The sequence below is a fragment of the Mycobacterium sp. ST-F2 genome (assembly GCF_001905655.1).
Lineage (GTDB): Bacteria > Actinomycetota > Actinomycetes > Mycobacteriales > Mycobacteriaceae > Mycobacterium.
Map to the genome: position 1 here is coordinate 1 of NZ_JMHT01000029.1, position 57671 is coordinate 57671.

Consider the following 57671-nt stretch of genomic DNA (forward strand, 5'->3'; position numbering starts at 1 on the left):
ACAGCCCGAACGCCTCGGCGAGTGGCTGGCGCAGCTGATCGACCTGCTGCAACCGGGCCGCGGCCACCCACAATTCGCCGAGCGGCAGCAGTGCGAACAGGTCCAGCGAGTATTCGGCCAGCACTTCCATGGCCGCATACCAATGCTTCTGCAGGGCGCCGGTGTCGCCGCTGCGGCGGGCGATGGCCGTCTGCAGGGCCGTGAACCACAACGCGTCGCGGCGGTGCAAGTCCGCGATCTCCGTCGTGCCCAAGGCCGGCACGGCGGAATCGAGCTGCCCGTCGAGCATCCGGATCCAGCCCAGCAGCAGCCGGTGGCGAAGATCGGAGAAACCCTGGTTGGTGCCGGTGCGGACGGCCCGGCCGATGACGCTGCGCGCGCGGACGGCGTCGCCGCCGTGCAGCGCGACGAGGCCCAGTAGTGCGGCGGGGCTGTCGGGCGCGACCGAGTGCACACCGTTGGTGGACCCGATGGCCTGCGTCAGCCGTGCCATGGCCACCGCGAACGGCTGGTCGAGCGTCAGCAGCATGCCCTCCGCCAAGCCGCGCGCCGCACGCGCGGAAGACGTTGGCGGCAGGGAGTTTTCGGCCTGTAGGCAGGCCCGGGCCATTTCCGCGTCGGCCGTCGCGACACCCACCACGGCGCCGGCGGCAGCCACGAACGGATCGGAATGCGGGCCGAGCCACCGGTACAGATCCGCGGCGTGCGCGGCGGCGCCGTCATGCATGGCGACACTGGCCGCGATGCGCACGGCCTGGGCCCGGACGTCGGCGTCGTCGGCGGTGAGCAGTTCGTCGGCCAGGGTGCCGGCGGTGGTGCAGTCGCCGGTGACGGCCAGAGCGTCGGCGAGGTGGATGTCCGCGGGTGCGGTGCCGGCGCGGGCCGCGGCACGGTACAGGCGGGCGGCCTGGCGGGGCTCGGCGGACGTGGCGCGGTCGATCAGGTCGGCGGCCAACAGGTCGTCGACCGTGCCGTGCTCTGCCAGCTTCAGTGCCAATTCGGTTGACAGCGTGGCTGATTCGATCTGTGAGCGCAGCAGCCGGGATTCGGTCTCGCGGTGCCGCGCGGCGCCGACCAGCCGGGTGAGGCACCGGTGCAGCGTGTCGATGAACCGCGGGTGAAGCGACGCGGACAGCAGACCACTGGCCCGGGCTCGGTCCATCAGCACCGCCGCGGTATCGCCGGGCAGCTGAAGGGCGGCGGCGATGTCGTCGGGCCCCAGTTCGGGGCTGAGCGAACACAACAACAACGTGTCCAGCAGATGCTCGTCCAGCCGGCGCAGCCGTTCGCTCAACGCGACGGTGGCGGCCCGCACCGGGTCGCCACCTGACGCCAGAGCCGACAACGCCGAGTAGACCAGCAGCGGGATGCCACCGGTGGCGACGACGAGTCCGGGCACCTGGCCGCCGGGCACGCCGGCGCGGACCAGCGCCTCGTGGATCTCGTGAGGCGTCATGGGCGCCAACTGGATGGGCGGATGCTGCCGACTCAGGGTCGTGGTGAGGGCGTTGAGCGCGCGCTCATGTGCCAACGGTTCGGCGCTGACCACCACCGTGCGGCTCGGGTCGCCGGCCAGCTCGGTCAGGGCATCCAGTTCTGCGGGCGACAGCAGCTGGGCGTCGTCGATGACGATGGCCGCGTCGGGTGCCTCACCGGACCGGGGAACCCGGGCCAGCATCGTTGTTCCGTTGGCCCGCAACGTCTTCCGCACTGCCTCCAGTGCGGTGGTCTTGCCGCTGCCGATCCCGCCGAGCACCAGTGATGTGCCCGCCGCTGCGGTCATCAGCTGGTCGATGCCGAGGGGACAGAGGTGACCGGCGCCGACGCCGCGGGTGCCGACGCTGCAGGCTCCGACACGGCGGGTGCCGAAGCCGACGCGGCCGATGCCGTCTTGGTGGGCTGCACCGTCGGCGTGCTGGGCTCCTGCGTCGGTTGAGCCGTGGGCGTCTGCGTGCTGGGTTGCGTCGTCGGCGGCTTCGTCGTGGTCGGCGGCGGCTGCGTGGTGGTGGGTGGCTGCGTCGTCGTCGGTGGCTGCGTCGTCGTGGGCGGCTGGGTGGTGGTCGTGGTGGGCGGTGGTGTCGTGGTCGTGGTGGTGGTCGTCGACGGGGTTGTCGTCGTCGTGGTCGTCGTCGTGGTGGTGGTCGAGCTCGTCGTCGAGCTGGTGGTCGACGGGTCGGTGGTGGTCGTGGTGACCGGCGCGTCGGTGGTGGTGACCGGGTTGGTCACCGTCGACGTCTCCACCTGACCGTTCGGATTCGTCTGCGTCACAACGGACTTGGTGGCCTTGTAGGTGCTCGTGGTGATAGAGCCGTCGGGCCCGGTGATGGTGGTGGTGACGTCGACCGTCACCGGACCGGACTGGGTTTCGGTACCGGTGAGCCCGACCGCGGCCCAGCTGCCGCCGGCGACCAGGAACGCCGCCGCGGCCGCGCCGAAGAGCAGCGGTGGGCGCCGGTACCAGGGCAGCGGCGCCACGTCGGGCAGGTTGTCCTCTTCTTCATGCGCGAAGTCCATCGCCGGCCGGGCGGTGGTCTCGCCGAACGGCGCCGCCTCGGCGTAGCCGGTCCCGAAATCTTCTGTCGCGCCGGGCTCCTCGTCGTCCGACCAGGCCAGGGACGGCCCGACGGTGGAGGACGGATTGGCGTCCGCGGGAGGTACCGGAGCGGCCATGGTGGCGGGGCCGCCCGCCCAGGCCGCGGGGCCGGCCGCCCAGCCCATGGTGGGGGCCATGCCCGTCGGTGCGTCGGCGCTCATGGTGCTCGGGTCCACCAAGGGAGCACCGGCGGCCGCGGTGAGCGCCGGTTGCGGCGACGTCACCACCGGAACGCGGAAATGCTCCGAAAGGCGTTGGGTGACAATCGGAATCGACGCACCGCCGCCGACGGTGGCCAGGGAGGTCAGGACGCCGGCCGGAATCTGGTTGCGCTGCAGGGTTTCCTGCACGACGGCGATCAGCCCGGCCAGGGCCGGCTCGAGGAGGTGTTCCAACTCGGGGCGGGTGATGCGCAGGGCCGAGGTGAACCCGGGCAGGTTGGCGCTGATCGACGTCGCCGTCTCCGACGACAGCCGCTCCTTGGCCTGGCGGCACTGATCACGCAGCTGCGACAGCGAGCCGACGGCCGCGGTACCGGCCGGATCTGCGTCGGCCGACTCGGTGATGCCGGCGATGACGTGGTTCAGCAGCGCTTGGTCCACCAGGTCCCCGGAGAACTCCGGGTAGCGCACCGTCTCGCCGATCTGGTTCAGCGTCGCGGCGTCGGCGATGGTGACGCTGGTGCCGCTGCCACCGAAATCGCACAGCGCCACCACGCCGTGGTCCGGCAGTCCGGACCCGGCCTTGAGGCCCGCGAGGGCTGCGGCGGCGTCGGAGACCACGGGTGCGGCGGCCAAGCCCGGCTTGCCGCGCAGCGCCGCGGCGAGTGCGCCGATGGTCGACATGCCCCAGTGCGCGGGTGCGGCGATGACGATCGGGGCGCCGCCACCGGCAGTCCGGGCCATCGAGTCGAGGGCCTCGGCCAGCACGGCTTCCCCGCGATGTGCCGAGCCGTCCGGGGCGATCAGGGGAATGGGGTCGCCGACGCGCTCCACGAACCCCGTCAGCACCAGGCCGCCGGGCTGCGTCGGAATGCCGACTTCGGATGGCCGATCCGGGTACAGGGACAAGATGGCGCGACGGCTCACCGGCGGTCGCCCGGCCGGCACGGCCACCAGGTTGGTCTGGCCGATCGACAAACCGAGGCTCATGAAGTCCACTCCTTTGACGCACTATCGGACTCAGGCCACCCTATGTGCTGGCGGCCTGGGGGTGGGACACAATCCCCTAACGATTGGTGATTCCCTAATGGGAGTGCCCCTAATGGCAGGTGTCGGGTGCTGGGGTCAGCACCGATCTCTGGGAGCTATATCGGCGATAGCATCGAAATAGTTATCAAGGGGCCTACCTGGTGTGAGGCCCACAGAGTCGAATCGACGGAAGGAGCAGGTGCCGTGGCAAATCCACTACTGGATTTCGTCATGTCGGTGGTACGCGATCCCGACGTGGCAGCCCACTACGCCGCCGACCCCGCCGGTGCCATCGCCGCCGCCAATCTCAGTGGCGTCACCACGGCGGACGTTGCGCACCTGATCCCGGTCGTGTCCGAATCGCTGGGGACGGTGTCCTCCGCGGCGGGCGGCGTGCCGGCCGCCGGATTCGATGATCCGGGCGTCAACGTGTGGACCAGCGGCGCCGCCACCGCGGCGTTCGACGCCTTCGATGCCTTCAACACGCATGTGCCGGCTGTCGTGTCGCCGCACGTGATTTCCGATCCTGACCTGGGCGGACTGGACAATGGGCCCGATCTTCCGGTCCACACCGCAGTGCCGGACCTGGCCGTGGCCGACGATCTCGGCCTGCAGGCCGACGTACCGGTCGTCGACGCCGGACAGTTGTCGGACCCGGGTGCGCACGATTGGCACCCCGTCGACACCGCCGACCCGTCGGCCGCTGTCGAACACCACCAGGACTTCGACTTCTTCAGCTGACCATATACACCCGACACACGCCGGTGGCCACCATGGACACCGGCGTTTTTGCGTATCCTGGCCATGTCTTCAGCAAACACCCTAGGCATCCCCTAATCCCCTAATTGGGGGAGCGTTGCTACCCCACTATGTTCCGTTGGGGGTAGGGGTGGTTGCCCCGTTTGCGGGGGTCTTGCCGGCCCCTAACGTTGTTGTCAGTTCGCCGGACGGACGGCGAGAAAACTTCCACAAAGCAACACCAACGAGAGGGACTCCCATGACCAGCTTGATCGAATTCATCATCGACCTGTTCCGCTTCCCCGCTGTCGCGAGCTCGTTCGTCGCGAACCCCGAGCAGACCATGCGCGATGCCGGCCTCGCCGGTGTCTCCTCCGCGCAGCTCGCTTCGGTGGCCGCCAGCGCGGTGCCCGCCGGTGTCGTGCTCGGTGGCGGCGACCCGGTCGTCGGCCTGCAGAACGCGGTGTCGGACTACTACAGCATGTCCTCGCCGTTCTCCCCGCAGACCGCATTCGCTCCGCAGACCGAGTTCGCCAGCCGTAACCAGACCGACTTCGCCAGCCACAACAACGTCCCGATCGCCAGCGGCAACGACATCCCGGTGCTCAGCCCCGAGCAGCACGCCGGCGCCAACGCCCAGCAGGGTGCCTTCAACCTGGGCTTCGGTGACATCACCCTCGGCGGCAACCACGTCCAGCAGGGCGACGGCGGCGTCAACATCGACGGCACCAACAGCGGCGACATCGCCAGCGGCAAGGGTGCGGTCCAGGGCGACGGCAACACCGTCACCAACGGCGACATCCTCACCGGCAGCCACTCCCCGGTGATCGTCGGTACCGGCAACCACCAGGCCGACAACTCGACCACCGCGGGCGGCAACGTCATCGCCGGCAACTCCGGTCCGGTGATCAGCGACGTCAGCACCGGTGGCGGCAACGGCGGCAGCGCCAGCGCCGGCGGCGGCCTGATCGGCGGCGGCCACGCCAACGCGGGTAGCGGTGGCAGCGGCGGCAACATCGTCATCAACGACGGCAACACCACGTCCACGTCCACGCACGTCGGTGGCAGCCAGACCACCGTCGGCCACGACCTGGGCAGCGGCAACAGCAGCGTCATCGACAGCTCGTCGCACTCGTCGGCGGTGAACACCAGCCTGAACAGCGGCAACACCGCGAACACCAGCCTGAACAGCGGGAACACCGCCAACACCAGCATCGGTAGCGGCAACAGCACCCACACCAACATCGGCAGCGGGAACACCACCCACACCGATCTGACCGCGGACAACTCCGTCCACAGCACGGTCGCCGACAACTCGGTGCACGAGGCCAGCATGAACACCTACGCACCGTCGGAGACCCACACCACGACCGATTTCAGCCACACCACCCACGTCGATCCGCACATGCACTGATCGATCGCGACAAACCGTCCGGCGGGGCCACCTACAGGCCCCGCCGGACGTTTGCGCATACCGTTAGTCAGCGAGCATGCAGTCGAGGAGAGTCCAGTGACGCAACCGAACGAGGCGAATCCGCGCCCGGTCGCGGTGATCGTCGAGTTGATCGACCACACCAGCCGGATCGCAAGCCTCAACGACCGCGAGGACCTGGCGCAGCGGTTGCTGGCGGCCAAGACCCGGATCAGTGATCCGCGGATCCGGGTGGTCATCGCCGGACAGCTCAAGCAGGGCAAGAGTCAGTTGCTGAATTCGTTGCTGAACATGCCGGTCGCCCGCGTCGGCGACGACGAGAGCACCGTGCTGACCACCGTCGTCTACTACGGCGACGCCGCGGCCGCCGAGCTCATCCTGGCCCCCTCCGAGAACGACGGGCCGGGCGCCGATCCCACCGTCGTCGCCATCCCGCCCAACCAACTGGCCACCGACCTGCGGCAGGCCCCGCAGGCCCAGGGCCGCCAGGTGCTGCGCGTCGAGGTCGCCGCGCCGAGCCCGATGCTCAAAGGCGGCCTCACCTTCGTCGACACCCCCGGCGTGGGTGGTCTGGGGCAGCCGCACCTGTCGGCCACGCTCGGGTTGCTGCCCGACGCCGACGCCCTCCTGATGGTCAGCGACACCAGCCAGGAGTTCACGGCTCCCGAGCTCACGTTCATCCGTCAGGCCGTCGAAATCTGCCCGGTGGCAACGATCATCGCCACCAAGACCGATCTGTACCCGCACTGGCGCGAGATCGTCGCGGCCAACACCGCGCACCTGCAGCGCGCGCGGCTGAACATCCCCGTCGTCCCTGCTTCCTCGGCTCTGCGCACGCATGCGTTGGCGCTCAATGACAAGGACCTCAACGACGAATCCAACTTCCCGGCGATCATCAAGTTCCTCACCGACAAGGTGCTGAGCCGCGAGAACGACCGGATCAAGGACCAGGTCGTCACCGAAATCCACGCGGCCGCCGAACATCTCAGCCTGACGGTGTCCACCGAACTCGCGGCGATCAACGACCCCGACAAGATCGAGCGCATGAAGGCCGAACTGGAGCGCCAGAAGGAGGACGCCCAGAATGCATTGCAGCAGACTGCATTGTGGCAACAGGTGCTCAATGACGGCATCGCCGATCTGACCGCCGACGTCGACCACGATCTGCGTAACCGGTTCCGCAACATCACCGCGCACACCGAACGCATCATCGACGGTTGCGACCCCACCCAGCACTGGGCCGAGATCGGCGCCGAGCTGGAAAACGTGGTCGCCACGGCCGTCGGCGACAACTTCGTGTGGGCACACCAGCGCGCCGAGGCGCTCGCCGCCGAGGTGGCGCGCACGTTCGTCGAGGCCGGGATCGATCATGTCGAGCTGGCCGAGGTTCGGGCCCGGGACATGGGCGCCGGCCTGGGGGAGTTCAACCCCGTGGCGCGGCTGGAGTCGGAGCCGATCAGGGCCGGGCACAAGGTGATCACGGGTATGCGCGGTTCATACGGGGGCGTGCTGATGTTCGGCATGCTGACCTCGTTCGCCGGGCTGGGCATGTTCAATCCGCTGTCGCTGGGTGCCGGACTCGTGCTGGGCCGCAAGGCCTACAAGGAAGACATGGAGAACCGGATGCTGCGCGTGCGCGGCGAGGCGAAGATGAACGTCCGCCGATTCGTGGACGACGTGTCGTTCGCCGTGGGCAAGGAGTCACGCGACCGGCTGCGAAACATCCAGCGCCACTTGCGTGATCACTACCGCGGCATCGCCAACCAGACCACCCGGTCGCTCAACGAATCGCTGCAGGCGACCCTGGCGGCCGCGCAGATCGAGGCGGGCGAACGGGACAACCGCGTGCGGGAACTGGAGCGGCAGTTGAACATTCTGCGCCAGGTCATCGACAACGCGGTGAAACTGACTCCCGCACTCGCCCAGTGAGCACCAGTGCCCGCGTCCGCGCCATCCTGGGCGGCGTCATCTCGGCCTACCGGTCCGACCCGACGTATCAACACCGGCCGCAGGTCCTGGCCGAACTGGACTGGATCGCCCGCCGGCTCGACCAGCCGATTCGCATCGCCCTGGCCGGCACCCTCAAGGCCGGCAAGTCCACACTGGTGAATGCGCTTGTGGGCGAGGAGATTGCGCCCACCGACGCGACCGAGGCCACCCGCCTGGTGACGTGGTTCCGGCACGGCACGACGCCCCGGGTGACGGCCAACCATCGCGACGGTCGCCGCACCGACGTGCCGATCACCCGCGACGGCGGCCTGACCTTCGATCTGGCGCGGTACTCCGGAGCGCAGGGCGCGGCCAATGTGGGAGACATCGTCGACCTCGACGTGCAGTGGCCCGCAGCGGAATTGGAACAGACGACCATCATCGACACGCCGGGTACCTCGTCGCTGTCGCGTGACGTCTCCGACCGGACGCTGCAACTGCTGGTGCCGCGCGACGGTGTCCCCCGCGTGGACGCCGTCGTCTTCCTGCTGCGGACGCTCAACGCGCCAGACATCGCGCTGCTCAAGCAGATCGGCGAACTCGTCGGCAGCGGCTCGGGCGCTCTCGGTGTCATCGGGGTGGCGTCGCGTGCCGACGAGATCGGGGCCGGACGCATCGACGCGATGATGTCGGCCCGCGAGGTGGCCACCCGGTTCACCACGGAGCTGGACCGGACGGGCGTCTGCCAGGCCGTCGTCCCGGTATCGGGGCTGCTGGCGCTGACCGCACGCACGTTGCAGCAGAGCGAGTTCGCGGCGCTGCAGAAGCTGGCCGCGCTGGACGGAGACGGTGCCACTGCGCTGACCAAGGCCATGCTGTCTGCGGATCGCTTTGCCCGGCATGATGATTCGCTGCCGGTGGACGCCATCACCCGGGCCGCGTTACTGGAGCGGTTCGGCATGTTCGGTATCCGGATCGCCATCGCGGTGCTGCGCGCCGGTGTGACCGATTCCCTGGGGCTGGCCGACGAACTGCTGGAGCGCAGCGGCCTGGTGGCCCTGCGGGACGTCATCGACCAGCAGTTCGCGCAGCGCGCCGACATGCTGAAGGCGCACACCGCCTTGCGCTCGTTGCACCGTTTCGTCGAGGCCAACCCCATCTACGCGACGCCGTTCGTCCTAGCGGACATCGACCCGCTGCTGGCCGACACCCATGCCTTCGAGGAATTGCGTCTCCTCGGTCAATTACGTTCCCGGCCAACCACATTGAATGACGACGAGATGGCGTCCCTGCGCCGCATCATCGGCGGCTCGGGCACCGACGCGGCGAGCCGCCTCGGACTGAGCAACGACGCGCCGTACGATGGCCCGCGCGCGGCCTTCGCGGCGGTGCAACGGTGGCGCCGCCGGGCTGATCACCCGCTCAACGACCCCTTCACCGCGCGCGCCTGCAAGGCCGCCGTGCGCAGCGCCGAGGCTCTCGTCGCCGACTACGCGGCGCAGGGAAGGTGAGATATTCGTGATCGTTGGCCAATTGGTACTCCACGCAGCTACCGTTTGCGGATGGCTCAATCGTTTGACCCCTTCGGACTGGTAGGACGCGCGGTCGACGCTGCCCGTCTCGGCCTGGATGTGTACAGCTGGACCGAGCAGCAGATCGTCGGCGCCCTGCGTAAAGGCCTCAACGAACTGGAACCGGAAGTCATCGACGACGACGTCGTACCGGCGGCGCCGAAAGCCAAACCGGCCGATGCCGACGAATCGCTCAATTCCAAGATGAGCCAGCTGCTGAATCGGGCGCTCGACCAGAACACCGCGGGCAGCCAGACCGAGCTGTACCACCATCTGCTGGACCAGCTGGTGGCCGACGAGGCCCGCATCGTCGGCGCCCTGTCCGACGGCTCCGTCTCGCCCTTGGTCAACGTGTACGACCGGACCCGTAAGCCGGTGCTGGAGAACGCGGCACTGGTGGGCCGGACCGCGAACGTCGCGTTGCCGCAGATGACGCCGCAGTACGTCGGGCATTTGCTGGCGCTGCGCCTCGTGGAGATCGGGCCCGAGGATTCGTCCCTGAAAACCGAGTACGAGGTGTTGATGGCTGAGACCATCGTGCTGGGCGCGATCAAGGCCGCGTCGAAGGGCCCGCTGCCCGCCAAGGTGGAGAAGCTGACCTTGACGTTGTCGCCGCTGGGCCGATCGCTGTGGGCCGCCGCCACCGCGGAGGACGACAAGGACAGGTGGGGCTGATGTCGTTGACCGAGATCCTCACCGACTTCCGTGAGCACTGGATCATCTACTTCTCGATGCCGCTGGTGGCCGCGTTCGTCGGCTGGAGCACCAAGATCGTCGCGATGGAGATGATCTACCGGCCGCTGGAGTTCAAGGGCATCGGACCGATCGGCTGGCAGGGCATCATCCCGCGGCGGGCCGGCAAGGTCGGTTCCACGACTATCGAGCTACTGACCCAGAACCTGCTCAAACCCGAGGAACTCCTCTCGCGCATCGACGCCAAAGAGGCCGTCGAGGTGCTGCGCGAACCGTTGGCCGCGTCGATCAATGACATCGCCCGCGACGTCGCCGAAGAGATCCGTCCGGGTCTGTGGGATTCACTGCCCGAGGCCGGGCGCCAGGCGGTGCTGAACCGCATCCAATCCCAGGCGCCGCGCATCACCGAGAAGATGCTGAACGAGATGCAGTCGGACCTGAGCCGGTTCGTCGACCTGCAGTTCCTCTCGGTCACCACGCTGGTGCGCAACAAGGAGAAGCTCAACAAGCTGATGCGCGGCCTGTCCGACGACGCCATGGCGTTCGTCCGGCGCAGCGGCATCTACTTCGGTTTGATCATCGGTACCGCGCAGATGTTCGTCTGGGCCATCTTCAAACTGCCGTGGATCATGCCGGCGTTCGGTTTCGGTATCGGTCTGATCAGCGACTATATCGCCCTGAACATGCTGTTCCGGCCCATCAAGCCGACGAAGTACCTGGGCTTCATCAAGTTCCAGGGGCTGCTGCACGCCCAGCGCGAGAAGATCACCGCCGACTACGCCCGCATCCTGGCCGAGGACCTGTTCGCGCCCGACATCCTCTTCGACGGCATCCTCAAGGGACCCGGCGCCGACAAGCTGTTCTCCATGGTCGCCCGCGAGGTCGAGCTCGCGATCGACAGCGAGGTCGGCGGCTTCACCGGCACCGTCGTGAAGTTCGCGGTCGGCACGTCGAAGTACAACGCGCTCAAGGACAAGGTCGTCGATCTGGTGGTCGAGCGGCTGCCGTCGACGCTGCTCGACGCGCAGGACTACGCCATGAGCAAGATCGATCTCGAGAACACCATCATCGAGAAGATGAATCAGCTCACCAATGAGGAGTACGAGTCGATTCTGCGGCCGGTGTTCAAGGACGACGAGCCGTTGATGATCGCCATCGGCGCCATCCTCGGTGGCTGTGTCGGTGAGCTCCAGGTACTGATGATCGAGTTCTTCACCCACTAGTGCGGGCGCGGTCCCGACGGGTGGGTGCGCCGGGACTGCGTGATAGATGTCGACGTCTTCGGTGCCGTGGTGCGGCTGGTGGTCGTGCTGTCGCCCGGCGGCGGCGGGGACGTCGTGGTCGTCGTCTCGGAGGGCGGCGGCAGGTCGATGTCGGTGGTCGACGGCGTGACCGACGTATAGCTCGAGGACGTCGAGGTGGTCGTGCTCGCCGTCAGGGTGGACGACGTCACGGGGGCGTCGGTGATGACCGGCACCGGCGGCGGTGTCGGCTGGTTGTAGTGCCGGGTCAGCCACGTCGCCGCGAAATACATCAGGGCGATGGCGACGAGCGCGGCGATGCTGGCGCCCACGACATGGGGTGTGCGCTCGTGCCACGGCCGCTCGGTCATGGCCGGTCAGCGTAGCTGGGGGATGACTTCTTTGCTGAAGAACTCGATGTGGTCGAGATCGGCCATGTCCAGCACCTGCAGGTAGATGCGCTGGACCCCGGCCGCGATGAACGGCGCCAGCTTGTCGACGATCTCCGCCGGCGTGCCGACGGTGGGGGAGTTGCCGCGCATCTCGTCGACCTCGCGGCCGATGGCGGCGGCGCGGCGGGCAATCTCCGCGTCGTCCTTGCCCGCACACAGCACGAAAGCCGCTGAGTACGTGATGCTTTCGAGCGCCCGCCCAGCTGTCGCCACCGCGGCCCGCACCCGGCCGAACTGGGTGGTGAGGGTGTCGATGTCGACGAACGGGATGTTGAACTCCGAGGCGAAACGGGCGGCCAGCGCGGGGGTCCGCTTGGCGCCGCCGCCACCGATGATCACCGGCGGACGGGCCTGCACCGGCTTGGGCAGGGCCGGGGAATTCTTGACGGTGTAGTGCGTGCCGGCGAAGTCGAAATGTTCGCCGACCGGGGTGTCCCAGAAGCCGGTGATGATCTGCAGTTGCTCGTCGAGGCGGTCGAACCGCTCACCCAGCGGCGGGAACGGGATGGCGTAGGCCTCGTGCTCCTCGGCGAACCAGCCGGCGCCGAGGCCCAATTCCACACGGCCGCCGCTCATTTCGTCGACCTGCGCGACGGCGATGGCGAGCGGACCGGGATACCGGAATGTCGCGGAGGTGACCATGGTGCCCAGTCGGATGGTGCTGGTCTCGCGGGCGATGCCGCCGAGCGTCACCCAGGAGTCGGTCGGGCCGGGCAGTCCGTCGCCGGCCATGGCCAGGTAATGGTCGGATCGGAAGAACGCCGAATAGCCGAGTCTTTCTGCGGCCTGCGCGACGGCGAGCTGGTCGGCGTAGGTGGCACCCTGCTGCGGTTCGACGAATACCCGGAAGTCCATGCTCGCCAGCCTAAGGGTTCAGAACGCTTTCACACTCGTGGTCGAGACGAACATCCCGTGGCCCGTGCCGGCGTTGGTGAAGCGGGTGCCCTCGGCGCTGGCGAGGATGGTCCAGCCCACCGCCGAATACGTCTGGTAGTCGATGGTGACGGTCGGGATGGCACCGAGATTGCCGACCACCCAGGACAATTCACCGGCAGCCGTGACCCGGACGCCGTTCGCGGTCTCCCCGTTGACCTTCGGTGCGTTGGTGAAGGCCGACTCGCAGTCGACCTCGGCCGTGCTGAGCTGGCACCGCGTCAGGCCGGACTTGGTCGCGACGAAGACGTACCCATTCTGCGGCGTGAGAACCTGCGCGTCGGGCGGTACGGCGTGGGGTGCGGGGATCGGGCTGACCGGAACCGGTCGGATCGCCTTCTCGCTCGGTGTCGGCGCGCTAGCCGACGATTCGCCGGTGTCCAGCCCCGCCTTCGGGCTTCCGGTGGTGGTGCTGTCGCAGCCGGCGAGCAGCGCGACGGGGGCAGCGATGAGGGCGATAAGCCGATGGTGGTTCATCGGCTTACAGGCTACTGCGGCAGCAGGGGCGGACGGCAGATGTTGTTGATCGGGTCCCACCACGCGCCGTCGCGGCAGTCGAGCGGCGTCGTCGAGACCGGCGGCCGGCAACTGTTGATGTTCGGGTCCCACCAACCGCCAGGACAGTTCTGCACCAACGGCGCCTGGCACCGGTTCTGCACCGGGTCCCACCAGGTGCCGTTGTCGCAGTCTGCGTTGCTGACGGCAGGCGTGATCGCGGCGGTGATGGCCATGGGCGCCAAGGCTGCCGCGGCGATGACGGCGGCACGCTGCAGAGATTTGTGCATGGACCCACCATAACGACGTCGAAAGTGAAGTAGATGGCGAGGATTCGCTGAATCTTGGCGATCTACTTCACATTCGGCGAAGCGAAGCTCAGTTACACGGCAAGTCGCCCGGTGTGTAGTAGGGCACCCCGGCAGGGGTGTAGCACGGCGGGCGGCCCGCGGCAGCCTGGGCGGCCGCGTCGTCCGGTGCGGCGACTGCCGCGGCGACCGCGGCGTCACCAGCGACGTTCGTACAGCCGCCCGCACTGACGTGCCGGCCCCCGACGCTGCCGCACACGTCGGCGTGTGCGGCAGGCGTGACGACGGCCGGCACCGCCGAGGATGCGAGCAGAAACAGCACTGCAGCTGCGGATTTCTTCATGCGAAGATTATTGACGAACTAGTCAGGTCAATGTCAGCTTTCCTTGTAAGTGCCATCGCCGGCGAGGGCGAAGTAGCGGCCGGGCGGCGGCAGGGGATCGCGGCGCAGCGGACCGGCGACCGGGCGGTGCCACGGCGTCATCGGCACGTCGTCGACCACGCGAACGAACACCGGCCGTTCCAGGGCAGGCAGGCTCGCCAGCGCCTCATCGAGGTCGGCGGCGGAGATGTCCTGCCCGTCCACCAAGGACAGCGCCGCGATCGCCACTTCGGCGTCGTCGGAAGCGACGCCGAAGGTGTGCACCAGGTCGACGCTCGGCAGCTTGCCGATGGCCGCGGTGATCGGCAGCGAGGCCACGATGCCGTCGGCGGTGTGGACCTGGGTATCGACGGCGTCGATCAGCCAGTAATCACCGTCGGCGTCCCGGCTGACCAGGCTGCCGCTGGAGAACCATGCGTCGCCGGCCGCGAACACGTTCCGGATGGGCGGCGCGGAGGCGGTCGTCGCTGAACCGATCTTCACCAGCAGCAGCCCGGTCTCGTCGTCGGCGCAGCGGATCGCGTAGCCGTCGTCACCCGAAACAACCTGCTGCGCTTCGGGATCCCAGCGGACCACCGCCACCGTTGCGCTGCCGGGCAGTGGCCGGCCCAGGGACCCGGGCTTGGTCGGGTTGATGTTGGCCAGGATGGCCTCGCCCTCACTGGTGGTCCAGAAGTCCAGGACGCCGGCGGGTGCGAAACGATCCAGAACTCGGCGCCACAGACCGCGCGGCATACCGGAGCCGACGAACAGTCGGACGGAGTGATTGCGTTCGGCGGGCTGCGGCGCGGCATTGACCAGCGGTCGCAGTTGCGCCCACGTGTAGCAGACGATGGTGACGCCATAGCGGCGTACTTCGGTCCAGAACGTCGCCGGGTCCAGATCGGTTGCCATGGCCAGGCGGCTGCCGCCGGCGACCGCACCGCCGATACCGGTGAGCAGGCCGGAGGTGTGGTAGATCGGGTTGATGCAGTAGACCGTGTCGGAGTTGGTCAACTCCGCAGAGGTCGCGGTGCCGTACGCCGACAATCCGAAGCGGCCGTTGGTGACTCGGATGGGTCGGGGGTCGCCGTCGGGGCCGCCGAAGAAGATGAACGCGAGCTCACCGGCGCGGCCCGGGTTGGGGCGGTACCAGTCCGGGATGCGCACGGCATTGGTCTCGCCGATCTCGAGCGCGGTGAGCGTGCGGTCGCGGTGCAGGTAGGGCGTATCGAGCAGGAAGGTGTGCAGCGGGCGCCCGGCGAAGTCGGCCTCGGAATGCTCGGGGTCGGCGATCACCCTGTTCACCTTGCCGAGTTCGACTTCCCGTGCGGTATCGGCATCGGGCCGCAGCATCACGACGACGGCGCCGATGCGGTTCAGTGCGACCACCACCGCCAGCGCAGAGGGTCGGGTGCCCATCATGACGCCGACGTGCTCACCGGCGCGCACGCCCGCTGCGAGCAGGCCGCGAACCACGGCGTCGATGCGGACCTTGTTCTCGCCGTAGGTGTAGCTGCGGTCCTCATACATGAAGCTCACATCGTTGGGAGCATGCTCGGCCTGTTCATCGAACAAGAGCGCCAACGAGATTCGCGAGTTCGCATCGAGGCTACGGATGCGCGCCAACCGTGGCATCTGGCGTGACACCGTGCCGAACACGCCGCGCATGTTGCCCACCGAGCGGGCCACGGAACCGGCAACCGTGCGGCCGACATCGATCAGAGCCTGGACGCCCTCGGCCGGTCCGGCGGGCGCCGTCTCGGGGATGGTGGTCGTCGCGTCGACCTTGGCGACGTGTTCCGGCAACTCGCCGAGGCCCTCTGCGTACCGCATCCAGTCGGCGACCAGCGGCCACGTGTGGTTTGTTGCGGTGCTACCCACCACCAGCCCGAAATGCCCTGCGTGCAAGGTGCTTTCGAAGATTTCGGCGCGCGGGGCGGCGCCGACGATGCCGCGGACCGATGCGGGAGGCGCGATCTCGTCGACCTCTCCGACGAAGGCGAGGATCGGCGAGGTGATGTCGGCGAGCGTCACCGGCCGCCCGGCGATGCTGAAGCCACCCGTCAACATCCTGTTGTGGACCAGGAACTGCTGCAAGAACTCGGCGAGGGCGGGCCCCGGCCACGCCACCCAGCCGTCGTTCATCAAATAACGACGCTGTCCCTCGCGGGGCAACAGCGCGTCGCGGTCGTGCAACGCGGCCAGGAACTGAAGCTGTCCGGTGACCGCCTTCACCGGGTCGAGCATCTGGAAACCCAGCCGGGTCGCCCAGCCCGGCACCGACCGGCCGCGCAGGACGTTCTCCATGACGAACCCGGCACCCGGGATGGCGACGTTCGCCGGCACCCCGAACGGTGCGGTCTTGCTCAGGTCCACCGGGCTGCCGAAGGTCACCACGCTGGCGATGCCTTCGCTGCGCCGGTATGCCGACGTTTGATAGCAGAACATGCCACCCTGCGAATACCCGGCGATGTGCACCTTGGCTCCGGTGGTGGCGACGATCTCGTCGATGGCCGCGTCGATGGCCAGAACGTGATCGGCCAGGGTGCGCTTGAGCCCGCCAGGCTCTTGTTCCGGCGAACCGAAGTCGATGACCCACGGGTCGATGCCGTGCTCTATCAGAGTGCGCACGCCGCTGGCCTGCGGTGACACGTCGAACACGTCGGCGGTGAGCATCAGGGGCGGCACCAGTAGCACCTGGGGCCGGCCCGCCTCTCCCGCGGTGCGGTACCGCCGCAGCTTGTGGATCCGGCCCTGAGCGACGACGTCGAACGGCGCCGGCTCTTCGCCCGTCTCCAACCCGCCGTAGCGGGCCACTTCCAGCCAGTTACGAGTCGTTGCTACAACCCTGTCGAAGATCACGGTCCGCCCTTTCGATCAACACTCGGTGAAGATCATGCCAAGCGGACGCGTTCACCACGGCAGTTTGACCGCCAGTCTGGGTGCCGGAGGGTTGGTCGACCGCAAATGCACGTCGGTCGAGCGGATCGGATCGAGGACCCGGGTCAGGAAAGTGAGCTCGTCGGCGAGGACTTGCGGCTGCCACGGTTCTTCGTAGAAATCGAAATGGTCGATGGGGTACTCACACAGGTGGGCGAGGTATCCCGCCTTCTTCGCGGCTTTTCTGGCCGCATCCGGCGGCGCGATGCGGTCGTTGGTCCCGATCTGCATCAGCAGTGGGCACTCCAGCCGGCTGGCGTGGACGGTAGGCCTGTTGAACCCGACTTCCAGCACCGTCCGGGCCGCGAACTCGTTGCGCCAGGTCGGGCCCGCCAGTGCGAGGTAGGACTCCGCGGCGCCCGGGGTGCTGATCGGCGCGTTGCTTCCCGGCTGCCCGGCCACGGGCAGGTAGTGGGTGCGGCGCCCGAGCCGGGCGCCCGCGGCATCGAGTAGCCCGTGCGCGACGACTTTCGCCAGGTGACCGGCGCTCGTCTCTCGAACTCCCTGCACCAGGGCAGCCAGCCCGTCGGTCGCGGGACACACCGACACCACCGCGGCCACCCGCTGGTCCTCTGCGGCGACGGCGATGACGTGCCCGCCGGAATACGAGGTGCCCCACAGTGCGATGCGATCGCGGTCGACGCCCGGCAGGTTTCTGGCGGCGTCGATGGCGGCGTGATAGTCCTGCCGCTGCTTCTTGACCGAGATGTACTGGCGTGGTTCGCCTTCGGAATCGCCGAAGCCGCGGTAGTCGAACACCACCACATCCATGCCGGCGGCGGCAAACGGCTCCGCGAACGCGAGCAGACCCGAGTCCCGGGTGCCGCCGAAGCCATGTGCCATGACCACGCACGGCCGCCCGGTCTGGCCGGTCAGCGCGTCGGTCTCGGCGGTCAGATGCCAAGCGGCACAACGCTCGCCGTGGCTGAGGAAAAAGAAGTCGGATTTCATGAGCGCTCCTTCGGTCAGACCACGGACAACGGTGCGGCGGCGGGCGTGAACACCAGCGCGGGGTCTTCGATGGGCCCGTTGCGCAGCCGCTCCTGGTCCATTTCGTAGGCGTGCTTGAATGCCCACGGCCCGTAGGTGCCCCCGCGCGGGAACTTCGCAACGGCCCGCTGGACATAGCCGGACGTCATGTCCAGCAAGGGGACTCGCTCCATGGTGCCGTCTTCCAGGACGGGGACCACCGTGGCGTAGCCGTGCTCGTCCACGTAGTCGAGCATGCGGCAGAAGTGCTCGCAGACCAGGTCGACCTTCAACGTCCAGGCGATGTTGGTGTATCCGACCGCGAACGCGAAGTTGGGTACGCCGGACAGCATCATCGCCTTGTAGACGGTGTGGTCGGGCAGGTGCAGGGCGTGCCCGTCGACACTCAACGTCACCTTGCCGAAGGGCACCATGTTCAGCCCCGTCGCCGAGATGATGATGTCGGCAGCCAGTTCCTGCCCGGATTTCAGCAGGATGCCGTTCTTGGTGAACCGCTCGATGTGGTCGGTGACGATCGACGCCTTGCCCGACGACACCATCTTGAACAAGTCGCCGTCGGGCACCATGGCCAGGCGCTGCTGCCACGGGTTGTACTTGGGCGTGAAATGCGTGTCGACATCGAAGTTCTTCGGAAGTTGTCGAGCCACGTTGGCGATCAACAGCTTTCGCATCAGCTTTGGGTAGCGCATACACATCTTGAACAGTCCGCGGTTCAGCGAGATGTTCTTGCGGCGCACCAGCTTGTACGCCCGCTCATGGCCGAGCACCTTGTTGAGCACGTTGGCGATGGGGTCGGACGCCGGTATCGAGAACACGTAGCTCGGGGAGCGCTGCAGCATGGTGACGTGTGCGGCCTTGTCGGCCATGTTCGGAATCAGCGTGACGGCGGTGGCGCCGCTGCCGATGACGACGACGTTCTTGCCGGTGTAATCCAGATCCTTCGGCCAGAGCTGGGGATGGATCACCGGACCCTCGAAGTCCTCCCTGCCGGGGAAGTCGGGGATGTACGGGTTCTCGTAGTCGTAATACCCGGTGCCCATGAACAGGAAGCGCGAGGTGAACGTCTCGGGCTGCCCGTTGTGGGTGGTGTTGACGGTCCAAAGACCTTGGTGCGAATCGTAATTCGCCGAATCGACGTGATAGCCGAAGCGGAGATGCTCGGCCAGGCCATTCTCCTCGACGGTCTGCTGCAGGTAGTCCAGGATGATGTGCCCATCAGCGATCGACTTGCGGTGCGTCCACGGTTTGAAGCCGAAGCCGAACGTCGGCATGTCTGAGTCGGAGCGGATGCCCGGATACTGATGGAGACTCCAGGTGCCGCCGATCGCGTCCCGACCCTCCAGCACCAGGAACGACGTACCTGGGCGAAAGGTCTTCAGGTGATACGCCATCCCGATGCCGGAAATCCCTGCGCCGATGACCAGGACGTCGATGGGAGCGGTGGATGTCATGGGCACTCCTTGGCCGGTGCGGCAGGTGTATTTGACTCTAATTCCGTGGCACGCCGTCCATGCCGGGTTTCGCAGGCGTGGGCACCCCGAACGCGCTGCGATCCTCGACGGTTAGATGGCCTCGGTAGTTCTTGCCGGGCCCGCCCCTGCGCGGTGTGCTTCGGTTGGCTCCGGCACCCCGCAGCCCCCGTACTGCGATCCTCGACGGTTAGGTGACCTAACTGTCCTCTGATGGGGCTCACTCGGCCAGGCCTCACTGGTGGAGTCGCGGAGCCTCGACGGTTAGGTCGACTAATCGCGTTGCGGCGCCGCGCTATTGGCTAGTTGACCTAACCGTCGAGGATTCGTGCGCCGAGCATGCGACGCCAATCCTCCTGCGGCGCCTATGTTTAGGCGCCCTAACCGTCGGCGATGGCGGGTTGTTCGCGGCTCCCGATCTTGTCGGTAGGCATGTCTAAATTCGAACACATGAACTGCTTATCTGCTTAACTGGACTTGAATGTCAGAAATCGCCAAAAGTGTTGCTAGGCAGTAATTTCCGATCTTCTCTCGCTGCCGGGTCAATGTCGTGCACGGGTGAATCGGTGCCGCCGATGAGGTCGTGAAGTGGGTGCGGGTCGGTGTTCACGGCCTGCTGGAGCAGTCGATAGAAGAGCATTCCTCGGGCCTTTGACCTGCGGCGATTGAAGCGGAACGTGAACTCGTCGAGGTAATACGGCAGGTGTTCACGCTCAACGCGGTAGTGGTGGGTGCCGGCATTCCAGCGTTTGAGCAGGGAGGCGATGCGATGAGGTCCCGGCAGGGTGACGTGACCGGGTTCTGGGGCGCTGTAGCCCGAGATGTACTCGTGGCGGTAGCCCTCGTTGGCCAGGACGCGGAACATCCGCGCACCGTCGGTGCGGATCAGCGAGCCGGGTTCGGCAGTGTTGCGAGCGAAGTCGACGAGCTGCTTGGACCCAGGCGCGTCGGCTACTCCTAACCGAACCCGGCCGAGGCGAAGTTTCCGATTCACCTGTGTTCCAAGGTTTTCCACCGCAATCATCACGGGAACCTTCGTCGTGGATGCGCCATCGCGGCCGGTGGCCCGGCCACCGATGAACGATTCATCGACCTCGACCACCCCGGATAGAAGCTCACGATCGGGGCGCACCATCGCGCGCCGCAGTTTGTGCAGCCAGGCCCACGCGGTTTCGTAGGAACCAAGCCCCAGCATGTCGTGCAGGTTCTGCGCCGAGGCCCCGTTTTTCTGTGAGGTGACCAGCCAGATCGCCGCAAACCACGTGGTCAGCGGCGTACGGGTGCGATGAAAGATGGTCCCGGCGGTCACTGAAGTCTTGCGGCCGCAGGCCACGCACTTCCAATGCTGCGTCGAGGTCTGCCACGCCCGGTCACCACCACATACCGGGCAGCGAAAGCCTTCTGGCCAGCGCAGATTCGCCAGATACTCCACGCACGCCGCGTCATCGGGAAACCACGTTCGAAACTCCTGGAACGTGCGCGGATAGTCCACCCCGCCGACTGGTCCACCAACTTCGATACCCACGCTGACCAGCATAGGTCCAATTAAGCAGATAAGCAGTACACATGAGCGAATCCAATAGTGATCCCCACGCCGCGGCCGCGGCGGTCGACGCTATCACCCTGTCGACCCGGGAAGAGAACGCCGCCGGCGCGCGCCGACTGGCCGCGGTCGCGGATCTGTGGGAGCTACGCGCCCCCGACGACGACATCGAAAAACGATATTGGGCGATCGACGGCTATGCCGGGCTGGTCGTCGAGGTCGCCGCCGCTTTGGGGGTGTCCCGCAAGCGGGCGCAGGCGCAAGTGGACCGGGCGGTGATGCTGCGCACCCGGCTGCCAAAGGTGGCGGCGGTGTATGCGAAAGGCCTGATCGATGCGGTGATGGTCGCGATGATCGTCTCCCGCACCGACCTGATCATCGACGACGACATCGCCCAACAAGTCGATGCCGACCTTGCCGCCAAGATCGTGGCCTGGGGCCGGTTGTCGAAACCGAAAATGGAGCAACGCATCGACGCCATCATCGCCGCCTGCGACCAAGCCGGCGTGCACCCGCCGAAACCCCCGTCGCAAGCCCGCTACCTCGACATCCGCGCCTGCGGCCCGGGAAGTGCGAGTGTCTGCGGGACGGTGGATGCGGCGGCCGCCGCGGTGCTCGACGCCGTCCTCGATGACCTGGCCAAAAGCGTGTGCCGCAACGATGGGCGCAGCCATGATCAGCGCCGTGCCGCCGCCATCGATGCCCTGGCCCGCGGTGGTCGGTTGCGGTGCGAGTGTGGACAATCCGACTGCCCCGCCGCCGCGGTCGCGGGGCTGCCGGCGCCGACCGTGGGCACCCGCGCGGTCATCCACGTGATCGCCGGCAGTAAGACCCTCGACGGGCAGGCGCCGGGTTTCCTGCCCGGGTATGGGCAGGTCCCTGCCGAGCAGGTCGCCCACCTCGTCGACGGTGCGGTCATCCGGCAGGTGGACCTGCCGCCGGATGTGGCCGAACCGCGCTACCGGCCCTCGGCCAAACTCGCGGAGTTCGTCCGCTGCCGCGACCTGACCTGTCGCTTCCCGGGCTGTGACCGGCCCGCCGAAGCCTGCGACCTCGACCACACCGTGCCCCACCCCGCCGGCCCGACACACCCATCAAATCTCAAGTGCCTGTGCCGGTTTCACCACCTCCTCAAGACGTTCCACGGCTGGACCGACCACCAATACCCCGACGGGTCGGTCGTGTGGGTCGCGCCGACTGGGCACACGTACATCACCAAACCCGAAGGCGCCCACTGGTACCCGCAACTCGCCCAGCCGACCGGAACACCCGAGATCACCGACGAGCCGGTGCGCACACCCGGACGCGGCTACTGCATGCCCAAACGCAAACAGCCCCGCGCGCAGGAACGCCAACAACTCATCAACGAGGCGCGGATGGCCAACGAAGAACGCATCGCCAGCGAGGAATCGCGACGCCTCGAACGCGAAAAGGTCCGAGCAATAGAAGAAAACTGGGATGAACCCGCACCGTTCTAGGGGCTCATCTGATCGCCGTGGCGGTGCAATCGGCGAAGCGTCTGGCGCTCGATCGCGTGATCTTCGCGAAATTGACTGCCAGACCGTTGATCTCGGTATCGGACCGCTGCGGGAAGGTCGACAGTGGCGTGATGACGAGACCGTCGGTCTCGAGGGATGCGGCGACGTCACGGTCGCGGTGGTCGGCTGGCAGCAGGATGGCGACGTGGAGCCCGGCCTGTACGCCGAGTACTTCGAGATCGGGACAGCGGGCCTCGAGCTCGCTGATCAAAATGTCACGGCGGCAACGGTATTCGCGACCAGCGCGGGCCAGGTGCCGTTGCAATTCCCCAGCAACGATCAATTCGGTGAGCGCGGCGCGGGTGATGGTCGATACCGCGATCCGGTGGTCACGGAGGTAGGTCTGGACCGCGTTGCGCAGCGGTACCGGTGGCACCAACCAGGCCGCGCCCAGGCTCGGAGCCAGGATTTTCGATGCGGTCCCGACGTAGGCGACGTGTTCGCCCGCACCCGGTATCGACCGGATGGCGGGCAATGGCGCGACTCCGTAACGGAATTCGCCGTCGTAGTCGTCTTCGATGACGATCGATCCGGTGCGCTTGGCCCACGCGACCAGCTCGGCACGCCGACGCACCGACAGCCGGTGTCCGAGTGGGTACTGGTGTGCCGGCGTCGTGTAGACGATGCCGGGCTCGTCGCCGAGCCTGTCGACGCAGAGCCCGTCGTGGTCGACCGGGACGTAGATCAGATCCAAGCCGGCGCGGGCGAACTCGTGGGCGGCGGACGGATAGCAGGGTGATTCGAGGTAACAGCGGGTCAAGCCGCTGACGTTGGCCAGTGCCTCGAAGGCAGCCGTCGACCCGGGAACGTCGAACACCGTGTCGGTGTCGACGCCGCGACTCACGCGAAGGTGATGGGACATGGCGGCGGTGAAGGCGTCGTCGGCGCCTTCCCATGGGGACAGTGCCGTGGGTCGGTCCGACGCTGCCTTCCGCCACGCGCGCGTCCATGCCCGCATGTCGATGAGTTCGGTGTCGGGAGATCCTGGGCGAAGGTCGACGCCCGCGCGAGGCGCTCGGGTATCAAGTGTCGGCACCACGCCGACGTCATCGAGGCGCGGAGCTCGGCTGGAGAGTCCGGCTTGTGCGGCCGCGGTGGCGCCGGCGGTGGTCCGGGTTCCGGCGCCCGGCACACCCTCGAGAAATCCGGCAGCCACCAACTCGTCGTACGCGGCGGCGACCATGGTTCGTGAGCACCCGAGCTCGTGGGCAAAAGTCCTGGTCGAGGGCAGCCAGTCTCCGTCACCGACCTGCCCAGCGGCAATCAACGCGACCAGCTGGCTCGCGATCGCCCTGGCGCTGAGATCGGTGGTCTCCAGCGGCAAATGCACCACGCGGGTGTGACGGGCCATCTGTGGAGAATACTGGCCTTGGGAGCAATGCAATTTCTGGCTATTCCGGCAAGTCCGGAATTGTGGTGATCTTGAAGCATGGAAAGGCTCACCCGTAAGTCCGGTCGACAGTCCACCGCCCGCGCCGCCCTCGACGAGTTCCTCGACGGGCAGTGGTGGGGCGTGCTCAACGTCGGCAATGTGGCCCGTCCGGACGGCAGGGTCAGGCCGCTTGCGGTGCCGACGTTGTTCGTCCGTCACGAGGATCGGATCCTCATCCACGGCTCGACGGGTGCGGGTGCGTTGGGGGTCAACGGCAAGGACGCCCAGGTGGCCTTCTGTGTGACAGCCATGGACGCACTTGTGGTGGCGCACAGCACTTTTGACTCTTCGGTGCACTACCGTTCGGCGGTGATCTACGGCGACTTGCGACCGGCCGAACGCGAGGACAGGGAAGCCCTCCTGGAGCGGTTCAGCGAGCTCCTCATCCCCGGTCGCACCGCCGAGGTGCGCGCCATGCTGCCCAAGGAGATCGCGGCGACCAACGTCATCTCCCTACCGATCGTCGAGGGGGACTGGGTGTACAAGGTCAACGGCGGGCCCGTCGCCGAACCGGACGAGGAAACCACCGCCTGGGCGGGCATCGTGCCGTTCTCGGTCACCTACGGTGCACCCCAGCGAGCGGAGTGGTCGACGGCCGAGTTGCCCGACTCGGTGCGGGTGATGGTCGGCATGGGAGGCGCCTGACCAGCGCACATAGATCTGGTTAGACATTTTTGGGGAATCGGGAATAGATCGGGAACTGCCCCCGTTGGACTCACCGACAACAAGTTGAGCGCACCAGGCTCAAGTTCGGCTTGACAGACGGCCCCGTCCGATAGCAAGCTTGAGCGCAGTTCGCTCAGATCACCAACAATGTCTATCAGGAGGCATCACTATGGCTCGTGCGGTCGGTATCGACCTCGGGACCACCAACTCATGCGTCTCGGTTCTCGAAGGTGGCGACCCCGTCGTCGTCGCAAACTCTGAGGGCTCCCGTACCACCCCGTCGGTCGTCGCGTTCGCGCGCAACGGCGAGGTGCTGGTCGGTCAGCCCGCAAAGAACCAGGCAGTGACCAACGTCGACCGGACCGTCCGCTCGGTCAAGCGCCACATCGGCACCGACTGGACCATCGACATCGACGGTAAGCAATACACCTCGCAGGAGATCAGCGCTCGTACGCTGCAGAAGCTCAAGCGCGACGCGGAGGCGTACCTCGGTGAGGACATCACCGATGCCGTCATCACCGTTCCGGCCTACTTCAACGACGCCCAGCGTCAGGCCACCAAGGAAGCCGGCCAGATCGCCGGCCTCAACGTGCTGCGCATCGTCAACGAGCCGACCGCGGCCGCCCTGGCCTACGGCCTGGACAAGGGCGAGAAGGAACAGACCATCCTGGTCTTCGACCTCGGTGGTGGCACCTTCGACGTCTCGCTGCTGGAAATCGGCGAGGGCGTCGTCGAGGTCAAGGCGACTTCCGGTGACAACCACCTCGGTGGTGACGACTGGGACGAGCGCATCGTGCAGTGGCTGGTCGACAAGTTCAAGGGCACCAGCGGCATCGACCTGACCAAGGACAAGATGGCGATGCAGCGTCTGCGTGAGGCTGCGGAGAAGGCCAAGATCGAACTCTCGAGCTCGCAGAGCACCTCGATCAACCTGCCGTACATCACCGTCGACGCCGACAAGAACCCGCTGTTCCTCGACGAGCAGCTGACCCGCTCGGAGTTCCAGCGCATCACGCAGGACCTGCTCGACCGGACCCGTCAGCCGTTCCAGTCCGTGATCAAGGACGCCGGTATCTCGGTCTCCGACATCGACCACGTGGTCCTCGTCGGTGGCTCGACCCGTATGCCTGCCGTCACCGAACTGGTCAAGGAACTGACCGGCGGCAAGGAGCCCAACAAGGGCGTCAACCCGGACGAGGTCGTGGCCGTCGGTGCCGCGCTGCAGGCCGGTGTGCTCAAGGGTGAGGTGAAAGACGTTCTGCTGCTTGACGTCACCCCGCTGTCCCTCGGTATCGAGACCAAGGGTGGCGTGATGACCAAGCTGATCGAGCGCAACACCACCATCCCGACCAAGCGGTCCGAGACCTTCACCACGGCCGACGACAACCAGCCGTCGGTGCAGATTCAGGTCTTCCAGGGTGAGCGTGAGATCGCTGCGCACAACAAGCTGCTCGGCAGCTTCGAGCTGACCGGCATCCCGCCGGCCCCGCGTGGCGTGCCGCAGATCGAGGTCACCTTCGACATCGACGTCAACGGCATCGTGCACGTGACCGCCAAGGACAAGGGCACCGGCAAGGAAAACACGATCAAGATCCAGGAAGGCTCCGGCCTGTCCCAGGAGGAGATCGACCGGATGATCAAGGACGCCGAGGCGCACGCCGAGGAGGACAAGAAGCGTCGCGAAGAGGCTGACGTCCGCAACCAGGCCGAGTCGCTGGTCTACCAGACGGAGAAGTTCGTCAAGGATCAGCGTGAAGCCGAGGGCGGCTCGAAGGTTCCCGAGGACACCCTGACCAAGGTCGACGGTGCCATCGCTGAGGCCAAGACCGCGCTCGCCGGCACCGACATCGCCGCCATCAAGACGGCCATGGAGAAGCTGGGCGTCGAGAGCCAGGCCCTGGGCCAGGCGATCTACGAGGCCACTCAGGCCGAGCAGGCCGCCGGCGCGGGTGCGGGTGCTCCGGGTGGCGCCGCCGCAGACGACAACGTCGTGGACGCCGAGGTTGTCGAGGACGATCAGGAGAACAAGTGACACAGGACGATTCGCACGAGCCGGTGACCATCACCGACAAGCGGCGCATCGATCCGGAAACCGGCGAACCGCGTGAGGGCGCTCCGGCGTCGGCCCCTGAGGGGTCGGCGCCGGAGGCCCCGGCCGCCGGTGACGCCGTGGACGACGCCGCAGAGCTCAAGTCGACGCTGCAGCGGGTCAAGGCTGAGTACGACAACTACCGCAAGCGGGCGATCCGTCAGGAGCAGGCCGCCGCGGAACGGGCCAAAGCCCTTGTCGCCCAGCACCTGTTGCCGGTCCTCGACGATCTCGACCGGGCTCGCGCCCACGGGGATCTCGAATCCGGGCCGCTGAAGTCGGTGGCGGACAAGCTTTCTGCCGCCCTTGGCAACATCGGCCTGAGCGCATTCGGTGCCGAGGGTGACGAGTTCGATCCGTCGATTCACGAGGCCGTTCAGCACGAGGGCGACGGCTCAAATCCGGTGCTCGGCACCGTGATGCGCCAGGGCTACAAACTCGGCGAGCAGGTGCTGCGGCACGCACTGGTCGGGGTTGTCGATGCTGTGCCGACCGAATTCGACGCGGCCGACCAGCCCGACACGCCCGCCAATACCGACGCTGCGACCGAACAGAAACCAGAATCAAACGAGTAACCGAGCGACGCTGAGGAGGTGACGCGACATGGCTCAACGTGAATGGGTCGAGAAGGACTTCTACAAGGAACTCGGCGTCACCTCTGACGCCACGAAGGATGAGATCAAGCGCGCCGCGCGCAAGGTGCTGGCCGACAACCATCCGGACCGCAACCCGAACAACCCGGCAGCCGAGGACCGCTACAAAGCAGCGACCGAGGCCAAGGAAGTTCTGACCGACGACGCCAAGCGTGCCGAATACGACGAAACCCGGCGGCTTTTCGCCAACGGTGGATTCGGCCGACGGTTCGGTGGCGGCGGAGGCGGTGGCGGCTTCGGAGGTTTCGGCGGCGATTCGTCGGAGTTCAACCTGGGCGACCTGTTCGACCAGGCGGGGCAGACCGGCGGCGCCAACATCGGTGACCTGTTCGGCGGCCTGTTCGGTCGGGGTGCGCAGCAGCCGCGTCCCAGCCGTCCGCGCCGCGGCAACGACCTGGAAACCGAAACCGAGCTGAGCTTCCTGGAAGCGACAAAGGGCGTGGCGATGCCGCTGCGCCTGACCAGCCCGGCACCTTGCACCAACTGCCACGGCAGTGGCGCGCGTCCGGGGACCAGCCCCAAGGTCTGTCCCAACTGCAACGGTGCCGGCGTCATCAACCGCAACCAGGGTGCGTTCGGCTTCTCGGAGCCGTGCACCGATTGCCGCGGGACCGGCTCGATCATCGAGCACCCCTGCGACGAGTGCAAAGGCACCGGCGTCTCCACCCGGACGCGCACCATCAATGTGCGCATCCCTCCGGGTGTCACCGACGGTCAGCGCATCCGGCTGGCCGGGCAAGGCGAAGCAGGTCTGCGCGGGGCGCCCTCGGGCGACCTGTACGTCACGGTGCACGTCCGTCCCGACAAGGTGTTCGGGCGCGACGGCGACGACCTGACCGTCACCGTTCCGGTGAGCTTCCACGAATTGGCATTGGGAACAACGCTTTCCGTGCCGACGCTGGAAGGCAAGGTCGGGGTCCGGGTGCCCAAGGGCACGTCCGACGGCCGGATCCTGCGCGTGCGTGGGCGCGGTGTGCCCAAGCGCGGCGCCGCCGGGGGCCACGGCGACCTGCTGGTGACCGTGAAGGTTGCCGTGCCGCCGAACCTCGAAGGTGAAGCGGCCGAGGCCTTGGAGGCGTACGCAAAAGCGGAGCGCGCCAGTGGATTTGATCCGCGGGCGGGTTGGGCCGGGTCGCTATGAGTGCCCGGCGTAAGACTGAGGAAGCCCGTACCTTCCTGATTTCGGTGGCCGCCGAGCTGGCCGGTATGCACGCACAGACGTTGCGGACATACGACCGGCTCGGCCTGGTCAGCCCCCAGCGCACCTCGGGCGGCGGTCGACGTTATTCGCAGCACGACGTCGACCTGCTGCGCGAGGTGCAGCGGCTGTCCCAGGACGAGGGCGTCAACCTCGCCGGCATCAAGCGCATCATCGAGCTGACCAATCAGGTCGAGGCGCTGCAGGCCCGCCTCACCGAGGTGACCGCCGAACTCGAACGCGTCCGCAAGCCCAGCACCGCTCTGGTGCTGTGGGAACCGCGGCGACGGGGCGGTAGTTCGCCGCGGGGGTAAGAACCTTCGCGATCGCCTACGCCTGGACGCCGCCGAGCACAGGGTTCGTGGCGTCCTGGCAGATCGACGAAATGTGTTGCCAGTAAATCCAATCCGACATCGCCTCCCGCTGCGCAGCCACATGCGGGGCGGTGTACGCCTTGTATAGCTCGACGTTCTGCATGTGGTCGGCGTAGGCGATCAACTTGGTCAGATGATCGACCGGGCCACTGGTGCCAGTGGTCCGCATCAGCGGCTGGATGGCACCCATCCACAGCCTCATCGCCTGCTTGGGATCTGGCGGAGCCTCCTGTACCGGCCGCGGGGGCAGCGCCTCGTACAGCGTGACATCAGACCATTCCTCAAGGCGCGCAGCCGCTTCCGGAGCGATCACCTGCAGCCGCGAACGGCCCTGCATCGTGCCATCGGCCGGAATGTCATCAGGGGCCAACTCTTCGACATGGGTGCTCGATTTGTACGGCTTGACCTCTTCAGGCGTGCCGATGATCGCGCGCAGCGTCTTGTTGTGGAACTGTGCCCAGCCCTGTAGCGCCAGGAACGGGAAATTCACCCAGCGCCCGCGCTCAGCCGGAGGGATCGCCTCGTCGGCACTGACCAACGTCACCTGGCCCGGCAGTTTCACCCCTTCTGGGATGTATCCGATGCCGTAGGAGTTGGCGGCAAGAATCTGGCCCTCAGATGTGACGCCGACTGCCCACACGAACTGGTAGCTGGCGAGTGGGACGGATGGCGGCGCGTGCAAGGCGGCGGAGATTCGCCGCGCGATCTCGATGTCCGCGTCGGTGTTTCCTGCCGACTTCCGCTGCAGCAGACCAGCTTTGGCGGCAGCGGCCATCGCGTCGCGCTCCGCTCGGGCCGGGCTGACCGGGATCGGCGCGGCCGCGGCAGCAGCCTGCTGGTTGTTCGTGCCAGCGGCGGCGACGCCCGGGCCTGCAGGTCCGACGGGCTGCCCGGGTTGTGCGACCGGTGCTGCCGGAGACGGGGTCGGGGCAGGGCCCAGTGGTGCTGCCGGCGCAGCCGGGGCCGCAGCTGCCGGGCCACCACCGACGGGACCGCTGCTGCCTGCTGATGACGCGGCACTCACCGGAGCTGCACCTGTCCCGGTTGTGCCGCCGGCGGCGCCGGTCGGAGTCGGAGTGGCCGGGTTCGGCGTGGTGGGCTGTGCCGTCGCCGGTTGAGCGGCACCCAGCGGCTGCGGAGCGTTGCTCGCTGCGTTCTGCAAACCCTGGCCGAACTGCTGTAGGCCCTGCTGTAGCGGGTTCTTCGGGCCACCGCCTGGTTGCTGTGCTCCGGCACCCTGTCCAGTCGGGTTACCCGACTGCTGCGCACCGGAACCGCTGCCGGTTCCGCTCAGGCCGCTGGCAGAACTGCTGCTTCCACTGGTCGCGCTTGTGGACGATGGGGCACCGCCAGCAGACGTGGAGCCCGTCGACCTGGGCCCCGATGCCGCTGGTGTGATCGATGCAGCGGGGGCACCGCCCGGGCCCGCCCCGCCGGGAACGGCGGTCGCGGCAGGATCGGCCGGAGCCGCCTGCTTCGCGGGCTGCGCAGCAGGTGCGCCAGCTGGTCCGAGTTGGTTACTAGATGCTGGGTTGGCTGGGGTCGGTGGCTGCTGGGTTGTAGGTGCAGCCGCGGGGGCTCCGACCTCTCCCCGAGAATTTTGCTGGTTAGCTGCGGAGTTTGACCCACCTACAGTATTCGGTGTCTGTCCAGTCGGTAACGCAACCGGAGCTCCCGCTGGTCCGCGGCCGCTACTATCGGGCTTCGATTCTCCTGGTGCGCTCGCGGGAGGTGGCGGAGCGGCTCCGATTGTCGGCGGTGGTGTCGGCAGTCCATTGGTGACTAGTTCGTGCTCGCTAATGCGTGGGTGGTATGTGGACGGAGATTCAACGCCGCCTGCTGCGCGTTCTACCACTCCGAGGTTCTTGTTGTAGCATTCAACCTTTCGATTGTGTACCAGTGTTGAATAGTCTGGGTCGTCTTTTGCTATCTTGCTGATAGCGTCTTTGGCTGCATTTACATTGTTGATTATCTCGATTTTGGCGTTTGTAATGACGTTGTGCATGTGGTCATTCCAATTTGCGGACAATGTCAGCCAAAGACGCATATCGATAAATGATCTAACGGCGGATAATCCCTTATCGTGTGCCGCGCCAGCGGCGCCGCCGACCCAGTATCCGCCACCGTTTTTGAATGTGTCGTTGACTTCATTTCCCCAAGGTATGGCGGCGCGGCTTACGAGGCGCTGTAGGGCGTCCGTGCATGCTTGAGCAACCTCGCGAAACTTGGTTTCATCTGCGTTTGGCCATGCCCCAGGTTCGAGCATGTCGTCCGCGTCTCCAGGTTTCTGCAAGCCCACTAGTTCCCACCGCCTGTTTTGCAAGCGCCAGAAATAATCCCGGGAGCGTATCGAAGTACGTCGTAAAGGTGTTCATCGGGTTGGGTGTATGTAGGCAAGGCTTCAATGAATGCAGACCCGTATTGTGCTGCGAGTGTTGCAAAGTCTTGGATCGACGGGTTCTGAGCCCTCGCTCCGAGGCGGCTAATCGAATTCGTAAATTCCTTCATGGGTGCAACTATGGCCTCATTGACTGCCCTGAGGTCCGGCGTCCAGCTGCTGGCTGGGATATTTGGATCAATTTTGAACCACGCAGAAATTGCGGGATCTGTGTTGAAATCGTTCAGTGCGCTAATCCAAGGCTCGCAAATAGCGTCGCCACTTTTCATGAAGCGTTGCGGACTTGCGGGATCTCCGACAGTGGTAGTCCGTGCAGGAGGTTCTGCCGCTGGGATCAAGGGGCCGCGCGCCGCCGCAGATCCGAACGAGATTGACTGACATACTCCAAGTATCGTCGCCCCGATACTGTTCACTGTGAGAGCGATATTATTATCGTCGGGAGTATACGACTCGATTTTGGCGGCGTAGGCGCGTGCGTAGGCTCGAAATTGTTCGAAGAGCTCACGCATTACTCGATGCGTGGTTAGTTTAATTAGTGGAATGGATTGATTGGCGGCATTCTCCATTGCTCGAGCAACAGCCTGATACTGATCTCGAATATCCGGTGTCCATGAGGATGCAGGCAGAGATGGGTCGCGCTTGTCCCATCCATTCTTTTCTATGTTCGCCAACGTGTCATTAATCGGACCCCACGGCGCACACGACGGATCTTCGGTTATCACCGAAACCGGCCCAGTGTCGTTCGCGCTGGCGATGTCGGATTTCGCACCCGACGTCGACGTACCGCCGCCGCCATTGTCGGAGCCCTTACCGCCAGCGCATGACACTGCGACCACGGCCGTCACCGCGATGACGGCGATCAACGCGATCGCACCGAGGATCCACTTCACCGGACCCTTCTTCTGCGGCGCGGGCGTCGGACTCGGCCACTGCTGTTGCGGGTTCCACTGACCCTGCGGACCCGGCTGTCCACCGGGGTAGCCCTGCCAGTTCCCGGGCTGCTGCGGGGGCTGGCCGCCCCACGGGCCGGACGGCGGTGGCTGGGTCACAGTTGTTCCTCCACATTGGGTCGGGTCGGTGCGGCATGCCGTGGTCCGGACGACGGCGGCACGGGGGCGGTGCCGGAACCATGGACCGGCGCGGCAGCATGCTTGGGCTCGACAGGAGCCTTGGGATGCTCTTTCTCCGGTTGTGCCTGCGGTTTTTGCTCTGCTGCCGACTTCTTCTCGTCGTCGGCTTTCTTTTCTTCAGCAGCCTTCTTCTCGGCATCCTCAGGCTTGTCCTTGTCGGACTCGCCCTTCTTGCCGGCCATCTGGCCGATCTGCTGACCCACTTGCTGAGCAATCTGCATAGCGGCTTGTGGAACGGCGCCGGCCGCTTGGGCCATCTGCATCGGCATCTGCAGCATCTGGCCGCCCATTTGGCCGAGTTGGCTCAGCTGGCTCATCGGATCCCCGCCGGCGCCGGGCGCACCGCCTGCACCTGCAGGGGTCGCGCCAGCTTTGGCTGAATTGGCAGCACCGGCGGCCGAACCGCCTCCGCCGCCCGGTACACCACCGCCACCGCCAGAGCCTTGACCAGCCGGATCGTCGAGCTTTGCCTTCAGCACAGCTGCCGCCGCGTTCTGATCCGTTGTGGCATACGTGGACGCAGCTTCGCTGATGTTCGCCGCGTAGCCGGCAGTCTCTGTTTTCAGTTTCGGCAGGCCAGTCCTGATGGGCTCGGCGAATTTGGGAGCGTTCCTGGCCGCCGCTGAACTCAGCTGGTCTGTAGCGGGCGGAAAGTAGAAATCCGGCGGCGGCGGCACGGCATCGGACGCCGCCTGAAAAACCTGACCTGCCGCGGCAATCTGAGCCGTATCAACCTTCAACGTGGGCGTCATCGGATGCCCGCCTGACGGTGCGCCGCCCCTTGCGACCGGTGACTACTCGACACCGAATTCCCCTCCCTGCGTCGATCAGCCGAACTTGCCCTTGAGCTTCCCCTCGGCAGATTCCATCGAATCATGGCCGTCCTGGATGGCATCGATCAGCTTGTTCAGTGCTTCAAGCGCATCGTCGGCCTTCTCGCCCCATGACTGCTCGGCAGCTTGCCAGCCCTCACGCGCGGTGCCGTGCCAGGCGTCGTTGGTGACCATCTGGATCCGGGCACGCTCCTCGACGAGGACGTCGTTCAACCGCTTGTGCTCATCCTTGAGCGCACCGATCGTGTGCTCGATCTCGGCGAAGTTCCATTCCTGCTCTGTCATCGCTGCCCCCTACAGATGCATCGCTTGGGTCAGGCCCGCGGCCGCATTGGCGTCGGTCGAGTCGTACGCGGCCACCGCGGACTGCAGCTTCTCGGTGATCGACTGCTGCTCGTTGCGCAACGCGGCCATGGCGTTCTTATAGCTCGTCAAGGCAGCCTTGACGGCCTTGCCGGTCTCGCCCTTCAGAGCCCCGTCGAATGACTGAGTTGCATTTTCGACCTTCGTTTGGTGCTCCTGGAGGTGACGTATCGTCTCCTCGAGCTTTGCGACCTGATGCCGCAACATCTGTGTATCGACCTTGACTACGTCCATGCCGCCCCCCTTCGCGCAACAACCCCCGGCCGATTTTACGCCCGGGGAGTTATCAGTCGTCCCAGCAAGGATACTGGGCCTAGAGCGGGGGTACCTGCACCAAAAAGTCGGAGGGCTTACTGTGGCGCAGCTCCGTTGACAGTGGCGTTGACCGGGGCAGATTCGCTGACTTTGGCGCGCAACAGCTCCCGCAACTCGGCGATCTCACTCCGCAGTTCGACGATGTGTGCCGTGGTCACGGCATCGTGCTTTTCGTCTTCGACCGACACACTCTGCACGATCCAGGACGCGATGGTTGCTGTGATCGAACCGACCAGGCTGATCCCGCCGATCATCAAGAGCGCGGCGAAGACTCGACCGGTCGTGGTGACGGGGTACATGTCGCCGTAGCCGACCGTGGTGATCGTCGTCATCGCCCACCACAGCGCCTGCCCGAAAGTGGTGATGTGGGCGTCCGGCGCGCCGCGCTCGGCTTCCAGTACCGCGAGCGCCCCGACGTACACCAGCAGCACAGCGCCGGAAATGGTGTAGACGATCACCTTGCCACGGATGGCGTTGCCGATGGCCTTCTGCAGGGCGCCGACCAGCACGACCAGGCGAAGCAGACGCAGCGGCCGCAACAATGGCAGCAGCACGATCGCCAGGTCGACCAAGTGGCGGAAGAACCACTGCTTGCGGTCGGGGGCCAGGTAGAGCCGGGCCAAGTAGTCGGCGGTGAACACCGCCCACGCCAGCCAGGTCACCAGGGTCAGCAGCCGCGCGACGAGGCCGTGCGGCTGGACGAGAACCTCGATGCTGTACGCAGCCAGGAACAGGGCAGCCACGGCCGCCAACGGCCACTCCGCACGGTGTTCCCACCTGTCGAGGCGGTCTTGCGTATCCACGTCAGAAAGTGTGCGGCACCAGTGGCGATTTCGGAACTCAGTTGACGGCGATCGAGAACCGCGCTGTCGCTGGTCGGCCCGGGAAAGCGAGGTGGTAGCCGCCGCGGCGCAGCGCGTCGGTGGGCGCGGCCATGGGCTCGATGGCCACCAGTGCGTCGCCGGGTGGCGCGAACAGTTGCGCGGCGGGGTAACCGGTCTCGAAGGTGACGGTGATCCGGTGGTCGCCGCCGCGGAGGATGAACTGCGCGCCGTCTGGTACCTGGTCGAAACCGTCGTCGTAGGCGGTGTCGCCGAGCGGCGCGGACTGCGCCGGCCAAGCCTCAACCGCACCCGAAGGCAACCCATGTTCGTCAGTCGGCAGATGCCGTAGCGCCGGCGTCTCCAGCACCCAATCCTGCCGCGGCACACCGGGAATGGTGAAGTACGGGTGATAGCCAGAGCACAGCGGCACCGAGGCGGACCCAGAAGGCCGAACAACAGTCTCGACCGTGAGAACACGGCCCACCAAACTGACCCGCTGCGTCAGCACATGTGGGAACGGGAACGACGCCAACAACCCGGGCCTGCTGAAATCGACTGCGGCGGCAAGGGAATTCGAGGTCTGCTCAGTGACAAGCCAACCCGGATAAGCCGCGAGAACGCCGTGCATCGGCGAGCCGTGAGCATCGACGCGCACGCCACCGGACCCTGGCGACAACGTGACCAGACCACCGTCGACGTCATAGGTGTTGCCGCCCAACCGGTTCGCCCACGGGTACAACAGCGGGATGCCCATGGTTTTGGCGTTCGTCAGGTAGGCATCGAGGCCGCGGCGCTGGCCGAGGAACTCAAGGTCGCCATCGGCAAAGGACGTCCCGATCATGCCGGCCGCGGGGACGAAAGTCGCCGTCATCGTGGACTCGGGGTCGCGCAAGACGACGGTGTCGAGTTCGGCCATCGGTTCCTCCAGTGTCAGTGGGCCAACGGATCGTGCTGAATGCGTTCTGGCGGGGCGCCTTTGGCAATCAGGGCGGCTTTGGTCGCGGCGACCATCTTGGGCCCGCCGCACACCAGGATCTGCCGGTCGCCCCAGCTGCCGTAGCTGGTGACGACATCGGGGAGCAGTCCGGTCTGCCGGACGTGCAGCCCGCGAGGTGGCTGGACGTCCGGATAGTCGACGGCCCACGGTGGGTCGGTGGAGTACTCGGACACCGGCGTGACCGACAGCCACGGATTGGTGGCGGCGATCTCCCAGAGGACACGCAGATCGTAGAGGTCGCAGGGGTAGCGCCCGCCGAAGAACAGGTGCACGCGGGGATTTTCGGCCTCGCGGCACAGGTTCATCAGCAGCGCGCGCAACGGAGCGAGGCCGGTGCTGCCGGCCACCATGAGCACATCGCCGTCAGAGCGTGAAACATGCATCCCGCCATGGGGATTCGAGAGGCGCCAGCGGTCCCCGGGAGTGGTCTGGTGGACGATCGCGGTGCTCACCATGCCGCCGCTGACCGATCGGATGTGGAACTCGATGGCGCCACTGGCGTCGGAGGGCATCGACGGACTCAGATGCCGCCACCGTCGCGGCCACTGCGGCACCTGCACCGCGACGTACTGACCGGCGTGATACGCCAGCGCCTGGTCCAGTTGCAGCCGCACCACCGACACGTCCCGGGTGACACGTAGATGCTCGACGACGGTGCCGTCGACGTACGGCGGGGTCTGTTCGGCATCGGCGGCACCGCGCATGACACCGACGATCAGGTCGACGGCGTGGGTCGTCGCCTCGGCGACGCGCGCGTCCCAGTGGTCACCGAGCTCGTCACGCAGAGTGGCCAGTAGCGCATCGTGCACCGCCGCGTAATGCTGTTGCCCCACACCGTATTTGCGGTGGTCCCGGCCGAGCTGTGCGAGGAAGGCCACGGGCTCCTCGGCCCGCTGATCGATGAACTCGCCGAGCACCCAGAACAGTGCCTGGCCGAACGCGGTCCGCTGCGCCGCCAGATCGGGCGGGAACAGGTCGCGCGCTGACGGATCGGTGGCGAACCAGCGGGCGTAGAAGCGGCCGACCACGTCGTCCCCGCCGCGCGCAGGGTCCATCGCGGCGCGCACCGTCGTCAGTGCTTCGCGGTCGTCAAGCCCCATCAGACATCGGCGACGTGGTGTCGAAGCGGTTTTCTCCCAGGGAGTTGACGAACGTGGGGCCCAGCAGCTCGAGTTCGCGTCGATGCGAGTCGGCCCATGCGCCGTACGGCAGGTGTGCCAGGTATTCGTTGCGGAAGCGGTCGTCCTCGGACACCTCGGTGACGCAGAACGTCGGGATGGCGAGGTCGACCACCGGTCCGCCGCGTTCGACCTCGGCCAGCAGAAGCGGGGCATTGCTGCCCGTGAACCGGTCGATGATCCAGCCGTCCTCACCTAGCCACACCGAGTACCGCACCTTGGTGATCACATGTTCTGCGCGCCGGACGATCTCACCGGCGACGAGTGGATCGAGTTCGCGCTCGGCCTCGTAGCGGGTGCCGCCGGCGGCCGGGCCCTTGGCGGTCATGGTGCCGATCGAGTCGGCGCCGATGGCGTCGATGAGATCGATCGCCGGATCGCTCAGATCGGTGGGAGCCGGGCCCTGCACGCGCACGCGGACGGCATAGCCGTCGGCCGCGAACAGGTAGGCCTGCACGATCAGGGCAGGACTCGGGTCAGACGCTGTGACAGCGGGCAGGTCGCGGACGAGGAACTTTCGTTCGAACTCGAAATCGCCGAAGCCGGATTCGGACATGGTTGAACGGTAGTCCTAGAGGTGGCTCAGACCCTTGTATGCCACGAGAAGTCCGATGATGATCAGGATCCCGGCCACCAGCACCGCGTGCTGACGGTGTAGCCAGGCGCCCAGGCGCGCCATGGCCGGGTCCAGCCGCTCGCCGGCGGCGACGTACGTCAGGACCGGAATGGCGACGGAGCTGCCGGCCACCAGGGCGAAATAGACGACGGACGCCAGGTTCGCGGCGCCGGGGAGCTCGTCGGTGCTGATGGCCAGGCCGGCGGCGATGCACATGAACAGCACCTTGGGGTTCACCACTGCCAACACTGCCGCGGTCACGAAGCCCCGGGCCGGGGTGACCGTGGTCAGCTTCCGCATCCAGGCGGGCTCGTGGGCGTCGTGCGTGCGAGTGGCGAAGCGGTAGATGCCGAAGACGACGAGCAGGGCGCCGATCACGATGCGTATCCACGACGCCGTGGTCGACGGGTGACCGCCCGTGGGCATCAGGGCGGACAGCTTGACGAACGCCCCGGTCAGGACTGCGAGGGCCAGCAGCCAGCCGGCGAGGTAGGTCAGTCCCGTGGTGCGCGCGTGGGGTGATTGGAGCACCAGCACAGCGGGAATGATCGACAGCGGCGACAAGGCGACCACCAGGGCGAGGGGAATCAGTTCGGTCAGGACCGAAACCCAATCCGTCATGCCGACATTGTTGCTTACGGATCCGTCGATCTTGGCGGTTGGGCGCGGCAGAATTCCTGTAGTGACCCAGATCATGCGCAGATCGGAAATTTCCCAGACTTGAGCGGAATAGACTCAACCTTGACGACGCTGAACAGAGCGACAAGCATTTTTCTGTAGACGAAAGGGAGGTGTCGTGGACTCGTTCAACCCGACCACGAAGACTCAGGCGGCGCTGACCTCAGCGTTGCAGGCGGCGACAGCCGCCGGAAACCCGGAGATCCGTCCGGCGCATTTGTTGATGGCTCTGCTGACCCAGAACGGCGGCATTGCCGCACCCCTGCTGGAGGCCGTCGGCGTCGAGCCCGCGACCATCCGGGCCGAAGCTCAGCGGCTGATCGACCAGCTGCCGAGTGCCTCTGGCGCCAACTCGACGCCACAACTGTCTCGTGAGTCGGTTGCAGCCCTGACCGCTGCCCAGCACCTGGCCACCGAGATGGACGACGAATACGTCTCCACCGAGCACCTGCTGTACGGCCTGGCCAGTGGCGACTCCGACGTCGCCAAGATCCTGGTCAACCACGGCGCCGCGCCGCAGACGCTGCGTGACGCGTTCGTGAAGGTCCGCGGCAGTGCCCGCGTCACCAGCCCCGATCCCGAGGGCAGCTACCAGGCGTTGGAGAAGTACTCCACCGACCTGACCGCCCGCGCCCGGGAAGGCAAGCTCGACCCGGTCATCGGCCGCGACAACGAGATTCGTCGCGTCGTGCAGGTGCTGAGCCGCCGCACCAAGAACAACCCCGTTCTGATCGGTGAGCCCGGCGTCGGCAAGACCGCCATCGTCGAGGGCCTGGCCCAGCGCATCGTCGCCGGTGACGTACCGGAGTCGTTGCGCGACAAGACCGTCATCTCCCTGGACCTCGGGTCCATGGTGGCCGGCGCCAAGTACCGCGGTGAATTCGAGGAGCGGCTCAAGGCCGTCCTCGACGACATCAAGAACTCGGCCGGGCAGGTCATCACGTTCATCGACGAGCTGCACACCATCGTGGGTGCCGGCGCGACCGGCGAATCCGCGATGGATGCCGGCAACATGATCAAGCCGATGCTGGCCCGTGGCGAGTTGCGGCTGGTCGGCGCGACCACGCTCGACGAGTACCGCAAGTACATCGAGAAGGACGCCGCCCTGGAGCGCCGGTTCCAGCAGGTGCTGGTCGGCGAACCGTCGGTCGACGACACCGTCGGCATCCTGCGTGGCCTCAAGGACCGCTACGAGGTGCACCACGGTGTGCGCATCACGGACTCCGCGCTGGTCGCGGCGGCCACGTTGTCGGACCGCTACATCACCAGCCGCTTCCTGCCGGACAAGGCCATCGACCTGGTCGACGAGGCCGCGTCCCGGCTGCGCATGGAGATCGACTCCCGGCCCGTGGAGATCGACGAGGTCGAGCGGCTGGTCCGTCGCCTCGAGATCGAGGAGATGGCGCTGTCCAAGGAAGAGGACGACGCCTCGAAGGAGCGGCTCGAGAAGCTGCGTTCGGAGCTGGCCGACTACAAGGAGAAGCTGGCCGAGCTGACGACGCGGTGGCAGAACGAGAAGAACGCCATCGACATCGTTCGCGAGCTCAAGGAACAGCTCGAGGCGCTGCGCGGTGAGGCCGACCGGGCCGAGCGCGATGGTGACCTGGCCAAGGCCGCCGAGCTGCGGTACGGCCGGATCCCACAGCTCGAGAAGCAACTCGACGCCGCGTTGCCGGTCGCCGAGGCCCGCGAGAACGTCATGCTCAAGGAGGAGGTCAGCCCCGACGACATCGCGGACGTGGTGTCGGCGTGGACGGGCATCCCGGCCGGCCGAATGATGGAAGGCGAGACCGCCAAGCTCCTGCGCATGGAGGAGGAGCTCGGCAAGCGCGTCATCGGTCAGAAGCAGGCCGTCGAGGCCGTGTCCGATGCGGTCCGTCGCTCCCGTGCCGGTGTGGCCGACCCCAACCGTCCCACCGGATCGTTCATGTTCCTCGGACCGACCGGTGTCGGTAAGACGGAGCTGGCCAAGGCGTTGGCGGACTTCCTGTTCGACGACGAGCGCGCCATGGTCCGCATCGACATGAGCGAGTACGGCGAGAAGCACTCGGTGGCTCGTCTGGTCGGTGCCCCTCCGGGCTACGTCGGTTACGACGCCGGTGGTCAGCTGACCGAGGCAGTGCGGCGACGCCCGTACACGGTGGTGCTGTTCGACGAGGTCGAGAAGGCGCACCCCGACGTGTTCGACGTGCTGCTGCAGGTGCTTGACGAGGGACGCCTGACTGACGGTCAGGGCCGCACGGTCGACTTCCGCAACACCATCCTCATCCTGACCTCGAACCTCGGCGCCGGTGGCACCGAGGAGCAGGTGATGGCGGCGGTGCGCGCGAAGTTCAAGCCGGAGTTCATCAACCGTCTGGACGACGTGCTGATGTTCCACGCGCTCGACCCGAGCGAGCTGGTGCGGATCGTCGACATCCAGTTGGCTCAGCTGCAGAAGCGGCTGTCGCAGCGGCGGCTGCAGCTCGAGGTCTCGCTGGAGGCCAAGAAGTGGCTGGGCGAGCGCGGCTTCGACCCGCTGTACGGTGCCCGTCCGCTGCGCCGGTTGGTGCAGCAGGCCATCGGCGACCAGCTGGCCAAGATGCTGCTGGCCGGCCAGGTGCACGACGGCGACGTCGTGCCGGTCAACGTCAGCGCGGACGGCGAGAGCCTGGTGCTCGGCTGAGTCAGTTATCGGGGAGCCCCGTCACACTTCGGTGTGGCGGGGCTTCCGGCACTTATGGCGTACCTTGAGGGGCCCGATCAGAGTGGTTCGGACCCCGCCGTAACGAGCTTGTGACCAATTCGAGTTCGGGCATTTCGGGTACCAGCCAGTAGGCTTGGGCGGATGGTCCCGCTTTGGTTCACACTTTCCGCACTCTGCTTCGTGGGTGCGGCGGTGCTGCTGTACGTCGACATTGACCGTCGACGTGGCCTTGGACGGCGCCGTAAGTCCTGGGCGAAGTCGCATGGCTTCGACTACGAACACGAGACTCCCGACCTGGTCAAGCGGTGGAGCCGCGGCATCATGTCGACCGTCGGTGAGAACGTGCACGCCCGCAACGTGGTGCTCGGCCAGATTCGTGGCGAGGCCGTGTTCATCTTCGATCTCGACGACGTGGCCACCGTCATCGCGCTGCACCGCAAGGTCGGCACCAACGTCGCCGTGGACGTGCGGCTCAAGGACATCCCGGAGCCGCGGGAGAACGACATCTGGCTGCTGGGCGCCATCGGCCCGCGCATGGTCTACTCCACCAACCTCGATGCCGCCCGTCGCGCCTGCGACCGCCGCATGGTGACCTTCTCGCACACCGCCCCGGATTGCGCCGAGGTCATGTGGAACGAGCAGAACTGGACGCTCGTCTCCATGCCCATCACGAGTACCCGCGCTCAGTGGGATGAGGGTCTGCGCACCGTCCGCCAGTTCAACGACCTGCTGCGCGTGCTGCCGCCCGTGCCGTCGGGCCAGAACAGCGTCGCCGGCCAGGCCGTCGCCCGTCGCAGCGGCTCGCCGAGTCGTCCGCTCAGCGCCGGCCCGATGCGGCAGAACGAGCTGCCCGCCGGCCGCAGCAACCAGGCCCCCGGCCGCGCCGACATCGGCCGCTACACGCAGTTCGCACCGGCCCGTAACGGCCGCCCCGCGCCGAATTATCAGCGCTGAGCCGCCTGCGGCTAACCTGAGCCGCATGTCTTTTCGCAGGTTGGCCTCGCGGCTGCTGGCAGTGCTGCTGGCCGGCGTGCTGGTCGCATGTTCGGGTGACGGTTCCGCCAGCACCAGCGTCTTCGGTGCCCCCAGTGCGAAAATCGGCGAGTCGCAGGCGCTGCTCGGCTGGAACGTGTCGGTGTCCAACCTGCGCTTCCAGGACGATCAGGTGATGATCGACGTGGACATGGCCGCCGCGAAAGCCGGTGGCGAACACGCCAAGCCCGAGGCGCTGCGCTTCGGCCTGTACGGCGCACTGGCGCACCCCATCGAAGCGAACGTGATCGGTGGCTGCGACGGCGTCCCCAACCTGAAGATCAATCCGGCCGTCGTGCAGAACCCGGACAAGGTAACCGGCACAGTCTGTTTGGGACCCATGCGGGACCAGTCGCAGGTGCGCGGCGTCTACCTGTATTCGCCTGCCGACCGGATCAAGGACACCACCGTGGCCTACGGTGCGGCGTACCCGGTGGGCCTGACGCCCACCAACGAGTCCGACACCGGACTGTCGCTGAAAGCCACCAGCGTGGACGGGTTCCGGGCCGACGGCAGCCAGTTGAACCCCGTGGCCCTGGGCGATCCGGCGGCGTTCACCGGCAACGGCTACATGCTGCTGGGTCTCGAAATCCTCGGCGCGGCAAGCAGATACAAGGATGACTCGGCCAAGCGGGGCGGCCCGTTGATGATCGCGGTCGCGCCGACACTGCCGCCGCCCGGACTGTCGCACGCATGTGATGTCTACGGCTCCACGCTGCTGGTGCTGCCGGACTCGTCGCAGGGCGCGATCTCGACGCGCGCCTCGCTCTGCACCCAGGGTGAGATCAACCAGGCCCTGCTGTACGCCACCGTCACCGTGGTGGGAACCCATGCGGCGGTGTGGATTTCGCGTGCCTGAGCAGGCCGCTGATCACACTGATGTGCCCGGTCCCACCGAGTGGGGTGCCGGGCCCGGCGTCGGCCCCTGGCCGGGCGAGCTGCCCGACGACCCGCGCTACGACCCGGAGTTGTTGCGCGAGGGCGACACTCGCAACGTCGTCGACGCCTACCGGTACTGGACGCGGGAGGCGATCATCGCCGACATCGACAACCGTCGGCACCCCTTGCACATCGCGATCGAGAATTTCGGCAACGATGCCAACATCGGCGCGGTGGTCCGCACCGCGAACGCGTTTGCCGTGGACACCGTGCACATCGTCGGCCGCCGGCGGTGGAATCGTCGCGGCGCCATGGTGACCGACCGCTACCAGCGGCTCATGCACCATGCCACCACCGCCGAATTGCTGGCCTTCGCCCACGACGCCGGGCTGACCCCGGTCGCCGTCGACAACGTGCCCGGCTCGGTGCGGCTGGAAGAGACGGTGCTGCCCCGCGAATGCCTGTTGATCTTCGGGCAGGAAGGTCCGGGCATCACCGACGACGCCAAGACTGGGTCGATGATGACGGTGTCCATCGCGCAATTCGGTTCGACTCGCAGCATCAACGCCGGGGTGGCCGCCGGGATCGTCATGCATACCTGGATCAGCCAACATGCAGGACTGGATCGGGCCTGGTAGGGCAGGATGGAACGCATGGATGAGCGTCCGGTGGAGCGCAGCGACGGGGGTGCAATTTGGGCTAACCGTGCGGCCAGCGCCGAAACGGCTGTGACCAATCGGCATATCCGGCGGCTCTGGGGGATGCCCGGCACCCAGCTGGGCGTGGTCGCCTGGCCGTCGACGCGGGCCGACCGGCTGTTCAAGAGCTGGGATTATTGGTGGCAGGCGCACCTGCTGGACTGCTTGATCGACGCGCAGTTGCGCGACCCGCAGGAGCACCGCGTCGCTCGCATCAGCCGTCAGATTCGCGGACACCGACTGCGCAACAACGGGGCCTGGACCAACAACTACTACGACGACATGGCGTGGATGGCGCTCGCGCTGGAGCGCTCCGGCCGGCTGGTCGGCGTGGCGCGGCCCAAGGCGCTCAAGACGTTTGCCGACCAGTTCCTCCAGGCCTGGGTGCCCGAGGACGGCGGCGGCATTCCGTGGCGCAAACAGGACCAGTTCTTCAACGCCCCCGCCAACGGTCCGGCCGGCATCTTCCTGGCTCGCCACGACCGTTTGCGGCGGGCGCAACAGATGTCCGACTGGATCGACGACACGCTGATCGACCCCGACACCCACCTGGTGTTCGACGGCATCAAGGCCGGCTCGATGGTGCGCGCCCAGTACACCTACTGCCAGGGCGTGGTGCTGGGCCTGGAAGTGGAACTGGCCGTGCGCACCGGGGATTCGCGGCATGTGGAGCGGGTGCACCGTCTGGTGGCGGCGGTCAAGGAGCACATGCTCGACGAAGGTGTGATCAGGGGAGCGGGCGGCGGCGACGGTGGCCTGTTCGGTGCCATCCTGGCGCGCTACCTGACGTTGGTGGCCACGACGTTGCCGGGCGGTTCCGAGGACGACGAAACCGCCAGGGCCACCGCCCGCGAGCTGGTCCTGAAATCGGCTGAGTCGGCATGGGACTACCGGCAGACCGTCGACGGCGTCCCGCTGTTCGGTGCGTTCTGGGATCGCGCCGCCGAGCTGCCGAAGGTCGCCGGCGAGAAGGCGAAATCTGTTGACGGCGCGGTGAACTCGTCCGATATCCCGGAACGGGACCTCTCGGTGCAGGTGGCCGGCTGGATGCTGATGGAAGCGGCCTACACGCTGACCGAGTCCTGACTACGACTTGGGCGCGGACTGACGGCAGTACGCGGTGATGGCGATCCCGCCGAACTTGATGGCGTCCCTGTCGGACAGGTTGGAGTTCTTCTTCAGGTAGGCCAGCGCGTTGTTGACGTTGCCGGAGCCCAGCGCGCCGCAGGTGCCGTGGGCGAGCTTGATCGCCGTGCTGTCCGGCATGCTGAGGCCCTTGTCATGGATGGCTTGCAGGAACACCGGGTCCATCTGGTCGTCAGCCTGCGCCGGGGCGGCCAGCACTCCGGCAGCCGCTGCGGACGTGAGTGCCGCGAGGAGGGCCGCGGCGCGCGTGGACTTCATTCTGGATCCCCTATGGACTCGGTTTGCTGTCAGGCTACGCGACGCCCGCTGATCAGGGGGTGGAGTCTTGTCGAAGAGGACAGGAATTTATTCAGAAGCGTCAGCGTCGTATACTTAGTCACGCTTATTGCATATTGCATTTTTTGTTATTTCGGAGGTTGGCTATGGCCACGTTCAAGAAGATTGTGCTGACTACCGCATTTGCCGCGAGCCTCGGAGCTGGCGTTTTGGGTCTGGGTGCGGGCATTGCCGCAGCTGCGCCGGTTACCGATCCGGCCGTCATCCCGATGGACCGCGGCGGCCACGGCCACGACGACTGGTATGACCACCCCGGCCGGGGTTGGGGCGCCCCGGGCTGGCGTGGTGATGGCTGGGATGGCCCCCAGGTGTACGTCAATCTTCCGTGCGTGACCGGCCCCGCCGGAATCGTCACCGTCTGCCCGTAGCTCTTCGGCGCTGACGATTCATCTCCTTCGCACTGGGTAACCCCTGGCGTTGTACCGCCAGATATCCAGATGCGAAGGAGGAGAACGTTGGTTCGCAAGAGTGTCGTGATCTGCGTGGTGGCCGTAGGGCTGGCCGGCTGTACGACGCATCGGTCCGAACCCGACGTCGGGTCGCCGAGCGCAGCGCTACCGGCGCCGCAGGTCTTCGTCGACGGGCAGCCCCGGCCCGTGATCGGCGGTGTCACCTGTCACCAGGCGGGTGACAACGTCACGATCGGGATCGGCGACATGTCCAACGGGGTCGGTGCCGTTGTGAGCACGAGCAACCCGCCGCGGGTCCGCAGTGTCGGGCTGGGCACGGTGGACGGTGTTGCGCTGGGCTACACGAATGCCGACCCGGGCCAGGCGAACAACGTCGCCGCCGCGGTGCAGGGCCGGTCGTACACCATCAAGGGCACAGCCACGGGCAGCGACCTGCGAGACCTGCGGTCGCCGCAAGAGGTGAACAGGACGTTCCAGATGGACGTGACGTGCCCGTAGCACCAAGATGATTGCTCGTGACCGCGCCGGCTGAGGATGCATCGCATCGAGTAACGCTGGGCACGGTGCTACGAGAGTGGGGCACCATCGGGTGCATCGGTTTCGGCGGCCCGCCCACACACATCAAGCTGCTGCGCAGCCTGTGCGTGGAGCGGCGCCGCTGGATCGGTGCCACCGAGTTCGAGGACGCCATCGCGACCTGCAACCTGCTGCCCGGGCCGGCGTCGACGCAGCTGTCGATCTACTGTGCCTGGCGAGTGCGCGGTCGGTTGGGCGCGCTGGTCGGTGGTGCCGCGTTCATCGTGCCGGGGCTCATCGTCATCCTGGGGCTGGCGGCACTGTTCCTGGCGGGCTCACCGCCGCGGTGGGTTCTGGCCGCGGGTGCCGGCGCGGGTGCCGCGGTGGCCGCCGTCGCTGTGCATGCCGGGGCAGCGCTGATCCCGGCGAGTTGGCAGCGTCGCACCAGTGCCGTCCGGTGGATGCTGTACCTCGTGCTGGGTGCGCTGGCCGCGGCCCTGCTCGGGCCGTGGCTGGTTGTCGTGCTGTTGGCTTGTGGCGTAATGGAATTGGCGCGGACCACGACGCTGCCCACATCCAGCGCGCGCGGCATGCCGGTGCTGGCGTTCCAGACCCTGACATTGGGCACGTTGGGTTCGTTGTGCTGGGTGGCGTTGAAGGTCGGCGCGCTGTCGTACGGCGGTGGGTTCGTGATCATTCCGCTCATGCAGGCCGACGCTGTCGACCACTACCACTGGATGAGCGGGCCGCAGTTCCTCAATGCCGTTGCGCTGGGCCAGATCACGCCGGGGCCGGTGGTGCAGACCGTCGCCGTCGTCGGCTACGCCGCCGCGGGGTTGATCGGCGGGGTGCTGGCGTCGGTGGTGGCGTTCAGTCCGTCATTCCTGTTCATCCTGTTGGGCGCCAAGCACTTCGACCGGATTCGCGGCAACGACTACGTGCGCGCATTCCTGGACGGTGCGGGCCCGGCAGCCATCGGGGCGATCCTCGGTTCGGCGGTACCGCTGGCCATGTCGATCAGCGAGGCGTGGCAGTACGTGGTGCTGGCTGTGGCGGTGGTCGCGGTGTTCAGTCGGCTGAACGTTGTGATCACCTTGCTGCTGGCCGCGGTGGCCGGCGTGCTCGCCACGGCACTCGGCATGCCGTTGCCCGGTTGACCGGCTACTGCCGCGGGATGCCTTGCCGCAGCAGTTCGTGGGTGCTGGCAGTCGGCGCGGTCAGCCACAGGCGCAGCAGGTGCCGGCGTTGGCTGGGATCGGCATGATCGGTGTACTGCTCGCGGGAATGCAGCACGGTGGCGTTGTTCAGGAGCTGGACGTCGCCCGGCTCGAAGGTCATCTGGATGTGGAAGTCCGGATCATTCGCGATCGTTTCGAAGAGCGCGAGCGCTTCCCTCTGGTTGTCGGTGAGCCGTGGTGCGTCGGGGTGTCGCTGTGAGTCGCGGATGTACCAGGCGATGAAGAAAACCCTTGGAATGCCGTCGATGTCGGTGATCGGTGGGAGTTCGAAGAAGCCGGGCTGGCCGTGGGGTTGTTCGTTGTTACGGTCCCATGGCATGGGTCCGTACATCACGTCGACCAGATGCGGTGCGCGCCGCAACGCTTCGTTGTAGACCGCGTGGGCGCTGACGATCTTCGACTCACCACCAGCGAGAGCTGGATGCAGACAGAGCAGGCCGACGAGATCCGAACCGTCGCTGTGGAAGTCCTGTCGCTGATTGGTCCGGTACTTGCGAACGCTCGGATCGGGTCGCAGCTGTTCGTCGCGAATATGGGTGAGCACGTTGGCGTCTCGGTCCTGGCCGACCGGTGTGCCGAGCAACGTACCGAGCGCGAGATAGGCTCGTTCGATTTCGTCTGCCGAGAGTTCGTCGATGGGGAACGAGCGCAGTCGTAGGAACCCCGCGCCGTGCTGGAGCACGGTTGTCCAGTGCGCGGCCGCGTCGCGGAAGTGGTCGGCGAGGGCTGCGGTGTCGCCTCGGCCCGCGGCGACGAGGGCGGTTCGGTCCGCCGGCGTGAGGTCCACCGACCACGTGCTCTCGATCGGGAAATCGGTTGGCGTCCATATGGTTGCGGATTCGGCCGGGACCGGTGCGCGCATGTCAGCAGCAGTTCGGGTCGAGTACCCGGCACAGCGCGGCGAGCGCATCGCGGCGGGGTGTGTGGTGCACGTTCATGCCCTGTCGTTCGGAGGTGACGAACCCGGCGGAACGCAGCTGGCCGAGGTGGTGGCTGACGGTCGATTCGGCCAGGCCCACCGCGGCGGCGAGCGAGCCGGTGGTGCACGGCTCGCCGCAGGTGAACAACAGCGACATCAGTTTCACGCGCGCCGGGTCGGCGAGCGCCTTGAGGCGCATGGCCAGGTCGAGTGCGGCGTCGTCGTCGGTCGGGCTTGCGGCCACGGGCGCGCAGCACAACGGCTCGGACATGTCGATGACGGGCAGTGCCTTGGGCATGGCATCGATGGTACCCCAGCTTGTTGACATATATCGAAAAGGTGCGTAGAACAGTCTTGCACGCAGATTCGACATACGTCACATACCCCAGGAGGTCTGCAATGTCTCGTGTCCAGCTGGCTCTGAACGTCGACAACCTCGACGAGTCGATCGCCTTCTACCGCAACCTCTTTGGCGCCGAGCCGGCCAAGGTGAAGCCCGGCTACGCGAACTTCGCGATCGCGAACCCGCCGCTCAAACTGGTGCTGCTCGAGAACCCGGGCCACGGTGGCTCGATCAACCACCTGGGTGTGGAGGTCGAATCAAGCGACGCCGTGCACACCGAGATCACCCGCCTGAGCGAGGCGGGAATGTTCACCGAAGAGGAGATCGGGACCACCTGTTGCTTCGCCACGCAGGACAAGGTCTGGGTGACCGCACCCGGCGGCGAACGCTGGGAGGTCTACACCGTCCTGGCCGACAGTGAAACCTTCGGCGCCGCGCCGAGCGGATCAGATGATGCGGTGTGCTGCGGGGCGCAGGCATGACGCAGACCGCTGACGCCGCTCCGGCGACAGCTCGACTCTCGACGCTCGACCGGTATCTGCCGGTCTGGATCGGGTTGGCGATGGCGGCCGGGCTCTTGCTCGGCCGCTGGGTCCCCGGACTGGACGTCGTGCTGGAAAAGGTTCAGGTGGATGGCATTTCGTTGCCGATCGCGCTGGGCCTGCTAGTCATGATGTACCCGGTGCTGGCCAAGGTCCGGTACGACCGGCTCGACACCGTCACGTCCGACCGCAAGCTGCTGCTGTCCTCACTGGTGCTGAACTGGGTGCTCGGGCCGGCGCTGATGTTCGCGCTGGCCTGGCTGTTCCTCGCGGACCTGCCCGAGTACCGGACCGGACTCATCGTTGTCGGCCTGGCCCGCTGCATCGCCATGGTCATCATCTGGAACGACCTGGCGTGCGGTGACCGGGAGGCTGCAGCTGTTCTGGTGGCGCTCAATTCGGTGTTCCAGGTACTGATGTTCGCGGTGCTCGGCTGGTTCTACCTGTCGGTGCTGCCGGGCTGGCTGCACCTGCCGCAGACCGCGATCGCGACCTCGCCGTGGCAGATCGCGAAGTCGGTGCTGATCTTCCTCGGCATCCCGCTGGCTGCCGGCTACCTGTCGCGCCGGCTCGGCGAAAAGGCCAAGGGCCGCGCCTGGTACGAGTCCGCGTTCCTACCCCGGATCGGGCCGTGGGCACTGTACGGGTTGCTGTTCACCATCGTGATTCTCTTTGCGCTGCAAGGGCATCAGATCACCACCCGCCCGTGGGACGTCGCCCGCATCGCGCTCCCGCTGCTGGTCTACTTCGCGATCATGTGGGTCGGTGGCTACGTGCTGGGAGCCGTCCTCGGACTCGGCTACGAACGCACCACGACGCTGGCGTTCACCGCGGCGGGCAACAACTTCGAACTGGCCATCGCCGTGGCCATCGCGACGTGGGGCGCGACCTCCGGGCAGGCCCTGGCCGGCGTCGTCGGGCCGCTGATCGAAGTGCCGGTGCTGGTCGCGCTCGTCTACCTGTCGCTGGCACTGCGGCCCCGATTGAGGAGTAACCACCGATGAGCCCGAAACCCAGCGTCCTGTTCGTCTGCGTCCACAACGCGGGCCGGTCGCAGATGGCGGCCGGGCTGCTCACCCATCTGTCGCAGGGGCGCATCGAAGTACGTTCTGCGGGAACGGCACCCGCTGATCAGATCAACCCGGTCGCTGTCGCGGCCATGGCAGAACTCGGCATCGACATCACGGCCGAAGCGCCCAAGGTGTTGACGGCGGACACCGTGGAGTCCAGCGACGTGGTGATCACCATGGGCTGCGGCGATACCTGCCCCTACTTTCCGGGGGTGTCCTACCGCGACTGGAAACTCGATGACCCGGCGGGGCAGCCCATCGAGGCCGTCCGGCCCATCCGCGACGCCATCGCCGACCGGGTTCGGAACCTGGTCGACGAGTTGCTGCCCGGCTAGCCTCCCGGAGCCAGGCCCGGGTTCATCACCACGGGCGGAAGCGGTGCCACGGAGGTCTTGCTGGTCGGTGGCGGCGTGCTCTTGGGGATGTCGATGGTGCCGGTGTACTCGCCGTCGGTGTATTGATCGCTGTGCCAGCCGCCGTCGACGTCTTTGTAGTCACAGCTGGAGTACCGGTGCCCGCCGGAGGATGAGGTGTTGTATGTGCCACCGGCATCCTTGCATTCGGCTTTGATGGTGCCTTCGGGGATGGCGTCCGCGACCGGCGCGGTGAGCAGGAACGCGCCGAAGGCGAAGGGAACCGCCGTCCACCGGAAGCGAGGTCGAGTGCCTTTGTGACTGATGGTGAGTTCGGCCATGGTCATCGCCCTTTGGGTTCTCTGTTGAACCAATTATCGCCCCGGAACGGCGGAATGCCAGCTCTCCAGGCGAGATTGCCCAGGTATCTTGCCGCGGGCGGCTTCGCTGACCGCTAGAAGTCGCCGGGAATCTGGCGGTGCGAATCGTAGCGGGTGTGAAGAAAATTCGGGTGAGCAGCACCGCGGCGCTGTCGATGGGAGCTGAGCGGCACCAGGGAAATCCGGTCCAGCAGCGCACGCACGGCGGTGTCGTCCTTCGATGTGCCCGTGCACTCGACGCGTCCCAGTAGCCAGATGATCGGGGCCAACGACTGGTGCTCGATGACGCCGGGCGGCAGCTCGCCGCGCCAGCTGGGCCCGGTGATGACGTACGTCTGCGGTTCGGTCCATGCGACGTGTTCTGCCGCGTCGTCGAATACGTCCGCCCTACCGGACAGCACCTGGAACAGGTAACGGTGGTCGGGGGCCTCCGGCAGCGTCAGTACCCAGGGCTCGGTGTTGACGTCCAGAAGCCGGTCGACATACAGGGCTCGCGAGCGCTTGCGCATCCGCAGCAGTTGCTGCATGGGCGAGGTGATGGGCACGAGGCGGTCGGCCTCTTGATGCTGATCGTCGTCTGCCGGGTGCGCGCGAGGCCCCCACGGGTGCGTCAGGATCAGCACCGCGGCCAGCGCGATGGCCACCGATCCGCACCAAGGGAGAATTTCGGCTGACATGGCTGCCGTACTCCAATCTCGTTGTGGCCCAGCTCCATCACCTGGCAGAGCGTGTGCACGGTCGGTCGCCGCGGGCCGGAATCGGTCCGCTCATCCCACTGTGCAGGACAGCGCTGCCCGAAGTCTTGACATCTAGAGACTGATTCTTGACAGTTCGGGACAGCGCCATCCGAGGTGCTAACAGGGGGCTCCGGGCGGTGTGTAGTACGGCACGCCTTCGTCGGTGTAGCACGGCACCTCCCCGGCGACGTACGGAACGTGGGCCGCGGCGATGGCGGTACCCACGGCGACGTCGCCCGCGATGTTGGTGCAGCCGCCGGCAGAGAAGTGGCGCCCGCCGGCGCTGGCGCAGACGTCGGCGCCGGCAGTGGGGGCTACCAGCAATGGCGCCACGGTCAGGGCGCCGGCCATCAGCGGGACGGACAGCAGCGCGGTGATGCGCGGGGTCATTGTGCTCCTCGAGGTGGTGGGGTGGACAAGCTTTGAATGTTTGCTGGATGGCCGGTGCGCCCGGGCAGCGACCTGCGGCTCGACGCTGTGCCGCCCGTACTGCTTGTCGTGGGGATTCGACTGTGCTGCACTGCACCGGTTTGTGTCTTGACATTTCGCGACATCTTTTTGACAGTTAGAGACATGTCGGTCATCCGGGGGACGGCACTCACCAACTTTGATGTGTTGGTTGCTGAATTTGGTGGCGACGGTGCCGCGCTACTGGCTGCCGCCCACGTCCCGTTGGACGACTTCGGTCGTCACGACCGCTTCATCTCTCTGGAGAACGCCATCCAGGCCGTCGAAACTGCCGCGCGTGTTCTGCAGGTGCCCGATTTCGGCCGCCGACTGGCGCTGCGTCAGAGCATCGAAATCCTGGGCCCGGTCGGTCTGGCAGCCCGCAACGCTTCCGACGTGGCTGAGGCATTCGTCATCTTCGACAAGTTCATGGCCGCCTACAGCCCCGCGATCAGTGCCCGCATGATCCCCGCCGCCGATGCCGGCCAATACCGCTTCGCTTTCGAATTTCTGCTGGACCCCGCGCCGCCACAGGTGCAGGCCGTCGAGCTGTCCCTCGGCGTGGCGTTGCAGGTGCTACGGCAGTTCCTCGGCGCCGACTACCGCCCACTCGCGGTGCACATACCCCACGCCGCGTGCGGCCCGGTAGGCGAGTATCGGACCTACTTCGGCTGCCCACCGTCCTTCGGTGAGCCGGTCGCCGGGTTCGTGGTCCGCGCTTCAGATTTGGAGCGGCCGCTGCCCACCGACCGGATCGCGCATCAGACGGCCATGGACTACCTGATCAGCACCATCGGCGAATCTGAGCCTGCCACAACACAATTGGTCCGTACCCTGGTCCGTCAGCTGCTGCCGGGCGGAGCGGTCGGGCTGCCGGACATCGCCCGTCACGTCGGGCTGCATCCGAAGACGCTGCAGCGCCGCCTGTCGGCCGAAGGTGCAACCTTCGCCGACCTTGTCGATCAGACCCGCCGCGACACCGCGCAGCGGCTACTGCTCGATACCGAACTGACCCTCGACCAGCTCTGCCGAAATCTCGGATATGCCGAGCAGAGTGTGCTCACCCGGTCGTGCAAGCGGTGGTTCGGCACTACGCCCACCGCTTATCGAAGCCGTGTCCACAAGCAGTAGCCGGAGAACTCGACGGACGACGCAGTCGGTGCGACGTCGAAGTGCAGCGTCTGGTCCGGTGCTCCGTCGGTCACCAAGGGCGCGCCGACCACACCGGCGCTGACGACGATGCGTTGCGCGACGTGACACTGGTTCCCCGGGGCCAGTGGGGTGCCACTCCACTGGCCGGACAGCAGGTTCGGATTGCGCATGCCCTGACCGCGCAGCGCGATGACGGGACCGGTGCTCCACCACCGGTCGCTGGGTTGGGCGGGTAGCGCGACCGCCTGCCAGCGTCCTTCGTGGCACTGCAGCGGGGTCTTGGCTCCCGATGTCGGCGACGGCGTCGTCGGCATGGTCGTGGCCTCGTCGGCAGTCGGTGGGCACAATTGATCCTGTTGTGGTGCAACAGGATCAGCGGAGGCCAGGGGCGCCAGCGCGGTCGCCAGGGCGACAGCGGCAGCGGTCAGGGCGGTCCCACGGATCACGGCTACAGCTTGGTCAGATCGGTTTTCATGAGCATGACGTTGTACTCACTCCACAACGACAGATTCCAGTACAGATCGGTGCCGGTACCCAGCGTCGACGGCGACCAGGGCTGCATCATGGGCGCATAGATACCGCCATTCTGCTGCGGCATCAGCACTGTCGCCGCCGACCAGGTGCCTTCCGGGCGGTCGGCGGTGCGCAACACGATGTTGTTGAACTGGTCGCCGTAGAGGGTGACGTACTTGCCGAGCGTCGGGTTGTACTGCACCGACATCTCGCTGACGTGGTTGCCGGGCTTGCCGACGCCGCACGCCCCGGTGTCCTTGCCGAACACCACACCGGCTTTCGCCGGATCCTTGTACCAGCCCTGCTTGACCGCACCGATGCCGAACCAGCCGCCCGCAGTGCCCTTGTTGTAGTACTCGTACTTGGAGACGTCGAGAATGTCGGCCTCGGCCACCCGCGACACGTAGGCTGCTCCGCCACGCCCGTTCGGGGTGCCGTACGAGTAGACGTAGCCGTCACCGGGACGCACCAGGGCCGCCTGCTGGAAATTGGCGTTGCCGCCCCAGTTCTGCCGGACACTCTTCGGGGAGATGTACCAGTTCTCGCCGTTGTCGGTGGAGTAGGCGATGGCCGAGTAGTTCGTCGTCCACTGGCCGGGCGAACCCCACTGCTTGACCGACATGAAACTCAGGTACTGCGTGGCGCCGTACTGTGTGCCCGGGGTCGGCACCGAGATGCCCGACGTCGGGATCAGCGTCACCCCGGAGGGCAGGCCGGCCGGGAGTCGCTCGGGCAGGATGATCTGGCGCGAGTACGTCTCTCCCCACAGGGGTGAGCCGCCGAACATGTTGCCGTTCTTCCACTGGCCGTCCGGGATCGCCATACCGTCGGACAGGTCGGTGTCCGACGTGCGGAACAGGATGTTGTTGCGCCAGGTGCCGGTCATGTCGGGGCCGCTGAACGTGTCCCCGAAGGCGATCAGCACCTGGTGTTCGTTGATCGGGGTGTTGGGATCGTCGGCAATTCCGTTGTCCCACATGGTGCCGACGTCGGTGCCCCAGACCCCGAACCGGTTGTAGGTGTCGTTGGGGGCGAAGTTCCCGCTGACCCAGTCGACGAAACTGGTTGACGCACTGAACTGTTGGCCTGGCTTGGGCCAGTCCGGTCGGGGATTCATCACCGCGGTGAGCGCGGCCACCGGATTGCTCAGCACCTGCCCGGTGGTGGTGAGGGCACTCACGACGTTCTGCGGCTTGATGGCCGTCAGGAGGTTGTCGAGTTCGCGCCGGGCGAAGGCCAGCACGGTCCATGCCAGGGTGGGCTGGTTGGGGCCACCTGTCGGGTTGAACGCCCAATTCAGTGCGCCGGAAACAGCTTTCATCACGGCAGCCACCGGGTTCAGCGTCTTGGCCGAGGGTGCGGTGACGTTCGGCGTGAGCAGGTTGGTCGTCGCGGCGACGGGCGTCGGCGAGGTGTTGACCGCGCTGGTGGTGACCTTCAAGGCCGTCGGCGCGACGGCAGCCACGCTGACCGGCTTGGGTGCGGCGGTCTTTGGGGCGGTGGGCGTCAGCCGCGGGGGCGTCGGGGTTTTCGGCGGTTTGGCGGTCGGTGGTTGCGCGGGATCGTTCGCGGTGTTGTTCTTCGGCGGGTTCGAGCGGTCGCGGTTCTTGGCCGGTTTGTCTGCCTTGTGCTTGTCGGGCTTGGTTTCGGTGGCGGGGTCAGCCGGGGTGACAGTGTCGTCGGTGGCCGGTTCTTCGACGTCGTCCTTCGCGGGCTTGGGCTTGCCACGTCGCGGCTTGGTGGGCTTGCCCGAAGTGCCAGGAGCCCCGGCGTTTTCGCCAGGCGCGGAAGCCGCGGGCGGGCCCGTGGGTGCACCTGACTCGGTCTGGTCGGCCCAGGCGACGCCCTGGCCGGATGCGATCGCGGTCCCGATGCCGAGCGCGACGGCCAGCCTTCCCACCCGGCCGACGTATCTGGCGGCGCCCATCGTGATCTCCTGTCGTTCCAGCAAATATCCATGGAACAACATCGGCACGGGCCGCGGGAGGGTTTACGCGGGGTTGTGTCCGTCTCGATATCTCAGCCGAGCAGGCCGGCCTCGCGCAGTGCGTCCTCGTACAATTCGATGGCGTGGTCGATGCCGTCGTCGACCCAACTGTCGACGAAAGCCACGCGGTCGGCGATCAGCTGGATGCCTGTGGCCCAGCGCTCGAAATCCCCGTTGTGGCGCAGATTGTCGATCTGCTGGCGCGTTCCCTTGATGTGGATGAAGCCGCCCAACTCGGTGGTCTGCGGGCGCAGGACCGTGACGTCGAAACCTTCGATTCCGCCGTCGTCGACGAGCTCCTGCAGATAGCCGCGAGCGTTGCGCAGAGCGGCGAGGGCTTGGAGTTCACGTCCCTGAGTGGGCAGACCCCATGCGATCCAGATTCCGGTATCGGACATGGCGCCCTACGCTACGCGCGCACCCGCAATCGGCGGGGAAGGCGCGGGCGTCGCAGCGTGCGCGCCACCCATTCACCGAGAGTCACCCCGGCCGCCAGCGTGCAGCCGACGACGAGCGCGGTGAACAGGTTGTCGATGGCCGCCAGGGTCTGGCCGGCCATGATCTCGGCCAGTCCGCGGTAGACCGCGAGGCCCGGCACCAGCGGGGTGATACCGGCGACGGCGACGATGATCGGCGGGACCACCGCGCGCCGGGCCAAAAGGCCACCGGCGAGGCCGACGACCGTGGCGGCGACCGCGGAGGCGACGATCGGGCCCAGGCCCGCGTTCAGGATGGACCCGACCAGACCGGCTCCCACCGCTCCTGCTGCGAACGATGTCGCCAGCGCCTTGAGCGAGGCATAGCTGGCGAGCGCGAACGCCGCGGATGCGAGGCCACCGGTGAGCACCATGATCGGCAGGGGCGCGTAGGGGAACACCTCCTGTTGCATGGGCGGCAGGCTCGCGCCGAGCGCGGCGGTGAGCCGCAGCGCGATGCCGACGCCGCCGACCAGACCCGCGGTGAAGACCATCACCTCGATGAAGCGGCCCGCCGCGGTGACGGGCGCCCCGGTGATGGCGTCCTGCACAGAACCGACCAGGGACAGGCCGGCCATGAGCACGATGATGCCGGACACGATCATGCGGTACGGCGCGACGACGGCACTGTGTTCCATGGCCAGCTTGTAGATGAACGCGGCCGGCACCGTCGCCATGAAACCGCCCATGACCTGCTGGAAGAAATACGGCAGGCCGAGCTTGCCGAGTGCGACGTTGGTGCCGTAGATCGCGGCGGTGGTGAAGAACGAGACGATGGCGAGCGTCGGGCTGCCGCCGAGCATGAGCGTCACCGCCGCGGCCATGAGGGCCCAGCCGGACAACGCGACCTTGCGTGAATAGGGATGGTCGGCAGCGACGATGCGGTCCAGGGCCGCCCGCGCGGGCCTGAGGCCGAGGTGTCCGCGGGCGATCCCCCGAAGCAGCGCGTCCACCTGTTCGAGGCGCGTGTAGTCCAACGAGCGGTATTTCACCGTGCGCATGTAGTTGGTGGGCGGCAGGCCCGGACCGCGGCGCGCCGACACGTGGATGGCGTTGTAGGTGACGTCGACGGCGCAGTCGGGTAGGCCATAAGTGGCGGCGACGAACGCGATCTGCTTGCTGGTGTCGATGGCGCCGGTACCGGAATCGAGCAGCACCTCACCGACGTTCATCGCCAACTCGACGACCTCTGTGACGGCGCGTTCGTCGCTCAGGTCGATGGCCTGTTGTGGCGTGATGACGGGCAGGCCTGCGGTATCGGCGGTGGACGGCCGGTCACCGAGAAGTCGTCGGCGGGCGGCGGCGACGCGATCACGCACTGTCACACCAGAATCGTAGGTCCCAGCTCGGCGGCCCTAGTACGACTGCCCGTTGGCGTACCGCTCGCGACGGAAGTGGCGGCCGTTGCCGCGGTTGCGGCTCTTATACGTCGGCAGCTGTGAGTCACAGTTGGGGCAGACCAGCCGCAGGTTCTCCCGACGGTTGTTCGTCGGGTCGCCGTCGATGTGATCCAGTACCAACGCCAGCGGCAGGTCTTGCCAGGTTGTTCTGCCGGTGCAGATTGCACAGCAATCAGATTGAGCATCGAGAAGATATTCCCGAATGTAGTGACCTTGGTGGCTATCGATTCGCCCGATACCTGTTTCGA

General features: G+C 66.7%; 55 protein-coding genes and 1 pseudogene (1 of these 56 running past the window's edge). 23 read left to right on the forward strand and 33 right to left on the reverse strand.

Annotated features, from left to right (window positions below; translation table 11 throughout):
• Positions 1 to 1783 (reverse strand): isoniazid response ATPase/transcriptional regulator IniR (gene iniR / locus EB75_RS11975; RefSeq protein ID WP_073695612.1); only part of this gene is annotated, 1783 nt, incomplete at its 3' end.
• Complete coding sequence (locus EB75_RS11980) at positions 1783 to 3744, reverse strand: Hsp70 family protein (protein ID WP_073695690.1); 1962 nt, start codon at positions 3742 to 3744, stop codon at positions 1783 to 1785. The genes iniR and EB75_RS11980, both read right to left, overlap by 1 nt.
• A 243-nt stretch (positions 3745 to 3987) precedes the next feature.
• Between EB75_RS11980 and EB75_RS29285 the strand changes: the two genes are divergently transcribed.
• From EB75_RS29285 to EB75_RS12010, 6 genes are all read left to right on the forward strand, one after another.
• Positions 3988 to 4524, forward strand: coding sequence for an Rv0340 family IniB-related protein (locus EB75_RS29285; protein WP_073695613.1), 537 nt, complete (start codon positions 3988 to 3990; stop codon positions 4522 to 4524).
• A 256-nt stretch (positions 4525 to 4780) separates the two neighbouring features.
• Positions 4781 to 5935, forward strand: coding sequence for an IniB N-terminal domain-containing protein (locus EB75_RS11990; protein WP_073695614.1), 1155 nt, complete (start codon positions 4781 to 4783; stop codon positions 5933 to 5935).
• A 96-nt stretch (positions 5936 to 6031) separates the two neighbouring features.
• Positions 6032 to 7882, forward strand: a complete 1851-nt coding sequence (locus EB75_RS11995; protein WP_073695615.1) for a dynamin family protein — start codon at positions 6032 to 6034, stop codon at positions 7880 to 7882.
• Positions 7879 to 9393 (forward strand): dynamin family protein, encoded by a 1515-nt coding sequence (locus tag EB75_RS12000; RefSeq protein ID WP_073695616.1) that lies wholly within the window; start codon positions 7879 to 7881, stop codon positions 9391 to 9393. The genes EB75_RS11995 and EB75_RS12000 overlap by 4 nt, the downstream gene beginning before the upstream one ends.
• 51 nt (positions 9394 to 9444) lie before the next feature.
• On the forward strand, positions 9445 to 10128 hold the full coding sequence (locus EB75_RS12005) for an Abi-alpha family protein (RefSeq protein WP_073695617.1): 684 nt from the start codon (positions 9445 to 9447) through the stop codon (positions 10126 to 10128).
• Positions 10128 to 11369, forward strand: coding sequence for a DUF445 domain-containing protein (locus EB75_RS12010; RefSeq protein WP_073695691.1), 1242 nt, complete (start codon positions 10128 to 10130; stop codon positions 11367 to 11369). The genes EB75_RS12005 and EB75_RS12010 overlap by 1 nt, the downstream gene beginning before the upstream one ends.
• On the opposite strand, the gene EB75_RS12015 is transcribed toward EB75_RS12010, so the two are convergent.
• The 9 genes from EB75_RS12015 to EB75_RS12055 form a co-directional block, all read right to left on the reverse strand.
• Positions 11366 to 11758, reverse strand: a complete 393-nt coding sequence (locus EB75_RS12015; RefSeq protein WP_073695618.1) for a hypothetical protein — start codon at positions 11756 to 11758, stop codon at positions 11366 to 11368. The two genes, EB75_RS12010 and EB75_RS12015, sit on opposite strands and share 4 nt — an antisense overlap.
• A 6-nt stretch (positions 11759 to 11764) precedes the next feature.
• A complete protein-coding gene (locus EB75_RS12020; RefSeq protein ID WP_073695619.1) occupies positions 11765 to 12694 on the reverse strand; it encodes an LLM class F420-dependent oxidoreductase in 930 nt (309 codons plus the stop codon).
• An 18-nt stretch (positions 12695 to 12712) separates the two neighbouring features.
• A complete protein-coding gene (locus EB75_RS12025; RefSeq protein ID WP_073695620.1) occupies positions 12713 to 13249 on the reverse strand; it encodes a hypothetical protein in 537 nt (178 codons plus the stop codon).
• Between the two features lie 11 nt (positions 13250 to 13260).
• Entirely contained in the window at positions 13261 to 13557 is a 297-nt protein-coding gene (locus EB75_RS12030) for a hypothetical protein (protein WP_073695621.1), read from the reverse strand.
• A gap of 88 nt (positions 13558 to 13645) precedes the next feature.
• A complete protein-coding gene (locus EB75_RS12035; protein WP_073695622.1) occupies positions 13646 to 13918 on the reverse strand; it encodes a hypothetical protein in 273 nt (90 codons plus the stop codon).
• Between the two features lie 33 nt (positions 13919 to 13951).
• The gene (locus EB75_RS12040; RefSeq protein WP_286150159.1) at positions 13952 to 16801 is read right to left on the reverse strand and encodes an AMP-binding protein; all 2850 of its coding nucleotides are present in this window, start codon (positions 16799 to 16801) and stop codon (positions 13952 to 13954) included.
• Between the two features lie 51 nt (positions 16802 to 16852).
• Positions 16853 to 17830, reverse strand: a complete 978-nt coding sequence (locus EB75_RS12045) for an alpha/beta hydrolase (RefSeq protein WP_073695623.1) — start codon at positions 17828 to 17830, stop codon at positions 16853 to 16855.
• A gap of 14 nt (positions 17831 to 17844) precedes the next feature.
• Positions 17845 to 19320 (reverse strand): flavin-containing monooxygenase, encoded by a 1476-nt coding sequence (locus EB75_RS12050; RefSeq protein ID WP_073695624.1) that lies wholly within the window; start codon positions 19318 to 19320, stop codon positions 17845 to 17847.
• Between the two features lie 502 nt (positions 19321 to 19822).
• Positions 19823 to 20857: an IS1595 family transposase gene (locus EB75_RS12055; RefSeq protein ID WP_502689365.1), complete on the reverse strand. Its 1035-nt coding sequence runs from the start codon at positions 20855 to 20857 to the stop codon at positions 19823 to 19825.
• 47 nt (positions 20858 to 20904) lie between these two features.
• On the opposite strand from EB75_RS12055, the gene EB75_RS12060 reads away from it, so the two are divergent.
• Positions 20905 to 22359 carry an HNH endonuclease signature motif containing protein gene (locus EB75_RS12060; protein WP_073695626.1) on the forward strand — a complete coding sequence of 485 codons (1455 nt, stop codon included), beginning with the start codon at positions 20905 to 20907 and terminating at the stop codon, positions 22357 to 22359.
• Positions 22360 to 22363: 4 nt separating this feature from the next.
• On the opposite strand, the gene EB75_RS12065 is transcribed toward EB75_RS12060, so the two are convergent.
• Positions 22364 to 23770 carry an aminotransferase-like domain-containing protein gene (locus EB75_RS12065; RefSeq protein ID WP_073695627.1) on the reverse strand — a complete coding sequence of 469 codons (1407 nt, stop codon included), beginning with the start codon at positions 23768 to 23770 and terminating at the stop codon, positions 22364 to 22366.
• A gap of 78 nt (positions 23771 to 23848) precedes the next feature.
• Between EB75_RS12065 and EB75_RS12070 the strand changes: the two genes are divergently transcribed.
• From EB75_RS12070 to EB75_RS12090, 5 genes are all read left to right on the forward strand, one after another.
• Positions 23849 to 24496 (forward strand): pyridoxamine 5'-phosphate oxidase family protein, encoded by a 648-nt coding sequence (locus tag EB75_RS12070; RefSeq protein WP_073695628.1) that lies wholly within the window; start codon positions 23849 to 23851, stop codon positions 24494 to 24496.
• Between the two features lie 190 nt (positions 24497 to 24686).
• Entirely contained in the window at positions 24687 to 26549 is a 1863-nt protein-coding gene (gene dnaK / locus EB75_RS12075; protein WP_073695629.1) for a molecular chaperone DnaK, read from the forward strand.
• Complete coding sequence (grpE, locus tag EB75_RS12080) at positions 26546 to 27181, forward strand: nucleotide exchange factor GrpE (protein WP_073695630.1); 636 nt, start codon at positions 26546 to 26548, stop codon at positions 27179 to 27181. The genes dnaK and grpE overlap by 4 nt, the downstream gene beginning before the upstream one ends.
• 28 nt (positions 27182 to 27209) lie before the next feature.
• A complete protein-coding gene (dnaJ, locus tag EB75_RS12085; RefSeq protein ID WP_073695631.1) occupies positions 27210 to 28400 on the forward strand; it encodes a molecular chaperone DnaJ in 1191 nt (396 codons plus the stop codon).
• Positions 28397 to 28771 (forward strand): heat shock protein transcriptional repressor HspR, encoded by a 375-nt coding sequence (locus EB75_RS12090; protein ID WP_073695632.1) that lies wholly within the window; start codon positions 28397 to 28399, stop codon positions 28769 to 28771. Before dnaJ ends, EB75_RS12090 begins: the two co-directional genes overlap by 4 nt.
• Before the next feature lie 16 nt (positions 28772 to 28787).
• Here the strand turns inward: EB75_RS12090 and EB75_RS12095 are convergent, their stop codons facing one another.
• From EB75_RS12095 to EB75_RS12140, 10 genes are all read right to left on the reverse strand, one after another.
• A complete protein-coding gene (locus tag EB75_RS12095) occupies positions 28788 to 29855 on the reverse strand; it encodes an EspK C-terminal domain-containing protein (protein ID WP_142239563.1) in 1068 nt (355 codons plus the stop codon).
• A gap of 1274 nt (positions 29856 to 31129) precedes the next feature.
• Positions 31130 to 32119: an ESX-1 system-associated protein gene (locus EB75_RS28470; protein WP_142239564.1), complete on the reverse strand. Its 990-nt coding sequence runs from the start codon at positions 32117 to 32119 to the stop codon at positions 31130 to 31132.
• Positions 32120 to 32274: 155 nt separating this feature from the next.
• On the reverse strand, positions 32275 to 33111 hold the full coding sequence (locus tag EB75_RS12105) for a hypothetical protein (protein ID WP_073695635.1): 837 nt from the start codon (positions 33109 to 33111) through the stop codon (positions 32275 to 32277).
• A gap of 75 nt (positions 33112 to 33186) precedes the next feature.
• Entirely contained in the window at positions 33187 to 33477 is a 291-nt protein-coding gene (locus EB75_RS12110; RefSeq protein ID WP_073695636.1) for a WXG100 family type VII secretion target, read from the reverse strand.
• A gap of 9 nt (positions 33478 to 33486) precedes the next feature.
• Positions 33487 to 33789 (reverse strand): WXG100 family type VII secretion target, encoded by a 303-nt coding sequence (locus EB75_RS12115; protein WP_073695637.1) that lies wholly within the window; start codon positions 33787 to 33789, stop codon positions 33487 to 33489.
• Positions 33790 to 33905: 116 nt separating this feature from the next.
• A complete protein-coding gene (locus EB75_RS12120; protein WP_073695638.1) occupies positions 33906 to 34673 on the reverse strand; it encodes a potassium channel family protein in 768 nt (255 codons plus the stop codon).
• Between the two features lie 37 nt (positions 34674 to 34710).
• Positions 34711 to 35610 carry an aldose 1-epimerase gene (locus EB75_RS12125; RefSeq protein WP_073695639.1) on the reverse strand — a complete coding sequence of 300 codons (900 nt, stop codon included), beginning with the start codon at positions 35608 to 35610 and terminating at the stop codon, positions 34711 to 34713.
• 14 nt (positions 35611 to 35624) lie between these two features.
• The gene (locus tag EB75_RS12130; protein ID WP_073695640.1) at positions 35625 to 36791 is read right to left on the reverse strand and encodes an FAD-binding oxidoreductase; all 1167 of its coding nucleotides are present in this window, start codon (positions 36789 to 36791) and stop codon (positions 35625 to 35627) included.
• Complete coding sequence (locus EB75_RS12135) at positions 36781 to 37425, reverse strand: CYTH domain-containing protein (RefSeq protein ID WP_073695641.1); 645 nt, start codon at positions 37423 to 37425, stop codon at positions 36781 to 36783. Before EB75_RS12135 ends, EB75_RS12130 begins: the two co-directional genes overlap by 11 nt.
• A 15-nt stretch (positions 37426 to 37440) precedes the next feature.
• The gene (locus EB75_RS12140) at positions 37441 to 38106 is read right to left on the reverse strand and encodes a GAP family protein (RefSeq protein ID WP_073695693.1); all 666 of its coding nucleotides are present in this window, start codon (positions 38104 to 38106) and stop codon (positions 37441 to 37443) included.
• Positions 38107 to 38281: 175 nt separating this feature from the next.
• Between EB75_RS12140 and clpB the strand changes: the two genes are divergently transcribed.
• From clpB to EB75_RS12165, 5 genes are all read left to right on the forward strand, one after another.
• Positions 38282 to 40828 carry an ATP-dependent chaperone ClpB gene (clpB, locus tag EB75_RS12145; RefSeq protein ID WP_073695642.1) on the forward strand — a complete coding sequence of 849 codons (2547 nt, stop codon included), beginning with the start codon at positions 38282 to 38284 and terminating at the stop codon, positions 40826 to 40828.
• Positions 40829 to 40990: 162 nt separating this feature from the next.
• Positions 40991 to 41803 carry a trehalose monomycolate transport factor TtfA gene (ttfA, locus tag EB75_RS12150; RefSeq protein ID WP_060999469.1) on the forward strand — a complete coding sequence of 271 codons (813 nt, stop codon included), beginning with the start codon at positions 40991 to 40993 and terminating at the stop codon, positions 41801 to 41803.
• Between the two features lie 25 nt (positions 41804 to 41828).
• The gene (locus tag EB75_RS12155) at positions 41829 to 42740 is read left to right on the forward strand and encodes a hypothetical protein (protein WP_073695643.1); all 912 of its coding nucleotides are present in this window, start codon (positions 41829 to 41831) and stop codon (positions 42738 to 42740) included.
• On the forward strand, positions 42712 to 43398 hold the full coding sequence (locus EB75_RS12160) for a TrmH family RNA methyltransferase (protein WP_073695644.1): 687 nt from the start codon (positions 42712 to 42714) through the stop codon (positions 43396 to 43398). Before EB75_RS12155 ends, EB75_RS12160 begins: the two co-directional genes overlap by 29 nt.
• Positions 43399 to 43413: 15 nt before the next feature.
• Complete coding sequence (locus tag EB75_RS12165) at positions 43414 to 44544, forward strand: glycoside hydrolase family 76 protein (protein ID WP_073695694.1); 1131 nt, start codon at positions 43414 to 43416, stop codon at positions 44542 to 44544.
• Here EB75_RS12165 and EB75_RS12170 read toward each other — a convergent pair whose 3' ends face one another.
• On the reverse strand, positions 44545 to 44862 hold the full coding sequence (locus tag EB75_RS12170; RefSeq protein WP_073695645.1) for a DUF732 domain-containing protein: 318 nt from the start codon (positions 44860 to 44862) through the stop codon (positions 44545 to 44547).
• A gap of 164 nt (positions 44863 to 45026) precedes the next feature.
• Here EB75_RS12170 and EB75_RS12175 point away from each other — a divergent pair, with 164 nt between their 5' ends.
• The 3 genes from EB75_RS12175 (at position 45027) to chrA (ending at position 47023) form a co-directional block, all read left to right on the forward strand.
• The gene (locus tag EB75_RS12175; protein WP_073695646.1) at positions 45027 to 45308 is read left to right on the forward strand and encodes a hypothetical protein; all 282 of its coding nucleotides are present in this window, start codon (positions 45027 to 45029) and stop codon (positions 45306 to 45308) included.
• 87 nt (positions 45309 to 45395) lie between these two features.
• Entirely contained in the window at positions 45396 to 45848 is a 453-nt protein-coding gene (locus tag EB75_RS12180; protein ID WP_286150160.1) for a lipoprotein LpqH, read from the forward strand.
• Between the two features lie 17 nt (positions 45849 to 45865).
• Positions 45866 to 47023 (forward strand): chromate efflux transporter, encoded by a 1158-nt coding sequence (gene chrA, locus EB75_RS12185; protein WP_073695648.1) that lies wholly within the window; start codon positions 45866 to 45868, stop codon positions 47021 to 47023.
• Between the two features lie 4 nt (positions 47024 to 47027).
• Here the strand turns inward: chrA and EB75_RS12190 are convergent, their stop codons facing one another.
• Both EB75_RS12190 and EB75_RS12195 read right to left on the reverse strand, forming a co-directional pair.
• A complete protein-coding gene (locus EB75_RS12190; protein WP_286150161.1) occupies positions 47028 to 47891 on the reverse strand; it encodes a TauD/TfdA family dioxygenase in 864 nt (287 codons plus the stop codon).
• A gap of 76 nt (positions 47892 to 47967) precedes the next feature.
• Complete coding sequence (locus EB75_RS12195; RefSeq protein WP_073695650.1) at positions 47968 to 48321, reverse strand: Rv2640c family ArsR-like transcriptional regulator; 354 nt, start codon at positions 48319 to 48321, stop codon at positions 47968 to 47970.
• A 101-nt stretch (positions 48322 to 48422) separates the two neighbouring features.
• Between EB75_RS12195 and EB75_RS12200 the strand changes: the two genes are divergently transcribed.
• Positions 48423 to 48848: an ArsI/CadI family heavy metal resistance metalloenzyme gene (locus EB75_RS12200; protein ID WP_073695651.1), complete on the forward strand. Its 426-nt coding sequence runs from the start codon at positions 48423 to 48425 to the stop codon at positions 48846 to 48848.
• Positions 48845 to 50313 (forward strand): annotated as a pseudogene (gene arsB / locus EB75_RS12205) (ACR3 family arsenite efflux transporter). The gene EB75_RS12200 and the pseudogene arsB overlap by 4 nt, the downstream one beginning before the upstream one ends.
• Here the strand turns inward: arsB and EB75_RS29590 are convergent.
• From EB75_RS29590 to EB75_RS12225, 3 genes are all read right to left on the reverse strand, one after another.
• Positions 50310 to 50672, reverse strand: a complete 363-nt coding sequence (locus EB75_RS29590; RefSeq protein WP_174557659.1) for a hypothetical protein — start codon at positions 50670 to 50672, stop codon at positions 50310 to 50312. The pseudogene arsB and the gene EB75_RS29590 sit on opposite strands and share 4 nt — an antisense overlap.
• 113 nt (positions 50673 to 50785) lie before the next feature.
• A complete protein-coding gene (locus EB75_RS12220; protein ID WP_083612191.1) occupies positions 50786 to 51388 on the reverse strand; it encodes a DUF1254 domain-containing protein in 603 nt (200 codons plus the stop codon).
• 177 nt (positions 51389 to 51565) lie between these two features.
• Positions 51566 to 51838 (reverse strand): hypothetical protein, encoded by a 273-nt coding sequence (locus EB75_RS12225; RefSeq protein WP_073695655.1) that lies wholly within the window; start codon positions 51836 to 51838, stop codon positions 51566 to 51568.
• A 183-nt stretch (positions 51839 to 52021) separates the two neighbouring features.
• Between EB75_RS12225 and EB75_RS12230 the strand changes: the two genes are divergently transcribed.
• Positions 52022 to 53026, forward strand: coding sequence for an AraC family transcriptional regulator (locus tag EB75_RS12230; protein ID WP_073695656.1), 1005 nt, complete (start codon positions 52022 to 52024; stop codon positions 53024 to 53026).
• Here EB75_RS12230 and EB75_RS12235 read toward each other — a convergent pair.
• From EB75_RS12235 to EB75_RS12255, 5 genes are all read right to left on the reverse strand, one after another.
• The gene (locus tag EB75_RS12235; RefSeq protein ID WP_083612193.1) at positions 52999 to 53493 is read right to left on the reverse strand and encodes a hypothetical protein; all 495 of its coding nucleotides are present in this window, start codon (positions 53491 to 53493) and stop codon (positions 52999 to 53001) included. The two genes, EB75_RS12230 and EB75_RS12235, sit on opposite strands and share 28 nt — an antisense overlap.
• A 2-nt stretch (positions 53494 to 53495) precedes the next feature.
• Positions 53496 to 55487, reverse strand: coding sequence for a glycoside hydrolase family 183 protein (locus EB75_RS12240; protein ID WP_073695697.1), 1992 nt, complete (start codon positions 55485 to 55487; stop codon positions 53496 to 53498).
• Positions 55488 to 55579: 92 nt separating this feature from the next.
• Entirely contained in the window at positions 55580 to 55945 is a 366-nt protein-coding gene (locus tag EB75_RS12245) for a hypothetical protein (RefSeq protein WP_073695657.1), read from the reverse strand.
• Positions 55946 to 55956: 11 nt separating this feature from the next.
• The gene (locus tag EB75_RS12250; protein ID WP_073695658.1) at positions 55957 to 57348 is read right to left on the reverse strand and encodes a threonine/serine exporter family protein; all 1392 of its coding nucleotides are present in this window, start codon (positions 57346 to 57348) and stop codon (positions 55957 to 55959) included.
• 30 nt (positions 57349 to 57378) lie between these two features.
• On the reverse strand, positions 57379 to 57671 hold the 3' portion of the coding sequence (locus EB75_RS12255) for an HNH endonuclease (protein ID WP_073695659.1). The gene runs 112 nt beyond the window's last position; 293 of the gene's 405 nt are visible here — the last part of the coding sequence; the start codon falls outside the window, past its right edge — the gene reads right to left on this strand; it ends in the stop codon at positions 57379 to 57381.

Bases quoted from the DNA above. Each gene is read 5' to 3' on its own strand.
- EB75_RS12115 (WP_073695637.1), bottom strand. From the start codon at position 33,789: ATGGACGTAGTCAAGGTCGATACACAGATGTTGCGGCATCAGGTCGCA.
- EB75_RS12060 (WP_073695626.1), top strand. From the start codon at position 20,905: ATGAGCGAATCCAATAGTGATCCCCACGCCGCGGCCGCGGCGGTCGAC.
- EB75_RS12065 (WP_073695627.1), bottom strand. From the start codon at position 23,770: ATGGCCCGTCACACCCGCGTGGTGCATTTGCCGCTGGAGACCACCGAT.
- EB75_RS11980 (WP_073695690.1), bottom strand. From the start codon at position 3,744: ATGAGCCTCGGTTTGTCGATCGGCCAGACCAACCTGGTGGCCGTGCCG.
- EB75_RS12105 (WP_073695635.1), bottom strand. From the start codon at position 33,111: ATGACGCCCACGTTGAAGGTTGATACGGCTCAGATTGCCGCGGCAGGT.
- EB75_RS12200 (WP_073695651.1), top strand. From the start codon at position 48,423: ATGTCTCGTGTCCAGCTGGCTCTGAACGTCGACAACCTCGACGAGTCG.
- EB75_RS12070 (WP_073695628.1), top strand. From the start codon at position 23,849: ATGGAAAGGCTCACCCGTAAGTCCGGTCGACAGTCCACCGCCCGCGCC.
- EB75_RS12245 (WP_073695657.1), bottom strand. From the start codon at position 55,945: ATGTCCGATACCGGAATCTGGATCGCATGGGGTCTGCCCACTCAGGGA.
- EB75_RS12125 (WP_073695639.1), bottom strand. From the start codon at position 35,610: ATGGCCGAACTCGACACCGTCGTCTTGCGCGACCCCGAGTCCACGATG.
- dnaJ (WP_073695631.1), top strand. From the start codon at position 27,210: ATGGCTCAACGTGAATGGGTCGAGAAGGACTTCTACAAGGAACTCGGC.
- EB75_RS12130 (WP_073695640.1), bottom strand. From the start codon at position 36,791: ATGGGGCTTGACGACCGCGAAGCACTGACGACGGTGCGCGCCGCGATG.
- EB75_RS12160 (WP_073695644.1), top strand. From the start codon at position 42,712: ATGCGGCGGTGTGGATTTCGCGTGCCTGAGCAGGCCGCTGATCACACT.
- EB75_RS12010 (WP_073695691.1), top strand. From the start codon at position 10,128: ATGTCGTTGACCGAGATCCTCACCGACTTCCGTGAGCACTGGATCATC.
- EB75_RS12135 (WP_073695641.1), bottom strand. From the start codon at position 37,425: ATGTCCGAATCCGGCTTCGGCGATTTCGAGTTCGAACGAAAGTTCCTC.
- EB75_RS12240 (WP_073695697.1), bottom strand. From the start codon at position 55,487: ATGGGCGCCGCCAGATACGTCGGCCGGGTGGGAAGGCTGGCCGTCGCG.
- EB75_RS12005 (WP_073695617.1), top strand. From the start codon at position 9,445: ATGGCTCAATCGTTTGACCCCTTCGGACTGGTAGGACGCGCGGTCGAC.
- ttfA (WP_060999469.1), top strand. From the start codon at position 40,991: ATGGTCCCGCTTTGGTTCACACTTTCCGCACTCTGCTTCGTGGGTGCG.
- EB75_RS11990 (WP_073695614.1), top strand. From the start codon at position 4,781: ATGACCAGCTTGATCGAATTCATCATCGACCTGTTCCGCTTCCCCGCT.
- EB75_RS12030 (WP_073695621.1), bottom strand. From the start codon at position 13,557: ATGCACAAATCTCTGCAGCGTGCCGCCGTCATCGCCGCGGCAGCCTTG.
- EB75_RS12225 (WP_073695655.1), bottom strand. From the start codon at position 51,838: ATGACCCCGCGCATCACCGCGCTGCTGTCCGTCCCGCTGATGGCCGGC.
- EB75_RS12025 (WP_073695620.1), bottom strand. From the start codon at position 13,249: ATGAACCACCATCGGCTTATCGCCCTCATCGCTGCCCCCGTCGCGCTG.
- EB75_RS12015 (WP_073695618.1), bottom strand. From the start codon at position 11,758: ATGACCGAGCGGCCGTGGCACGAGCGCACACCCCATGTCGTGGGCGCC.
- EB75_RS12155 (WP_073695643.1), top strand. From the start codon at position 41,829: ATGTCTTTTCGCAGGTTGGCCTCGCGGCTGCTGGCAGTGCTGCTGGCC.
- EB75_RS12220 (WP_083612191.1), bottom strand. From the start codon at position 51,388: ATGTCAGCCGAAATTCTCCCTTGGTGCGGATCGGTGGCCATCGCGCTG.
- EB75_RS12110 (WP_073695636.1), bottom strand. From the start codon at position 33,477: ATGACAGAGCAGGAATGGAACTTCGCCGAGATCGAGCACACGATCGGT.
- dnaK (WP_073695629.1), top strand. From the start codon at position 24,687: ATGGCTCGTGCGGTCGGTATCGACCTCGGGACCACCAACTCATGCGTC.
- EB75_RS12035 (WP_073695622.1), bottom strand. From the start codon at position 13,918: ATGAAGAAATCCGCAGCTGCAGTGCTGTTTCTGCTCGCATCCTCGGCG.
- EB75_RS12230 (WP_073695656.1), top strand. From the start codon at position 52,022: ATGTCGGTCATCCGGGGGACGGCACTCACCAACTTTGATGTGTTGGTT.
- EB75_RS12195 (WP_073695650.1), bottom strand. From the start codon at position 48,321: ATGCCCAAGGCACTGCCCGTCATCGACATGTCCGAGCCGTTGTGCTGC.
- EB75_RS12140 (WP_073695693.1), bottom strand. From the start codon at position 38,106: ATGACGGATTGGGTTTCGGTCCTGACCGAACTGATTCCCCTCGCCCTG.
- EB75_RS12020 (WP_073695619.1), bottom strand. From the start codon at position 12,694: ATGGACTTCCGGGTATTCGTCGAACCGCAGCAGGGTGCCACCTACGCC.
- EB75_RS12050 (WP_073695624.1), bottom strand. From the start codon at position 19,320: ATGACATCCACCGCTCCCATCGACGTCCTGGTCATCGGCGCAGGGATT.
- EB75_RS12170 (WP_073695645.1), bottom strand. From the start codon at position 44,862: ATGAAGTCCACGCGCGCCGCGGCCCTCCTCGCGGCACTCACGTCCGCA.
- EB75_RS12045 (WP_073695623.1), bottom strand. From the start codon at position 17,830: ATGAAATCCGACTTCTTTTTCCTCAGCCACGGCGAGCGTTGTGCCGCT.
- EB75_RS12175 (WP_073695646.1), top strand. From the start codon at position 45,027: ATGGCCACGTTCAAGAAGATTGTGCTGACTACCGCATTTGCCGCGAGC.
- EB75_RS12165 (WP_073695694.1), top strand. From the start codon at position 43,414: ATGGATGAGCGTCCGGTGGAGCGCAGCGACGGGGGTGCAATTTGGGCT.
- EB75_RS29590 (WP_174557659.1), bottom strand. From the start codon at position 50,672: ATGGCCGAACTCACCATCAGTCACAAAGGCACTCGACCTCGCTTCCGG.
- EB75_RS12090 (WP_073695632.1), top strand. From the start codon at position 28,397: ATGAGTGCCCGGCGTAAGACTGAGGAAGCCCGTACCTTCCTGATTTCG.